Source organism: Microbacterium sp. JB110, from assembly GCF_003335195.1.
Classification (GTDB): domain Bacteria; phylum Actinomycetota; class Actinomycetes; order Actinomycetales; family Microbacteriaceae; genus Microbacterium.
On sequence record NZ_QPGM01000003.1, the window covers coordinates 401719 to 458633 of the forward strand.

Genomic DNA, 56915 nt, shown 5'->3' on the forward strand with positions numbered 1-56915 from the left:
GATGTCGAAGACGAGGTCGCCCTCGCCGCGGCCCTCGACGAGCGGCGAGTTCTCGACGAGCGCGGCGGCCGCGTCCGAGGAGTACTCGACGTACTCGCCGTCGACGCCGACGTGCACCTGGCCGGATCCTTCGGGGATCTGCGACGCGTCGAGGTAGCCGATCGTGCCCACACCGCTGCCGAGCACCTGCGCGACGCCCGAGGTCTGCTGGGCGGCCTCGCCGCTGTCGAGCGGCCACTCACCGGAGATCTCGAAGTCCCAGACGTCGGGAGCGGTTGCCTGCAGGTAGGTCACGAACGTCTCGGTGGTGCCCGAGTCGTCGGCGCGGTGCACCGGGGTGATGTCCAGGTCGGGCAGCTCGGCGTCGGGGTTCGCCTCGGCGATCGCGTCGTCGGACCAGTTGCTGATCTCACCGGCGAAGATGCCGGCGATCGTCTCGGCGTCGAGGTTCAGGGTGTCGACGCCCTCGAGGTTGAATGCCACGGCGACGGGCGAGATGTACATCGGAACCTCGACGATGTCGTCGGTCGAGCAGGCGCCGAAGCCGCCTGCGGCGACCTCTTCGTCGTCGAACGCACGGTCGGAGCCGATGAAGTTGCTCGCGCCGGCGAGGAAGTTCTCGCGGCCCGTGCCGGAGCCGGTCGACTCGTAGTTGACGGTCACGCCGTCGTTTGCGGTCTGGAAGCCGGCGACCCAGGCCTCCTGAGCGGCCACCTGCGAGGAGGCGCCGCTGGCGTTGATCGTGCCCTCGAGTGCCGTGCCGTCCTCGCTGCCGTTCGCGGCGTCGCCGGATCCGCCTTCGTTAGCCGCGCAGGCGGTGAGTGCGAGAGCGGCAGCGGCACCGAGCACCGCGACGCTGGTGAAACGGGTGATCTTCACTGTGTTTCCGTTCAGTCATGTGGTCAGGGATGACCCCGCAGAACTCCGGGGCACGCACTGACGCTAGGCGGACGCGTTAACGAGAGTGCGCTCCCTGGGTGAACGGAAGGTGAACGGGGAGCGAAGGGCGCGCATATCCGCCTCGAATGGGGAATCCGGTGCCACGATGACTATGCTGCGGCACCGCAGCCGCGCAGATCCGGATGGGGCGTGCACGTCAGACGAGAGGCGAATGTGCCTCGACGGCGACGATGCTCCGTTCCGGTTCGTGCTTGCTGATGTGCGCCACGGTGAACGACCCGGTCGACATCGCCGAACGCGTGTCGACCCGCGACGCTCTGCGCGCACCCGTCTCGAGCCAGAGCTGCTCGAGGATCCCCGGCAGCACGGGCCCGTGGCTGCACAGCACCGCTCCCTTGCCTGCGGCGAGGCGCTCGGAAACGACGCTGCGCACGTCGTCGAGCCCGTCCTCCCAGGCGTCCTGACTGATGGCATCGGTCTCGGCGATGGGGCGTCCCAGCGCCTTCGACAGCGGACGCACGGTCTGCAGGCACCTCGTGGCGGTGCTCGAGACCACTTTGCGCACACCGAACGCGCGCAGCTCGCCGGCGAGCGCCTTGGCCTGGTCCCTGCCCTTGGGGAGAAGAGGGCGGAGGTGGTCTGCCCTCGGCCAGTCCTTGCGCGACATCGCCGCGCCGTGCCGCAGGGCGACGACGGGGAACGTCGCGCGAGCGCCGTTCTCGAACTGCGCGAGGAACTGCTCGAGGATGTCGACGTCGAACTCGTAGGTGAGCCGCTTCAGCGCCTTCTCTGCCGTCAACCACTCGACAGCCGAGACCTCGCGGTTGGGGGCGAACGTGCTCTCGCGGACGGCGCGATCCTTCGCGCGCATCGCCCAGTAGTGCACGATCTTGTCGCGCCCGTTCGGCAGTGCGTAGCGCGTGTCTCCGATCGGTGGGCCCAGCGGCGCGGCGATGCCCGTCTCCTCCCGCACCTCGCGCGCGGCGGTCTCGGCGAGGATCTCACCCGCCTTGACCTTGCCCTTCGGGAAGCTGATGTCGTCGTGGGTGGTGCGATGCACGACGAGGACGCGCAGTCTTCCGCCGGTGACGCGCCAGAGGACGCCGCCCGCGGCGTAGACCGTGCTCGTGCTCACCGTGTCATTATTCATCGCGGTGAGCGCGAGCGGCGGCGACCCGCGACGATCTCCATAGTCCGATCCTGCACATCGACGATCGGGCTGCCGTCTGCGTCGAGGTGATGGCGGGTCCACACGGCGTCCGCGCCGAGCTGCCATGTCGCCGACGAGTCGTCCATCGCCATCGCGAACAGGTCGAGCAGCTCCCTGATGTGGCGCTCTTCTTTCACACGTACGAGTGCTTCCACGCGGCGGTCGAGGTTGCGGTGCATCATGTCGGCGCTGCCGATGAACACCTCGGGGCTGCCGTCGTTCTCGAACGCGAAGATGCGCGAGTGCTCGAGGTAGCGTCCGAGCACGCTGCGCACCCGGATGTTGTCGCTGACGCCGGGAAGATCGACGCGCAGGCTGCAGATGCCGCGCACCCAGACATCGACCTGCACACCGGCCTGGCTGGCGCGGTAGAGCGCGTCGATGATCTGCTCGTCGACCATCGAATTGACCTTGATCCGCACCGCGGCCGGCTTGCCGTCGCGGGCATGCTTCGTCTCGCGTTCGATCAGCTTGACCAGACCCTTGCGCAGGTGCAGCGGCGCGACCAGCAGTCGCTTGAACTTCTTCTCGATCGCGTAGCCGCTCAGCTCGTTGAACAGACGGGTCAGGTCGAGTCCGATGGCCGGGTCGCAGGTGAACAGCCCGAAGTCCTCGTACATCCGGCTGGTCTTCGGGTTGTAGTTGCCCGTGCCGACGTGGCTGTAGTGGCGCAGCTGGCCGCGCTCTTCGCGGATGACGAGGGCGAGCTTGCAGTGCGTCTTGAGTCCGACGAGGCCGTACACGACGTGCACGCCGGCCTTCTCGAGCTGGCGCGCCCACTCGATGTTGTTGGCTTCGTCGAAGCGCGCCTTCACCTCGACGAGGGCGAGCACCTGCTTGCCGTTCTGGGCGGCCTCGATCAGCGCGGCGATGATCGGGCTGTCACCGCTGGTGCGGTACAGCGTCTGCTTGATCGCCAGCACGTGCGGGTCGCGGGCAGCCTGCTCCAGGAAGGCCTGCACGCTGGTCGCGAACGACTCGTACGGGTGGTGCACGAGCACGTCGCCGCCGCGGATGGCCTGGAAGATATCGGCCTTCGCGTGCTTCGAGTCCGCGTCCTTCGGGCGCAACTCGAGCGCCGTCACGGGAACGTGCTTGGGGTACCTCAGCTCCGGCCGGTCGAGGGAGGAGAAGCCGAACAGGGCGCGCAGATCGAGCGGTCCGCGCAGGCGGTAGACCTCCTGCTCGGAGATGTCGAGCTCGTCGAGCAGCAGGTCGAGCGTGACGTCGTCCATCTCCTCGGCGATCTCGAGCCGGATGGGCGGCCCGAAGCGCCGCCGACGCAGCTCCTGCTCGAGCGCCTGGATCAGGTTCTCGGTCTCGTCCTCCTCGACGACCATGTCCTCGTTGCGCGTGAGGCGGAAGGCGTGGTGCTCGAGTACGTCCATGCCGGGGAACAGGTCCGAGAGGTTCTCGGCGATGAGATCCTCCAGCGGAAGCATCCGACCGTGGTTCGTCTGCTCCGTGCCGGGCACGGGCACCATCCGGGGCAGCATCGGAGGCACCTTGAGGCGCGCGAAGTCCTGACGCCCGGTGCGGGCGTTCCTGATGCGCACAGCGAGGTTCAGCGACAACCCGGAGATGTAGGGGAACGGGTGTGCGGGGTCGACGGCGAGAGGCATCAGCACGGGGAAGACCTGCACCTGGAAGTACTCGTACAGCTCCGCCTGCTCCTCGCCGGTGAGATCGTGCCACGCCACGATCTCGACACCCTCGGCGGCCAGAGCGGGGCGCACCTGCTCGTGCCACACAGCGGCGTGACGCTCCTGCAGCGCGTGCGCCTCGGCGCCGATCGACTCGAGCACCTTCGCTGGTGCGGTGCCGATGTTGTTCGGTATCGCGAGCCCCGTCATGATGCGACGCTTCAGACCCGCCACGCGCACCATGAAGAACTCGTCGAGGTTGCTGGCGAAGATGCCGAGGAAGTTGGTGCGCTCCAGCAGCGGCACGTTCGGGTCCTCGGCGAGCTCGAGCACACGCTGGTTGAACGCCAGCCAGCTCAGCTCGCGGTCGACGTAGCGATTGTCAGGCAGATCGACGTCGGCCGTCGGTACGAGCTCGTCGAAGTCGTCGTCCTCCGAGTCTCCCAGCCCGGTGTCGACGATCGATGCGTCCGTCATGGCTGCTCCTGCCGATCGATTCAGTGGGCTCCCATCCTGGCACCCGCAGGTGGCCTCGTGGTTAACAACCCGCGTGGCGGGCGTCATCCGGGGGTGTCCGGCGCGTGTCGCGCCCGTCCTACGATGCCTGCTGCTCCGGGTGTTCGTCGACGACGTTGAACCGGTAGCCGACGTTGCGCACCGTGCCGATCAGCTGTTCGAGGTCACCGAGCTTCGCGCGCAGGCGCCGGACGTGCACGTCGACCGTGCGAGTGCCGCCGAAGTAGTCGTAGCCCCACACCTCGCTGAGCAGCTGCTCGCGCGTGAACACTCTGGAGGGATGCGTGGCGAGGAAGTGCAGCAGCTGGAACTCCTTGAACGTCAGATCGAGCGGCTTTCCGCGCACCTTCGCCGAGTAGGAGGCCTCGTCGATCGTGATCCCGGATGTCTGCACGCGGCCGCCGTTGTCGTCCGGCGCAGGGCGGCGGCCGACGACCAGGCGCAGGCGCGCATCGATCTCCGCAGGCCCCGCCGTGTCGAGCACGACGTCGTCGACGCCCCAGTCCGGTCCCACCACCGAGAGCCCGCCCTCTGTGGCGACGAGCAGGACGGGTGCCACGGGGCCCACGGTGCCCATCAGCTTGCACAGCGACTTCGCACCGGCGAGATCCGTACGGGCATCGACGATGATCACGTCGGTCTCCGGCGCATTCGCGAGGCTGCCCACCCCTGAGGGCAGCTGTCGTGTGTCGTGGGGAAGGAGTTCGAGTGCGGGGAGCACTGCTCCTTCTGAGGCGGAGCTCAGAACCAGAAGCCGGGTCACGTGTGTCCTTCCGGTGGCGGATGCCTGCCAGTTTAGAGTCAGGCGTGTTTCGGGAATGTGTCGTGGGGCAGAATGGGCGCCATGACGTCGCCTGAGCTCACCCCGCGCTCGCCGCTGGCCGGAATGATCGCGACATGGGCGTTCGGGGCGCTCGCAGCCGTCGCGGTCGGACTGCTGTCTCCGCTCGGCGAGCGCTTCCTCTGGCTGGCGGTGGGTGCCGGTGCCTGCGTGTTCGTCGCGTTCGCCGTGAACCTCGCCTACGGCCGCGCAGAGGGGTTCATCGTGCGCACCGCAGTCGCCGCCCTCGGCGCGCTGGTCGCGATGGGTGTGATCGCGTTCGTGTTCTTCCTCATCAGCATCACGGCGCTGGTCGCGTCGGTGTAGGGTTGAGGCATGGACCTTTTCGCGCTCGAGATGTTCTTCATCGGCCTGCTGGGGCTGGCGAGCTTGGCGATCGCGTTCGTATCGGGCGCCGTCATCGTGAACCTGTTCCGCGGTCAGAAGTAGTCACCGCTCCGCGCCGGATGCCTCGTCGCATCCGGCGCTTTCGTCTGCGCACGCGGACGACGAGGTCGCGCCGATAGGTCGCCTGACTCGCTTCAGCGCCGCCCCATCGGTGCAGCCTCTACGCTGGAGGGATCATGATTGAGATTCCGAGCGACCTCCCCGCCGAAATCGTTCCCCTCTCCTGGCTCATCGGAGTGTGGGAGGGAACCGGCGTGATCGACTACACCGCGGGCGACGCCCACTACGAGGGCGAGTTCGCCCAGCGGGTGAGCTTCAGCCACGACGGCGGCCCCTACCTGAACTACGCGGCGACCGCGACGACCACGACCGCTCTCGGGGTGACGAAGTCGCTCGCGGCCGAGACGGGATTCTGGCGCCTCTCGATCGTTCAGGAGCAGGCGGACCCCGGGCCCGCGCTGCTGCCGGCGGCGGCGACGCGCGCTCCTCGCACAGCGGAGGACATCGAGAAGCTGCGCAACACGGACGACGCCTTCGACATCGAGGCGTCGATCGTGCGCTCCGACGGCGTCAGCGAGCTGTACATCGGCCAGGTCGCCGGCCCCCGCGTCGACCTGGCCACCGACGCCGTGGTGCGCACGCAGGGTGCGAAGGACTACGCGGCGGCGACCCGGATGTACGGCCTCGTCGACCAGCACCTGCTGTGGGCGTGGGACATCGCCGCCCTGGGGCGCAGCCTCGCATCGCACGCTTCGGCGCGCCTGGCGAAGGTGCAGTGATGACCGAGCATCTCGGGGGAGCGAACGGCGGCGCCGGAGGAGATCGGCATCACACGGCCGGGCCCGGAACCGTGCCGTCGTTCGGCGCGGAGATCTCCGGAGCCGTCGTCGAAGGCGGCGTCGTGGTGCACTTCGGCGACCCGGTGCGCGAACAGCGCGCGCTGGCGGCCGGTCGCGCCGCCGCGCCCCTCGCCGACCGCACCGTGATCGCGGTGCGGGGCGAGGACCGATTGACCTGGCTCGACTCGATCACGTCGCAGAGCGTGAGCACGTTGGCGGCGGGGGAGAGCACCGAGCTGCTCGTGCTCACGCCGCAGGGGCACATCGAGCACGCGGCAGCCGTGCTCGAAGACGGTGAGACGACGTGGCTGATCACCGACGCCGCCGATGCGCCTGGACTGGCCAAGTGGCTGACGATGATGCGCTTCCGCTCGCGCGTCGAAGTCGCGGAGCGCGACGACCTCGTCGTGGTCGGATTCGCGCCGGAGGGGAAGGCCGCCGAGGCGATCGTTCCTCTTGCACAGGGGCGGGTGTGGCGCGACCCGTGGTCCGTCGTGTCGGCGGGCGGCTGGCAGTACGCGCAGACGGATGAGCACCCTGGCGCCGAACGCGCGTGGTGCGAGGCGATCGTCGATCGGAATGAGGCGTCGGAAGGCGACGTGTTCGCCGGAGCCGAGCCGGCGGGCACCGCGGCGAGCGAGGCGCTGCGCATCGCCGCATGGCGCCCTCGGTGGGCAGGCGAGGTCGACGAGAAGGCCATCCCGCACGAGTCCGACTGGCTGCGCAGTGCGGTGCACTTGAACAAGGGGTGCTACCGCGGGCAGGAGACGGTCGCGAAGGTGCACAACCTGGGCCACCCGCCGCGCCGCATGGTGATGCTGCACCTCGACGGTTCGGAGAGCACGCTTCCGGCCCCGGGAGCGCCCGTGTTCGACGGCGATCGCGAGGTCGGGCGCGTCACCTCCGTCGCCCGCCACCACGAACTCGGGCCGATCGCGCTGGCGATCGTGTCGCGCCGCACCGCAGCCGACGCGGCCCTCGTCGTCGACGCCGACGGCACCCGCGTCGCGGCGTCGCAGGAGGTCATCGTTCCGGCAGACGCCGGCGCCACCGCTGAGATCCCGCGCATCACCCGGCTCTCCCGCCGCCCCCTCGCGGAGTAGCGGGCTGCCGAGATGCGCACTTCTCGCCGAGATGCGCACGTTTGAACGTGGTTTCGTCGTAAAAGTGCGCATCTCGCGAGCCGGGTCGGAGGCGGAACGGTTCCGGATGCCGATGGCCGTCGGCGTGCAAGGGGGGCTTGCAGGCTCGGTAGGCTGGACGCATGACGCACACGCTGATCCTGCTCCGTCACGGGCAGAGCGAATGGAACGAGAAGAACCTGTTCACCGGATGGGTCGACGTCCGCCTGACCGAGAAGGGGCAGGGCGAAGCTCGCCGCGGCGGTGAGCTGATGCGCGAGCTGGGCGTGCTGCCCGACGTGCTGCACACCTCTGTGCTCTCTCGGGCGATCCAGACGGCCGACATCGCGCTCGACGCGGCTGATCGTCTGTGGATCCCCGTGAAGCGCTCCTGGCGCCTGAACGAGCGCCACTACGGCGCACTGCAGGGCAAGGACAAGGCCCAGACGCTCGCCGAGTTCGGCGAGGAGCAGTTCATGACGTGGCGTCGTTCGTTCGATGTGCCGCCGCCGGAGATCGCCGCGGACGACGAGTTCGCGCAGACCGACGATCCGCGTTACGTCGGGATCGACGGTGAGCTGCCGGCAACGGAGTCGCTGAAGCTCGTCATCGACCGGATGCTGCCGTACTGGCGCGACGAGATCGTCCCGGATCTGGAGGCGGGCAGGACCGTGCTCGTCACCGCTCACGGCAACTCGCTGCGCGCGCTCGTGAAGCACCTCGACGGCATCAGCGACGAGGAGATCGCCGGCCTGAACATCCCGACCGGCATCCCGCTGAAGTACGAGCTCGGCGACGACTTCATGCCCGTCGCACCAGGCGAGTACCTCGACCCCGAGGCCGCAGCGGCCGGAGCCGCCGCCGTCGCCAACCAGGGCAAGTGATCAGGTCGCGAGCGCCCCTCTCGCTGCGTTGTCGTCGGTCGCCGGGCTGTCGGCCCGGCTCCTTCCTCCGCCTTGCGATAGGCACGCTCGCGACCTGATCCGCGCACCGCGAGCGCCCCTCTCGCTGCGTTGTCGTCGGTCGCCGGGCTGTCGGCCCGACTCCTTCCTCCGCCTTGCGATAGCCACGCTCGCGACCTGATCCGCGCACTGGTCTGATCATGACAAGAGGCCGCCCGCTCCATCCGGAGCGGGCGGCCTCTTCTTCGTCTGCGCGATTCGGGGGACGAGCGGGCTCAGCCTTCGGGGTCCTCGTCGCCCTGGGAGGCCCAGTCGCCCGTGGCGAGGTAGATCATCTTCTTGGCGACGCCGACGGCGTGGTCGGCGAAGCGCTCGTGGTAGCGGCTGGCGAGCGTCGCGTCGACGACAGCTGTGACGTCCTCGGAGGTCCGTGCGCTGAGCACCTTGTCGAATACGCTGGCGTGCAGCTCATCGACCTCGTCGTCGGCATTGCGGATGCTCTCGGCGATCGCGAGGTCCTCGGTGCGCAGCAGCTCGGTGAGCTGGCGCGAGACGTCGACGTCGAGTTCGCCCATGCGGGCGAACGTCTGCCGCAGGCCGGCCGGGATGACCCGCTCGGGGTAGCGCAGGCGGGTGAGCTGAGCGATGTGGTCGGCGAGGTCGCCCATGCGCTCGAGCGAGGCGCTCGCGCGCAGCGCCGTGACGACGATGCGCAGGTCGCGGGCCACAGGCTGCTGCATTGCGAGGATCTCGATGGCGAGCTCGTCGAGCGAGACGGAGCGCTCATCGATCAGATCGTCGCCGACGATGACCTCTTCGGCGAGGGCCACGTCGCTCGTGCTGAACGCCTTCGTGGCCTTCTCGATGGCGACTGTGACCATCTCCGCAATCTCGACGAGGCGGGACTGCACTTCCTCGAGAGACTGGTGGAAAACTTCGCGCATCGTTGTGGGACCTTTCGTCGGCGGGAACCTGCACCTGGAGCGACAGTACCGAGTACGCGCGGAAGACCCCGCACTACCGGCCGTTCCCGATTGTCGTCGTCGAAGGTTAACGAACGGTGACCTGGGTGAGAAATCTGGTGCCCGCCACGCCCGAAAGGTGCACATTCGGTGAACCGAATGGCTCCGCCCCGCTTACTCTGGTGGCATGCCCCACTCGCAGCTCCTGCTGCTCGCACTGCTCGTCGGCGTCATCATCGGTGCCGGCATCTGCACGATCCTCTTCGCGGCGCGGCGTGCCCGCGAGCGTGCAGAGGAGCGCAGCAGCAGTGTTCTGCCCGATGGTGTCACGTCGGTGCTCACCTCCATGGATGACGCGGCTGCCGCCATCGACGCGTCGGGTCTGGTGGTCGCGACGTCGCCGTCGGCGCACACACTGGGCGTCGAGGACCAGACGACGCTCTCCAACGGCGGGCTCCGTGATCTGCTCAAGATCGCGCGCACGGCCGGCACGGCGACCGAGACCATCCGGCTGCGCTTGGGGCCGCTGCAGGGCCAGGAACGGCTCGTCGCCGCCCGCGTGACGAGGCTGACCGAGCGGTTCTTCCTGCTGATCCTGCGCGACATCTCCGAACAGGAGCGACTGGAGGCGATGCGTCAGGACTTCATCGCCAACACCAGTCACGAGCTGAAGACTCCCGTCGGCGCGATCATGCTGCTCAGCGAGGCCATCGACTTCGCCGCGGATGATCCGGATGAGGTGCGCCGGTTCGCGTCCCGGCTCACGGCGGAAGCCGAACGGCTGGGGCAGCTCACCGGCCGCATCATGCACCTGTCCCGCCTGCAGGCGTCCGACGCCGTCACCGATCTGGGCGACGTCGCGATCGACGAGGTGGTCACCGCAGCGGTCGAGGCGAACACCGTGCCCGCATCCGGTGCCGGTGTCGAGCTGGTGCGCGGAGGGGAGCGGGGGCTGTATGTGCGCGGTGACGTGCACGTGCTCATCGAGGCAGTGGCCAATCTGATCTCGAACGCGATCTCGTACTCGCCGACCGGCTCACGTGTCGGGATCGGGGTCAAGGACGACGGCGTGAGCGTCGACATCGCGGTGAGCGACCAGGGCATCGGAATCGCCGAGTCGGATCAGCAGCGAGTGTTCGAGCGCTTCTACCGGGCCGACCAGGCCCGCTCGAGGCGCACAGGAGGCACTGGCCTGGGGCTTTCGATCGTGAAGCACGCCGTGTATCGGCACGGCGGCGAGGTGAAGCTCTGGTCCCAGCCCGAAAAGGGATCGACGTTCACCATCCGGCTGCCGCTGACCGAGCCGCCGGAGCGCGAGCAGCCATCGCACAAGGAAACGAAGAAGGCGAACCGCCGGACGAAGGAGAAGGCATGACGACACGAGTGCTCCTCGTGGAGGACGAACCCGACCTCGCGGACCCCCTGGCGTATCTGCTGCGCCGGGAGGGCTTCGACGTGGAGATCGCCGACGACGGCGACGTGGCGCTCGAGGCCTACAGGGAGCGTGGAGCCGACGTGATCCTGCTCGACCTGATGCTGCCAGGCATGCCGGGCACGGAGGTGTGTCGGCAGGTGCGGACGACCTCGGGAGTGCCGATCATCATGCTCACGGCGAAGGACAGTGAGATCGACATCGTCGTTGGGCTGGAGCTGGGCGCGGACGATTACGTCACCAAGCCCTATTCGGCGCGCGAGCTGCTCGCCCGTATGCGCGCCGTGCTGCGCCGTTCTCAGCAGGAGGAGGATGACATCGACGAGCGGGTGCTCAAAGGCGGCCGCGTCACCCTCGATGTCGACCGCCACACGGTGCAGGTCGACAGTGAAGGGATCAACATGCCGCTGAAGGAGTTCGAGCTGCTCGAGCTGCTGATGCGCAACGCCGGCAGGGTGCTCACTCGCGGCCAGCTCATCGACAGGGTGTGGGGCAGCGACTACTTCGGCGACACCAAGACGCTCGACGTGCACATCAAGCGGATCCGTTCGCGCATCGAGAAGACGCCGGGATCCCCGGAGATGCTGGTCACCGTGCGCGGACTCGGCTACCGCTTCGAGGCCTGAGCTCTGCCACACGGATGCAGAAGGGGTTCCCGCCGATGGCGGGAACCCCTTCTTGCTGTTCGTTCGAGGCGCACGTCGGTCAGTGCTCGGCCTCGTCTGCCGCGGCCTCGTCGTCGGCCGTCTGTTCCTCGTCCGCGGCATCGTCGTCAGCTGACTCGTCGGCGTCCGTGGTGGGCGCCGGCTCCGGCGCGAGCGTAGACAGGTGCGCGAGCTCGGTGTCGAACACCTGAATGCCCTGCGCGACGCCTTCCGTTGCACCAGCCTGGAACACGATCTCCTCGGTGGCGCCCGGAGCGGCCGAGATGTTCGTCAGCAGCAGCGCTGAGTCGTCGGCGCCGTAGCTGGCGACGGAGTCCGCTGGCACGTCGATCGCGGCCGACCCGCCGTCCCAGCTGAGGGTCACCGTCTGATCGCTGTCGCTGTCGTTGACGAGAGCGGCGACGAAGTTCGCGTCGGCCTCGCCATCGTTCTTCACGAGCAGGGCGTTCAGGATCTGGACGGGAGCGTCATCCGGAACGGCGACGTTCACGCCGTCGCTCGGCGAGAAGTCGATGGTGGTGGCCTGCGGGGTGATGGCTCCGCAGCCGGCCGTGCCGAGAATGACGGCTGCGCCGAGTGCCACGGACGCGAGAGAGCGCGTTTTCACGTATCCTCCAGGTGCTGCGGGTCGGCCGCCGGCCGGCGGACCCTGCCCACCAGTCTAGATGCTCCGGATGGCGTCTCCGAACGCCGCAGGGATCAGCTCACCCGGCGCCTGCGCAGCAGCAGGAATGCGATGCCCGCGAGCGTATAGGAGTGTGCCTGCCCGACGGGGCCTGCGGGGGGCGTCTCCACCCGTTGCGGCAAGCTGGTCGTGCTCCGGAGCGTCAGTCGAAGCGCGGCGCAGGAGCGCGCCGGGAGGGTGTCATCCGGCTGTTATCTTCGTGCGCGTGAATGGAAGTGGCAGAGCCTAGTACACATTCGGCTGTGATACCCTGGAGAACGCCGAAAGGATGAAAATCTATGCTTTTTGAGGTTGGCGAGACCGTTGTCTACCCGCACCATGGTGCAGCAACTATCACCGAGGTGAAGACCCGCAAGATCAAGGGCGAGGAGAAGACCTACCTCAAGCTGAACGTCACACAGGGCGACCTGGTGATCGAGGTTCCAGCCGATAATGTCGACCTTGTCGGCGTGCGCGATGTGATCGGCAAGGAAGGCCTCGACAAGGTCTTCGACGTGCTGCGCGCTCCGTTCACCGAGGAGCCGACCAACTGGTCGCGTCGCTACAAGGCCAACCTCGAGAAGCTCGCCTCTGGCGACGTGATCAAGGTCAGCGAGGTCGTGCGCGACCTCTGGCGCCGCGATCAGGACCGCGGCCTCTCGGCCGGCGAGAAGCGCATGCTCGCCAAGGCCCGTCAGATCCTCACGAGCGAGCTCGCTCTCGCCGAGAAGGTCGATGAGGAGAAGGCCGGCGAGATCCTCGACAAGGTCCTCGCCTCCGAGTAACTCACGCTGCAGTCGAAGCCGCCGGTCCGCCACGGGCCGGCGGTTTCGTGTGTGCGGCGCGGTAAGTTGAGGGCGTGACTGAGCTCTCCTCTCCGCGCGTGGCCGTGATCGTCGTCGCCGCAGGTTCCGGAACCCGGCTGGGGGCGGACGCTCCCAAGGCGTTCGTCGGTCTCGACGAGCACACCATGCTGCGCCACGCGCTCGACGGCGTCTTCGCGCTTCCCGAGCCGTGCCAGGTGATCGTGGTCGCTCCGGCTGAGCGCACGGGCGAGGCGCTCACGGAGGCAGAACAGGCTGCGGGCGGCGCCGTCGAACTCGTCTCGGTCGTCGCCGGCGGGGCGACACGGCACGCCTCCGTGCAGTCCGGTCTGAAGCGCGTGCTCCCCGCAGTCGAGATCGTGCTCGTGCACGACGCGGCGCGCGCGCTCACGCCTGCGGATGTCTTCACCCGCGTGATCGAGAAGATCCGCGAGACCGGCTGGGGCGCGATGCCCGTGCTTCCCGTCATCGACACGATCAAGCGCGTCGACGGCGAGCGGGTCTCCGGCGCAGTCGATCGTTCGCAGCTCGGCGCCGCACAGACGCCGCAGGGCTTCCGGCGCGACATCCTCGAATCCTCGTACGCCGTCGTGAGTCAGGAGCACACCGACGACGCCGCCGTCGTGATGGAGGCAGGGCATCCGGTCGCCGCAGTCGAAGGGCACGCGCACTCCTTCAAGATCACGACCCCGGCCGACCTGGAACGGGCCCGCACCCTCGTCGTCTCCGGTGACGCCGACGGCGTCGCTGGCGCCCCCGTGACCGACCGCACCGCGACATCCGGAACCGTCCTCGCACCGCGCGTCGGAATCGGCACCGATGTGCACGCGTACGGGGGAGACGGCGACTTGTGGCTGGCCGGGCTGGAGTGGCCGGGGGAGCGCGCGCTGTCCGGTCACTCCGACGGCGACGTCGTCGCCCACGCGATCGTCGACGCGCTGCTGTCGGCGGCGGGCCTGGGCGACATCGGTGCGCACTTCGGCGTCGATCGACCCGAGTTCGCCGGAGCGCACGGCGAAGCGTTCCTTGCAGAGACGCTGCGGATCATCCGGGCCGAGGGCTTCGAGATCGGGAACGTGGCGGTGCAGCTCCAGGCGTCCAAGCCGAAGTTCGCCCCGCGCCGCGCGGAGGCCGAGCGCGCACTGTCCGCCGCGCTCGACGGCGCCGCGGTCTCGGTGAGCGCCACCACCACAGACGGGCTCGGCTTCACCGCCGCTGACGGCGTGCAGGCGTTCGCCACCGCCCTCCTCATCCGCAGCTGAGGGCGCGAACGCGATTCGATTGCGCCGATCGCGGTGTTTGCCGGCGCAATCATCGACGAAGCCACAAATGAACGGAGAAGCTGCGCCGTCGGGGTGAGGCATCGCCGCGTCGCGACACGAAACACAGCGGGGTCACGCCGTAGGCTGGGAGGGTGACTCTCCGGCTCTACGACACCCGCGCGCAGGCGCTGCGCGACTTCGCGCCCCTCGACCCGGAGAACGTCACGATCTACGTCTGCGGGCCGACCGTGCAGTCTGGCCCCCACATCGGGCACGTGCGCGCCGCACTGTCGTTCGATCTGCTGCGCCGCTGGCTCGCGCACCGCTATCCGCGGGTGACGTTCGTGCGCAACGTGACCGACATCGACGACAAGGTGCTCGCCAACGCGACGGCGGACGAGCCGTGGTGGGCGCTGGCGTACCGGATGGAGCGTGAGTTCACCGCCGCCTACGAGGCGATCGGCATCCTGCCGCCGACCTACGAGCCGCGCGCCACGGCATCCGTCGCCCAGATGCAGGAGCTGATCGCCGAGCTGATCGAACGGGGCCACGCCTATGCCGCGGCCGGAGACGTGTATTTCGATGTGCGCTCGTGGCCGGAATACGGTGCGCTGACTCGTCAGTCGCTCGACGCGATGGAGGACGCCGCCGACGCCGACCCGCGCGGCAAGCGCGACCCGCACGACTTCGCGCTCTGGAAGGGCGCGAAACCGGATGAGCCGTCCAGCGCGACATGGCAGTCGCCGTGGGGCGAGGGCCGGCCCGGCTGGCACATCGAGTGCTCCGCCATGTCGCGCCGCTACCTCGGCGAGGAGTTCGACATCCACGGCGGCGGGCTCGACCTGCGCTTCCCGCACCACGAGAACGAGCTCGCGCAGTCGGCGGCAGCAGGGCACGGCTTCGCCGAGTACTGGGTGCACAACGGTCTCGTCACGGTTGAAGGCCAGAAGATGGCGAAATCGCTCGGCAACTTCACGCTCGCATCCGACCTGCTCGACGAGCGGCCGGCCGACGTCGTGCGATACGCGCTCGCCGCGGCGCACTACCGTTCGAACCTCGACATCTCCGATCAGGCGCTCGACGAGGCGGCGGCAGCGCTCGATCGCATCCGGGGCTTCCAGGACCGCGCGCTCCGTGCGCTCGGCCCCGCGACATCCGGGCCGCTGCCTGCCGAATTCGAGGCGGCTCTCGACGACGATCTCGGCATCCCGCAGGGCCTCGCCTCGCTGCACGAGCAGGTGAGGGCAGGGAACACGGCCCTCGACGCCGGCGACGATCGTGCCGCGCGAGGCGCTCTCTCAGCTGTCACCGGGATGATGGACGTTCTGGGATTTCCCGGCCCGGATGCCGTGGTCGCGACATCCGGAGCCGCAGATCAGGCGCTCGGCACACTTGTCGAGCACCTTCTCGCGCAGCGCGCGCAGGCGCGCGCCGACAAGGACTGGGGCACCGCCGACCGCATCCGCGACACGTTCGCGGCAGCGGGGATCGCCCTCGAAGACACCGCAGACGGAACACATTGGAGTATCGATGGCTAAGCCAGGGCGCCCCGGCGCGAGCAGTGGCAAGAAGGGGCCGACGAAGGGCTCGGGCGGCAAGCACCGCCGTTCCCTCGAGGGTCGCGGGCCGACGCCGAAGGCCGAGGACCGGCCGTACCACGTCGCGCACAAGCGCAAGCAGACCGCGGAGCGCGGGGCGAGCAAGCCGGGCGCTGGCAAGCCGGGCGCCGGCAAGCCGAATGGCGGCAAGCCGGCATCCGCGCGCGGACGCTCGCGCGACGGCTCGGACATCGAGCACGTCACCGGTCGCAACTCGGTGCTCGAGGCGCTGCGGGCGAAGATCCCCGCGACGGCGATGTACATCGCCCAGCGCATCGAGATGGACGACCGCGTCAAGGAGATGCTGGCGATCGCGCACAAGCGCGAGCTGTCGGTGCTCGAGGTGACGCGTCCGGAGCTCGATCGGATGGCCGGATACGACGGCGTGCACCAGGGTGTGGCGCTGAAGGTCCCGCCGTACGAGTACGCCCACCCGCAGGAGCTGCTCGAGGAGACGTTCGACCAGGGCGAGACACCGCTGCTGCTCGCCCTCGACGGAGTGACCGACCCGCGCAACCTGGGTGCGATCATCCGGTCGACTGCGGCATTCGGCGGGCACGGAGTGATCGTGCCGCAGCGGCGCTCCGCCGGTGTGAACTCGGCGGCGTGGAAGACGAGCGCCGGCGCACTGGCCCGCGTACCCGTGGCGCTGGCCGGCAACCTCACCTCGATGCTGAAGGACTTCAAGAAGCAGGGCGTGTTCGTGCTCGGCCTCGATGGCGACGGCGACGTGTCGCTGCCGTCGCTCGAGCTCGCCGACCGGCCGATCGTGATCGTCATCGGCAGCGAGGGCAAGGGACTGAGCCGGCTGGTCGCCGAGAACTGCGACCAGATCGTGTCGATCCCGATCTCGGCGGCAACCGAGTCCCTCAACGCCGGCATCGCGGCATCCGTGGCCCTCTACCAGGTGGCAACGCTGCGCGCCGCTGCCGAAGCGGAGTAACTCCGCGGGGCTATACGAGATCGCGCCAGTTGCGGGGCGGGGCGATGTCGATCCCTGATGTCAGGGTCTCGGTGGGCGGGCCCATGATCGTGGCCTCGTCGCGGCGATGGCGCAGCACCGTGTCGATGTAGCTCGACAGCGTCTCGGCCAGTGACACCGACGCATCGTGCATCTGCGACAGATGCCAGCGGTGCTCCAGCACCTCGTGGAACACCTCGGCGGGCTCGAGCTTTGCGCGCAGCTCGAACGGAATGGCGCGCACAACGGGCTCGAACACCGTCGTCAGCCACTCGTGCGCGACGACGCTGTCGTCCTCCTCGCCGGTGTGACCCGTTTTCGCTCGGTACTCGTCGAGGTCGTTCAGCAGTCGCCGCGCCTGGTTCTCCTCGACGTCGAGCCCCGTCAGCCGCAGCAGGCGCCGCTGGTGGTGCCCCGCATCGACGACCTTCGGCCTGATCGACACGCGGGTGCCGTCTGGGGTCGTCTTCATCGACATCTCGCCGATGTCGAAGCCGAGGCCGTTGAGTCGGCGCACGCGCTCGGTGATGCGCCACGACTCGCTCAGTTCGAACTCCTCCTGCTTCGTCAGCTCCGACCACAGCGAGTGGTACGCGTTGACCAGGCCGTTTGCGATGCCGACGGCGTCGACATCCGGATCGATGCGTCCGCTGGCCGCGAGGTCGAAGATCTCGCCCGCGATATTCGTATGCGCCAGATCGACGTCGTACTCTCGCTGCCCGTCGGTGAGGCCGCCGTCGCCGTCGACGTTCACCTCGTGCAGTCCGCCCGTCTCGGCGTCGACGAGGTAGGCGGCGAATGCACCCGCATCGCGCCGGAACAGCGTGTTCGACAGCGACACGTCACCCCACGAGAAGCCGACGTTGTGCAGTCGCACGAGCAGCAGCGCGAGCGCGTCGAGTGCGCGGTTCAGGGTGTCGGGGCGCAGCGTCTGGGTGAACAGTGCGCGGTACGGCATCGAGTACGGCAGGTGAGCGGTGACGAGGGCGGAGGGGAGCGGGGTGCCGCTCGCGCTCTCCCGTCCGGCGACCACGGCGACGCGATCAACCGAGGGCATGTCGAGCCGGCGGAGTGAGCCGAGCAGCTCGTACTCGCGCGTGGCCATCTCCTCGTTGGTCTCCTTGACGGCGACGACCCGCCCCGACAGCTCGCTGAACCGCACGACGTGCCGCGAGATGCCCTTCGGCAGCTTGACGATGTGCTTGCTCGGCCACTGCTCGAGCGGCAGCTGCCACGGCAGGCTGAGCAGCTGGGGGTCCGGCCCGCTGGCCGTGATGCGAAGGGGCATGAGGGGCTCCCGGATGAGGTTGTGGCGGTGCGAGGGGCGATGCCGGATGTTGTCGGTGCCCGGGCGTTCACGGTCGCCGGACGGGCTGCTCCGGACGGGCCGGAGACGACAGCGGCGCGAGTCGACCAAGAGGTCGACTCGCGCCGCTGTGCGCATGTGCGAAGCGTCACACGGTGGTGACGATGGCCTCCTGCGTGAGGCGCTCGCCGGTCTCGCCGTCGAACACGTGCACGTGGTCGGACACCGGGGCCAGTGTGACGGTCTCGCCGGCCCTCGGGTGCGAGCGACCGTCGACGCGCGTCACGATCTCCTGATCGGTTCCCACGATCGTGCCGTAGAGGAACCCATCGGCGCCGAGCTCTTCGACGAGGTTGACCTCGACCTGGAGGCCCGGCGTGCCGTCTGCGGCGACAGCGAGGTCCTCGGGGCGGATGCCGGCGGTCACGGACGAACTGGTCGCCGCGTCGAGCGTCATGCGCGAGAGCGGGACGTTCGCGGTGCCGAACTTCACGCCGCCGTCGGCGATCTCGGTGGTGAACAGGTTCATGGCGGGGGAGCCGATGAAGCCGGCGACGAACACGTTCGAGGGGCGCTCGTACAGCTCACGCGGCGAGCCGACCTGCTGCAGCAGGCCGTCCTTCAGCACGGCGATCCGGTCGCCCATCGTGAGGGCCTCGGTCTGGTCGTGCGTGACGTAGACAGTCGTGACGCCGAGACGGCGCTGCAGCGACGCGATCTGGGTGCGCGTCTGCACGCGCAGCTTCGCGTCGAGGTTCGACAGCGGCTCGTCCATCAGGAACACCTGCGGCTCGCGGACGATCGCGCGACCCATCGCGACGCGCTGACGCTGACCACCGGAGAGGGCCTTCGGCTTGCGGTCGAGGTAGTCCTCGAGATCGAGCAGCTTCGCGGCGTCCTGCACGCGCTTTGCGCGGTCCTCTTTGTTGACTCCGGCGATCTTCAGGGCGAAGCCCATGTTCTCGGCCACCGTCATGTGCGGGTACAGCGCGTAGTTCTGGAACACCATCGCGATGTCGCGATCCTTCGGCGGCACGTCAGTGACGTCGCGGTCGCCGATCAGGATGCGCCCGTCGTTGACCTCTTCGAGGCCGGCGAGCATACGGAGCGATGTCGACTTGCCGCAACCGGACGGGCCGACGAGTACGAGGAACTCGCCGTCGGCGACCTCGAGGTTGAGCTTGTCGACAGCCGGACGGGTGCCGCCGGGATAGAGGCGCGTTGCGCTGTCGAAAGTGACCGATGCCATGATCTTCTCCTTCACCGGCAGGTACGTGCCGGACGATCCGTTGTGAATGGAACGGCGGGTACGACCCACCGCGACCCACCATTGGGCCACGACAAGTATGTCATGCCGCAGGTATCCGTGCGCGCCGCACCACGTGCTCAGTGAAGCTGACGTGCGACGCCCCTGCGCGTTCACAGCGCGGTATGGGTATTCTCGGTGGGTTGAGTAGGGCCGCACGGGCGGCGAGGGAGGACAATGTCGAGCCACAACGGCGAGCCCCGCGACGAGCAGTCGGGTGCGAACGAGTTCGAGACGGCGGACGAGCAGGCCGCGGCCGCTGGTGCGTCGGTCGAACCCGCTGACGAGCAGATCACGGATGAGGTGGCCGAGTTCGACGAGGGCGACGCAGCCGGCGATCTGGCCGAGCCGGGCGCCGCAGCAGGGCGTCGCCACCTCGTGCGGCAGAAGGCGAAGAAGGTCACCACGAAGCAGCGCATGCGCCGAGTGCTGGTGCGCTCCGGGATCGCTGTCGTGATCATCGCCGCGCTCGTGGCGGCAGGGTTCTGGATCAAGCAGAACGTCGTGCCAGAGGTCACCGAGCCGGTTCCCGAGCCGGGGAACATCGCGGACGGCGCCTTCCTGTTCGACGGGCAGGACCTCTCGAGCATGCTCGAGGACTCGTCGGACGAGGAGGACACCGAAGAGGAGGGGTCCGACACGCAGGATCCGGACGACGGCGGCTCCGCCGAGACGGAAGATGAAGAACCGGAGCGGGTCACGGTCGACGTGTACGTCGACTACCTCTCACCGGAATCCGCTCTGTTCCACCAGGCGAACGCGGCTCAGCTGGCGAGCTGGGTCTCCGAAGATGCGATCTCGCTGACCTATCACCCCGTCGCCCTGCTGACGGCGAAGTCGAACGGCACCCGCTACTCCCAGCGCGCGATGGGGGCTGCCGCCTGTGTCGCCAGCGGCGATCCGGAACGCTTCGTGCCGTTCAACGACGCGCTCCTCACCGATCAGCCGGCTGTGGACACTCCGGGTCACACGAGCGAGGAGCTCGTCGACATCGCCGAATCGGTCGGGGTGGAGAACTCCGACGTGTTCTCGTGCATCGAGTCCGACAAGTACGCGACGTGGGCGCGCGACATGACGACCGAACTCAGCGACGGCGGCCTGCCTGGGCAGGGCGGCCAGCAGCTCACGGGCGCGCCGATGGTGCTCGTCAGCGGCATGCCGTACACGGGGGCGCTCGATGATCCGGGTGAGCTGTCGCAGTTCGTGCTCACCGTCGAGAGCGACGAGTACTTCCAGAGCCCGACTCCGGAGCCATCGGAGTAGGGAGTGTCATTTCGCGGTCCGTCCTCGTCATAGGATGGAAGCGCGCCGGCTTAGCTCAGTTGGTAGAGCACCGCTCTTGTAAAGCGGGGGTCGTGGGTTCGAGCCCCTCAGCCGGCACAGACGATTGAGCTGAGAGCCGTGAGCGCTCGCGCTCACGGCCGAAGCGATTGAGTCTGTTGAGCGTCTCGCCGCAGGCGAGGTGAGAGCACTGGATCTCCTCGGCTGAAGGCCGAGGAGATCCAGTCGTTTTCTCTGGAGTCCTCGGGCTCGGCATGCGATCTTGCGCACTTCGTGCGCAAGATCGTGCCGTGCCCTGCGGGCGGCGGGGCACGTGGCGCCCCTGCGGGCGGGCCGAGTCAGGGTAGCGCCCTGTGGGTGGCCCCGGTCGAGGCTTGTGGTGCGAGGCGATGGGTGAGTGATCGGGGACCGCCTTGCCTCGCCGGCGTCGCTGCGCTGTCTGCGCCGACGCTCAGTCCTCCGGCGTGAAGCTCAGCGAGAGCGAGTTCATGCAGTAGCGGTCGCCGGTCGGCGTGCCGAACCCGTCGGGGAACACGTGGCCGAGGTGGCCGCCGCAGCGGGCGCAGCGCACCTCGGTGCGCACCATGCCGTGCGCGCGGTCTTCGAGCAGTTCGACGGCGTCGGGGCGCACCGACTCGTAGAAACTCGGCCATCCGCAGTGCGCGTCGAACTTGGTGCCGCTGAGGAACAGCTCGTTGCCGCATCCGGCGCAGGTGTACAGCCCGGTCCGCTCCTCGTCCAGCAGTTCGCCGGTGAACGGCCGCTCCGTCGCCGCCTCGCGCAGCACCGCGTACTGCTCGTCGTCGAGCTCGGCGCGCCATTCGTCGTCGGTCTTCGCCACCTCGTAATCCATGCATCCACTTTACGTCCGTCCGGGTGTGGCGGCGCCGTTCTCGTGGCCCGCGCGCGTACCGTGGAACTCATGGCGTTGCACGATCAGGACCGCGCGATCCTCGCGTTCGAGGCGCAGTGGTATCGGCACGCCGGCGCGAAGGAAGAAGCCGTCCGCGCGGAGCTCGGTCTGACACCGGCGCGGTACTACCAGTTGCTGGGTCGGCTGATCGATACGGCCGATGCGCTCGAGCATGATCCGCTGCTCGTGAAGCGGCTGCGCAGGGTGCGGGACGAGCGCGTGGCGAGACGGGCGGCTCCGCTCGCGAGGCAGACGTCCTGATCGAGTCTCTGGGGGCACCTGATCACTTCGCGCCGCAGTGCTCATCCGTTCGGCAGTGCGTCCTAGTACCATTCATGGGGTGCCGACCCAGACTTCTTCACGAGACCGCTTCGACGACGTGCCCCGAAATCGAGGGCGAGTCGGCGCGCACCGGGCGGAGAAGCCTGGTGGGCGCGGCATCGTCGTCGTGATGTGGGTTCTGATCGCAATCGTCGTGTTCCTCGCGGCGGGCATCGTCGGCTTCCTCGCCCTGTTCCAGAACAGCTCGCTGCTCGGCGCCGCGGACACGACCGCGGCGATCGCCGCGGTCGGTGGCGTGCTGCCGCCGGGCGTCGTTCTCTGACGCACGCAGGCGGGGTATCGGATGGCGACATCCGGTGCCCTTCTCGTCTGTTGCGTCGAACCTGTCGCTACGGCTTGCACTCGATGGTGCCGAGTGCCAGAATGCGTATTAGCACTCCTCGGTTCGGAGTGCTAATCCCATACGCCTACGTCCGGGAGGGACGACACACTCATGGCAAAGATGATCGCTTTCGACGAGGAGGCCCGGCGCGGCCTCGAGCGCGGCCTCAACACGCTGGCCGACGCCGTCAAGGTGACGCTCGGCCCCCGCGGCCGCAACGTCGTGCTCGAAAAGAAGTGGGGCGCTCCCACAATCACGAACGACGGCGTTTCGATCGCCAAGGAGATCGAGCTCGATGAGGCATACGAGAAGATCGGTGCTGAGCTCGTCAAGGAGGTCGCGAAGAAGACCGACGACGTCGCGGGCGATGGCACGACGACGGCGACGGTGCTCGCTCAGGCGCTCGTTCACGAGGGTCTGCGCAACGTCGCAGCCGGCGCCGACCCCATCGGCCTGAAGCGCGGCATCGAGAAGGCCGTCGCGGCCGTCTCCGAGGAGCTGCTGGCCGGCGCCAAGGAGGTCGAATCGAAGGAGCAGATCGCTGCCACCGCATCGATCTCGGCCGCCGACACGGAGATCGGCGAGCTCATCGCCGAGGCCATCGACAAGGTCGGCAAGGAGGGCGTCGTCACGGTCGAGGAGGCCCAGGCCTTCGGCACCGAGCTCGAGCTCACCGAGGGTATGCGCTTCGACAAGGGCTACCTGAACCCGTACTTCGTCACGGACCCCGACCGCCAGGAAGCGGTGTTCGAGGAGCCGTACATCCTCATCGCGAACCAGAAGATCTCGAACATCAAGGATCTTCTGCCTGTCGTCGACAAGGTGATCCAGTCGGGCAAGGAGCTCGTCATCATCGCTGAGGACGTCGAGGGTGAGGCTCTTGCGACGCTCGTGCTGAACAAGATCCGCGGCATCTTCAAGTCGGTCTCCGTCAAGGCGCCCGGCTTCGGCGACCGTCGCAAGGCACAGCTGCAGGACATCGCGATCCTCACCGGCGGCCAGGTCATCACCGAAGAGGTCGGCCTCAAGCTCGAGAACACCGAGCTCGAGCTGCTCGGCCGTGCGCGCAAGGTCATCGTCACCAAGGACGAGACGACGATCGTCGAGGGTGCAGGCGAGGCCGACCAGATCGACGGCCGCGTGACCCAGATCCGCCGTGAGATCGAGTCGACGGACAGCGACTACGACCGCGAGAAGCTGCAGGAGCGTCTGGCGAAGCTCGCCGGCGGTGTTGCGGTCATCAAGGCCGGCGCTGCGACCGAGGTCGAGCTCAAGGAGCGCAAGCACCGCATCGAGGACGCCGTTCGCAACGCGAAGGCGGCCGTCGAGGAGGGCATCGTCCCCGGTGGTGGCGTCGCGTTGCTCCAGGCCGCTGCTGTTGCGTTCGACAAGCTCGCGCTCAAGGGCGACGAGGCGACCGGCGCGAACATCGTCCGCGTCGGCATCGGCGCACCGCTCAAGCAGATCGCGCTGAACGCCGGTCTCGAGCCGGGCGTCGTCGCTCACAAGGTTGCGGAGCTCGAGGCCGGCTACGGTCTCAACGCCGCGACCGGTGAGTACGTCGACATGTTCGCCGCGGGCATCATCGACCCGGCCAAGGTCACGCGTTCGGCGCTGCAGAACGCCGCATCGATCGCTGGTCTGTTCCTGACGACCGAGGCCGTCGTCGCGGACAAGCCGGAGAAGGCTTCGGCCGCTCCGGCAGGCGACCCGACGGGTGGCATGGACTTCTGATCCAGAAGCCTCAGGCTCAAGGGGCGGTTCCTTCCTTCGGGAAGGGACCGCCCCTTCGCGTTGTCAGCGGAACATGGCGACGGCGCTCTGCTCGGCGTCGGCGTAGCTGGTGCCGGCGGCGGCGAGGGCGGCGCCCAGTGCGGTGAGCGCTTCGTCGAGGCGCACCTGCACGGAGCGCCATTCCTCGGCGCTGGCCTGGAACGCGGCGGCGGCCTGACCGGTCCACGATCGCTGCAGGTCGGCGAGCTGTCCGTGCAGCAGCCCTGATTCTGACTGCATGCGGCCGACGGTGGCCTGGATGGACGAGGCCTTGGTCTGCACCTCTTCGCTGTCGACGGTGTACATGGGCATGGCGTTCTCCTTCTCGTATCGGGCGGAATCTGTGCAGCAACGCTACGAACCCGCCCCGCTGCGGCGGCAGGGCAACCGGTGCCTGTGGACGCGAAAGTCGGGAAAACCAGCCCTGTGAGGGAAGCGGCGTCCGGATGAGCGGATCCCGCCTCTCGCATTCAGTAGGCTGGAGGGGTGGCGAAGCTGTACTTCCGATACGGGGCGATGAACTCGGGGAAGTCCACCGCACTGCTGCAGGCGGCCTTCAACTATGCCGAGCGCGGCCAGGCGGTGCTGCTGGCGAAACCGGCGATCGACACCAAAGCAGTGGACGAGGTGTCCTCGCGCCTCGGCGTCTCGCAGGCCGTCGACTTCCTGATCGGCCCCGATGACGATGCGCGCGAGCGATTCCTCGCAGAGCGAGACGCCTACCGCCGGCGGGCCGCCGACGCACTGATCGAATCGGAGGCTCCGCGCGATATCGCCTGCCTGCTCGTAGACGAGGCGCAGTTCCTCACACCGGCACAGGTCGACGGTCTCTTCCGCGTCGCCGTCGAGGACGACGTTCCTGTGATGGCCTACGGCATCCGGACCGACTTCCGCACGGCGGCCTTCCCCGGGTCGGCCCGTCTGCTCGAGATCGCGCACTCGCTCGAGGAGCTCAAGACGATGTGCCGGTGCGGGCGCAAGGCGCTGTTCAACGGTCGCCTCATCGGTGGGAGGTTCGTGTTCGACGGCGACCAGGTGGCGATCGACGCCGAGGGTGCGGCCGCGCTCGATGAGCACCTCGTCACCTACGAGTCCCTCTGCGGCGCCTGCTACCTGCGCGAGTCCGGCGGCGTGCTCGCGCCGTAGCGTCCGCGCCCGGCGCCCACCGTTGGCGCGTGGTCAGACGCGCAGGTCGTCGAGCAGCGAGCTGATGTGCGCGGCCATGTCGATGCCCGGGTCGAGCAGGAACTGGGTCTGCAGGCCGTCGGTTGCCGCGATGACCAGCGCCGCGGCGGCATCCGGCTCGAAGGTCGTCCGAAGCGTGCCGTCGATCTGCCCCTGGCGCAGCGCCTCGGCGAAGCGCTGCCGCAGCATCACGTAGCGTTCGGCGAAGTAGCCGTGTGCCGGATGGGCGGGGTCGGCGGCCTCGACTGACAGCTGGGCGAAGAGCTGCACGAGCCCTGGCACCTCCGCGTTGTGCGCAACGATGCGGACCAGATCGTGGAGGGCGTCGGTCGCGGGGGAGGCGCTGTCGACCTCGTCGCGCTTCATCAGGACGGCCGTGAACAACTCGTCCTTGCTGTCGAAGTAGTGCAGCAGCCCCGCCTGGCTGAGGCCGACCGCCTCGGCGATCTCGCGGACCGACGCACCGCGGTACCCGTGCCGTGCGATCACGTCGAGCGCGACGGTGAGGATCTCCTCGCGCTTGGCGATGCCCTTTGCGTACGCGCCCCGTTGTGTCATATCTCCATTAAAGCCGAATCGCACTTGTCATTCAAAAGCGAACGGCATATGGTTTTTAGAGTTCATCCCTCGACCCAATGGAGAGTCATGACCGACGCGTCATTCCCCGACATCTCGGACCTCACGCTGGAAGAGAAGGCCGCGCTCACGAGCGGGCTCGACTTCTGGCGTCTCAAGAGCATCGAGCGCCTCGGCGTGCCGAGCATCATGGTCACCGACGGCCCGCACGGGCTGCGCAAACAGGCGGGGGCGAGCGATCACCTCGGCCTGAACGCCTCCGTGCCCGCCACCTGCTTCCCGCCGGCGGTCGGTCTCGGTGCGTCGTGGGATCCGGATCTGGCGCGCCGGGTCGGCGAAGCGATCGGCCGGGAAGCGGCCATCGAGGACATCGCGGTCGTCCTCGGCCCCGGTGTGAACATCAAGCGCTCTGTGCTGTGCGGTCGCAACTTCGAGTACTTCTCGGAGGATCCGATCCTCGCCTCCGACATGGGGTCGGGCATCGTGCGGGGCATCCAGTCGCACGGTGTGGGCACGTCGCTGAAGCATTTCGCGGCGAACAACCAGGAGACCGACCGGATGCGCACGTCGAGCGACATCGAGCCTCGGCCGCTGCGCGAGATCTACCTGCGCGCGTTCCAGGGCGTCGTCGAAGACACCCAGCCGTGGACGGTGATGTGCGCCTACAACCGCGTCAACGGCGTGTACGCATCGGAGGATCCGTTCCTGCTCACCGAGGTGCTGCGCGACGAATGGGGCTTCGACGGTCTCGTCATCAGCGACTGGGGCGCATCGAACGTGCGCACTGAGGGCATCCGTGCCGGCATGGACCTGGAGATGCCCGCTTCCGGCGGCCTCACCGACCGCCAGCTCGTCGACGCGGTCAGGGCAGGCACACTCGACGAGTCCGACCTCGATCGCTCGGCCGGTCGCGTGCTGAATCTCATCCGCCGCGCGAACGAGCGCGCCGCCGCAGAGGGAGCGCTCGACATCGAGGCTCACCACGCGCTGGCCCGCGAGGCCGCGGGGCGTTCCATCGTGCTGCTCAAGAACGACGATGGTGCTCTGCCGCTGAAGCCCGAGCAGAGCATCGCCGTGATCGGCGAGTTCGCCGAGAAGCCGCGCTACCAGGGCGGCGGATCGAGCCACATCAACCCGACCCGCGTCGATGTCGCGCTCGAGGCCATTCGCGAGGTCGCAGGCGATGTCGTCTACGCGCCGGGCTACGTGCTGCCGGAGGCCCCCGAGGGCATCGGCATGTCGGGGGCGAAGGCACCGAAGCCGGCCGCGGAGGTCGTCGAGCGACTGCGCGCCGAGGCTGTCGAGGCGGCGAAGGGTGCGGATGCCGTGCTCGTCTTCGTCGGGCTCCCCGACGAAGACGAGTCGGAGGGCTTCGATCGCGAGCACATCGACCTGCCCGAGGCGCAGCTCGCACTGCTCGACGCGGTCGCCGAGGTCAACGACAACGTGGTGGTCGTGCTCTCCAACGGCGGCGTCGTGGCACTTCCGTTCGCCGACCGCGTGCCGGCGATCGTCGAGACCTGGCTGCTGGGCCAGGCGGGCGGGTCGGGTGTCGCCGACGTGCTCTTCGGCGCGGTGAACCCTTCCGGTCGCCTCGCCGAGACCTTCCCGTACCGCCTCGAGGACACCCCGTCCTACACATCCTTCCCCGGCGCGGGGCAGCACGTGAGCTACGGCGAGGGGCTGTACGTCGGCTACCGCTGGTACGACGCGCGCACGATGGATGTCGCCTTCCCGTTCGGGCACGGCCTGAGCTACACCAGCTTCTCCTACGGTGCACCGACGGCGGCTGTGAACGCCGAGGGCGGCATCGACGTGACGGTCGAGGTGACCAACACGGGCTCCGTCGCCGGCCGCGAGGTCGTGCAGACCTACGTGGCAGTACCGGGCTCGGCCGTGGAGCGGGCGCCGCGCGAGCTGAAGGCGTTCCGCAGCGTCGAGGTGCAGCCGGGGGAGACTGTGGCGGTGAGCCTCACGGTGCGCCGTCGCGACCTGGCGTACTGGGAGACGCGCGTGGGCCGCTGGATCGTCGAGAACGGCGAGTACGTCGTCTCCGTCGGCGCGTCGAGCCGCGACCTGCGAGGTGAGGCGAGCGTGGAGCTCTCCGGAGACGAGTTCGTCATCGCCCTCAACCGTGACGCGTCGCTCGGCGAGGCGTTCGCCCATCCGGTCGCCGGCCCGATCGCCCGTGAGGAGCTTGCAAAGGGCTGGCTGCGCGAGAGCATGATGATCGACGGGGAGCTGACCCCGATGGGCCGAGACCTGCCGCTCAGCCGTCTGGTGAGCTTCGGCACCGATCCGGATGTCGTGGCACGGATCCTCGAAGCCGGCAAGTAGGAACACCCGCGAAGAAGCGGCCTCCCTTCCGAGTCAGTTCGGCGGGGAGGCCGCTTCTTCTGTTCCGAGCGGTGAGGCTCAGTCGCGCAGCGACGCGTCGAACGCGGCGAGTTGTGGATCCGCGGTCTCGACCATCCACGCACGGAGCGCCTCGCGCATCCCGGCGAGCGCCAGTCGGACGCTCGGATCGCCGCTGAGGTCGTGCAGCGCATCCGGGTCGGCCGCGAGGTCGTACAGCTCTTCGGCTTGCCGCGACTGGTAGAACGACACGCGTTCGGCCAATGCGGAGTCCTGCTGTGCCGCTTCGACCATGGCGTTCCACGTCAGCCCGATCATGTTCTCTGCGCGGTACTCCGTCTCGCCGTCGGCCCAGCCGTTCCAGATGTATCCGTGCGTTCCGTCCTGCACGCACCGCATCTCGTAGCGCTTCTTCGCGGCAGTCTCGTGGAACACCGTGACGACATGGTCGCGATGCTGCTCGGTCGTGCCGGTGAGCAGAGGCACCAGCGACGAGCCGTCGTTCGGCGTCGCCGTTGCTCCGGTGATGTCGCAGAACGTGGCGAACAGGTCGAGCATGCTCACGAACGCGGACTCCACGCGCGTGCCGGGGGCGACGCTGCCCGGCCAGCGCACGATCAGCGGCGTGCGGGTGGACTGCAGGTAGCAGTTCGCCTTCGAGAACGGGAAGGCCATGCCGTTGTCTGAGAGGAACACGACGACCGTGTCCTCCGAGGTGCCGGTGTCTTCGAGCACCCGTAGGGCGGCGGCGACGACGTCGTCGCAGCGCCTGGCCGAGCTGAGGTACTGGGCGTACTCGCGCCGCACCTCGGGAAGGTCGGGGAGATAACCGGGAACGGATTCCGCCTCACCGGGGGAGAAGATGCGGCTGGGGGAAGGAATGCCCTCCTGCTGCTGATCCGAGAAAAAGCGCCCGACATCCTCCGCGCCGTGGAACGGCCGGTGCGGGTCGTGCGCGTTCAGCATCAGGAACCACGGCTCGTCGTCCGCGCCCTCGAGGAACGCTCGCATCTCCTCCGCATAGCGATCGGGGTCGCGGCCCATGCCGAGCTCCGCCATGTCGACCGCATGATCCCACTCGAAGCGCTCGACGGGCTGCAGGTGGGTCACCTTGCCGAGGATGCCTGCCCGGTAGCCGACATCGGCGAGCAGCCGGGTGAGAACGGGCACATCGTCGTCGATCGGCTCGAAGCCCTCTGCGCCGTTGCGGTGCGGCCATCTGCCGGTCATCATGGCGGACCGGCTGGGTTGGCATACCGCGATCGGCACGTGGGCGCGCTCGAAGACGGCTCCGGATGCGGCGAGCGCGTCGAGCGCGGGCGTGACATCGTTCTGGCCGCCGAACGCGCCGGGCGTCGTGCCCTCCATGTCGTCTGCGGTGATGAAGAGAATGTTCGGTCTGCCGGTCATCGCCTGCTCCTCGTCGAGTCGGACGGATCTATTATCGATCCAGGCATCGTCACATGTTGGCGACGAAGCAACTATGTCACTAGTGACAGAGTACGGAGACATTGTGGCAAAACTCAACCTGCTGGAGTCGGTGCTCCTGGGCATCATCATGCGCAAGCCGAGCGCCGGATACGACATCCGGCGATACCTCGAGCAGTCCGGTCGCATCTACGGCTATGTGCCGCAGTCATCGCAGATCTATCGGCAGCTGGCGAAACTCGTCGAGCGAGGGCTGATCTCCTTCGAGGTGGACGATTCGCGCAGTGGGCCCGACGCGAAGGTCTACTCGTTCACGCCTGACGGATGGGGGGTGTACCTCGACTGGATCGAGGCGCCCTTCGTGCCGTCCGAACGCCCGCTGGATGCGCATTTCCAGCTCCACTTCAGCCTGGCAGGCGTGGTGTCGCCCGTCATCGCGCTTCGCCTGGTCGAAACGGAGCTGGCTTTCCGCGAGGAGCAGGAATCGATCTGGGAGCCGGATGTGCAGTTCATCCGGAGCACGAACTCGCTCATGGACGGCGAGTGGATGGACGAGGTCCACCACCTGGGCGATGCGCGCGGCAACATGCTCGCCACCGCACATATTTCGTGGTTGCGCACGACAGCGCGGCGACTGCGCCGCTACATCGAGCGCACGGGCGCCGTGTGGCCGGATCCGGCGTGGGAGGCGCGGCGCCCGCAGTGACCTCGACTGTGTGAGATTTCACGCACCACTCTCTTGTCGATGTATGTGCAAAGTGCTAATGTCTCGTGGGTCGGCACAGATGCCGACGGATTCACACAGACGAAGGGGTGCTTGTGAAGAGAGTGACCCGCATCGGCGGCGCGATGCTGTTGGCCGGCGCAACTGCGATCGGACTCGCCTCGTGCGCATCGACGGGAGGAGCGGCGCCGAAGGATGACTGGTCGACGCTCGCTGTCGCGGCCGTCACCGAGCCGACGAGCTTCGATCCCAGCCAGGCCGCGGAGGCGAACTTCGCCCAGTACTTCCAGCCTGTGTTCGACACGCTGATCCGGCGGATGCCGGACGGCGAGCTCGCGCCGATGTTGGCGACCGACTGGAGCCTGTCGGACGACGGATTGACCGCGACGCTCGACCTGCGTGACGATGTCACATTCTCCGACGGCGAGGAGTTCACAGCAGAGGTCGCCGAGGTGAACCTGGAGCGGTTCCGCGATTCCGGCGGCCCGTTCTCGGCGAACCTTGCCAACATGACCGATGTGGTCGTCGTCGACGACGACACGATCGAGCTGCAGTTCTCCCAGCCCGACCCCGACATCTTCCAGTACCTCGGCAACAGCGCCGGCTACATGGCCAGCCCTGCGCAGTTCGACAGCGACACCGTCGACACGGTGCCGATCGGATCCGGGCCGTACGAACTGATCCGCAGCGAGACGGTCGCGGGTGATCGATACACCTACGTCAAGCGCGACGACTACTGGGATGACGACGCAGAGTGGGACTGGTTCGAGAACCTCGTGATCCGGCCGATGAGCGATTCGTCTGCACGCATGAACGCGATGAAGTCGGGTGAGGTCGACACCGGAATCATCGAGCCGAAGCAGATTCCCGAGGCGGAGAAATCCGGCCTGAACGTGACCGAGTTCCAGGTGAACTGGTACGGGCTGTCGATCTTCGACCGCGGCGGTGAGATCGTTCCGGCGCTCGCTGATGTGCGGGTGCGCCAGGCAATGAACTATGCGGTCAACGGCGATGCCATCCTCAAGGCCGTCGACCTCGGGTACGGCGAGCCGACTGACCAGACCTTCAACGTCGATTCCGAGGCGTACGCCCCCGAGTACGACGACTACTACTCCTACGACCCTGACAAGGCGCGCGAGCTTCTCGCCGAGGCCGGCTACGAGGACGGCTTCTCGATCACCATGCCGAGCAGCTCCACTATGGACCCGGCGATGCTCGCGGCCGTCGGGCAGAACCTCGAAGCCGTGGGAATCAGCGTGAAGTGGCAGGAAGTCGCACCGGCGGACTTCATCCCGTCACTGCGCCAGGGCAAGTTCGCGGTGAGCTGGATGTCGTTCGCTCAGCCGCCGACCGCGTGGGGCACCATCAGCCGGTTCCTGCTGCCGAGTTCGGCGTGGAACGTCTACAAGTCCCAGGACGATCGAATCGATGACGCCGCCAGCCGCGCGCTGTCGAACCTCACCGATCCGGATGTCTACGACGCGGCAGCCCAGGAGATCAACTCCGTGGCCGTCGAAGACGCATGGAACGTCGTGTTCTACCGCGTGCAGCAGGGCGTCGTCTCGCGCAACGGCCTCACCGTCGCCGGCCAGGCGGGCCAGGCCGCGCCTTCCATCTACAACTACACGCTCGACGAGTGACGACAGGAGACAACCATGTTGAGTTTCATCGCTCGCCGCCTCGTCGGGGGCATCGTGCTGCTCGTCGTCGCATCATCGCTGACCTACCTGCTGATGAACGCGAACAGCAGCGGCATCGCGATCCGCATCCTGGGAGACCAGGCCACCGCAGAGCAGATAGCGGCCAAGACCACTGAGCTCGGGCTCGACCGGCCGCTGGCCGTGCGGTTCGGTGAGTGGCTGTTCTCCGCCGTGCGCGGCGACTTCGGCGCCTCCTGGTTCACCAGCGAAGGAGTCTGGCACACCGTCACCTCGCGCCTGCCCGTGACGATGTCGCTCGTGGTCGGCACCGTCATCGTCACCGCCATCGTGTCGACCCTGCTCGGCGTGCTCGCAGCGACGCGGCGCGGCGTGGTCGACCGCGTCGTGCAGGTGATCTCGGTGTTCGGCGCCGCCGCACCGAACTTCTGGGTCGGCCTCATGCTCGTGATCGTGTTCGCACTGTCGCTGCACTGGTTCCCTGCCACGGGCTTCGTCTCTCCATCGGACTCATTCACCGGATGGACGGCATCGATCACGCTGCCGATCATCGCGCTGGCACTGGGCGCCATCGCGGCCGTGACGCAGCAGGTGCGCAGCGCGTTCATCGAGGTCGAGGGGCGCGACTACGTGCGCACCCTGCGCAGTCGCGGGCTGGGCGAGCGGACCGTGCTGTTCGTGCACGTTCTGCGCGGGGCGGCGACGCCGGCGCTGACGGTGCTCGCACTGCAGTTCGTGGCCCTGCTCGGCGGGGCGGTGGTGGTCGAGCGCGTGTTCGCCCTGCCGGGCCTCGGCGAGACCATCGCCTCCGCCACCACGAACGGCGACATCCCGCTCGTGATGGGCGTGGTGGTCGTCAGCGTCGCCATGGTCGTCGTCGTCAACCTGCTGATCGACATCGTCACCGGATGGATCAACCCGAAAGCGCGTCTGTCATGAGTACTGGAACCTTGGAATCCGTCGCCCTCAAGGCCAACAAGGGCGGCAAGAACCTCTCGCTCACCGGGCGGCTCCTGCGGAATCCGCTGGGCCTGACCGCTGTCATCATCCTGGGCACCGTCATCGTGCTCAGCGCGCTCGCCGCGGTGATCGCTCCGCACGATCCGAATCTGGTGAACCTGGAGGACGCCTTTGCGGCGCCTGGCGCCGCACACTGGCTCGGCGCGGACTCTGCGGGGCGCGACGTGGTGTCACGCCTCCTCGCGGGAGGCCATCTCACCTTGCTGGGCGCCGCCGTCTCCCTGATCGTCGCGGTCGTCGTCGGCCTCGTCGCCGGCCTCATCGCCGGCTTCTACGGCGGCTGGTTCGACACTCTCAGCGACCTCACCACGAGCCTGGTGATGGCGATGCCGAGCATGATGATCCTGCTGGCGGTCAGGGTCGTCGTCGGGCCGTCGCTGTGGATCACGATGGCGATCTTCGGCGTGCTGATCTCGCCGAGCATCTTCCGCCTGGTGCGCAGCGGCGTCCGCGAAGTGCGCGCGGAGCTCTACGTCGACGCGGCCCGCGTGAGCGGTCTGTCCGACGCCCGCATCATCGCGCGCCACATCCTGTTCGTCGTGCGCGCCCCGATCATCATCCAGGCGGCGACGATCGGCGGGATCGCCATCGCGATCCAGTCCGGCCTGGAGTTCCTCGGCCTCGGTGACCAGACCGTGCCGACCTGGGGCGTCATGCTGAGCGAGGCGTTCCGCAACCTGTACATCGCACCGCTGCTGATCCTGTGGCCCGGTCTCGCGATCGCGTTGACGATCGGCGCGCTGATCCTACTCGCGAACGCCCTGCGCGACGCGCTCGAGGACAAGCCGATCGCCCCGAAATGGCGCGGCGGCACGGAGCGCGTCAAGACACAGCCGTCCGATGCGGACGCAGATTCGGTGCTCAGCGTGCGCGGCCTCACGGTCGGATATCCCGACGGCGACCGGCTGAAGACCGTCATCGAGGATGTCGCATTCGACGTCGGCCGCGGCGAGATCGTGGGCCTGGTGGGAGAATCCGGATCGGGCAAGACCCAGACCGCATGGTCGGTGCTCGGCCTGCTGCCGCGCGGTGCCGTGATCGAGAACGGGGTGATCCTGCACGAGGGAACCGATCTGCTCGCCGACGACGGGTCGGCGCAGCGCGCACTGCTCGGCAGTCGCATCGCGTACGTTCCGCAGGAGCCGATGTCCAACCTCGATCCGCTGTTCACGATCGGTCATCAGCTCATCGCTCCGATGCGCAAGCACCTCGGCGTGTCCAAGGACGACGCTCGCCGCAGGGCTCTGGAGCTGCTCGCCCGTGTCGGGATCACCGATCCGGAGCGCACGATGGGCGCCTACCCCCATCAGGTCTCGGGAGGCATGGCGCAGCGCGTGCTGATCGCCGGTGCCGTCTCCTGCGACCCCGACCTGATCGTCGCGGACGAGCCGACCACGGCGCTCGACGTCACGGTGCAGGCTGACATCCTCGAGCTGCTGCGCAGCCTGCGCGACGAGCGCGGCCTTTCGATGGTGTTCGTGACGCACAACTTCGGCGTCGTCGCCGACCTGTGCGACTCCGTCGTCGTGATGAAGCAGGGCGCCGTCGTCGAGCAGGGTCCGGTGCACGCGGTGCTCCGCGATCCGCAGCACGCCTATACGCAGTCCCTCCTGGCCTCGACGCTCGACGGCACAGCACCGCGCCGCACGAACGACCGGGAGTTCGCCCAGCAGCAGGAGGCAGCACGATGACTGAGAAGATCCTCGAGGTCGACGGCCTCGTCGTGGAGTTCCCCGGGCGCAGGCGGAGCGAGAGGTTCCGAGCGCTGAAGGGAGTGTCGATCGACATCGCACCGGGCGAGACCGTCGGGCTCGTCGGGGAATCGGGCTCAGGCAAGACCACGCTCGGGCGAGCGATCCTGGGCCTCGCACCCGTGGCGGAGGGTTCCATCGAGTTCGAGGGGCGCTCGCTCGTCGGGCTCACCCGCAAGCAGCGTCGCGACATCGATGTGCAGGCGGTGTTCCAGGACCCGTACACCTCGCTCAACCCCGCGATGACGATCGGCGACATCCTCGCCGAGCCGCTCACCGTGCGGGGCACCTCCGATCGTGAGGCGCGTGTGCAGGTGCACGAGCTGCTCGACGCCGTCGGCCTCCCCGTCGACGCGGCAGGTCGTCGCCCGAACGAGTTCTCCGGCGGCCAGCGGCAGCGCATCGCGATCGCCCGTTCGCTCGCGCTCGACCCGAAGCTCATCGTGTGCGATGAGCCCGTGTCCGCGCTCGACCTGTCGACGCAGGCGAAGGTGCTCGACCTGTTCATCGATATCCAGCGCCGCACGGGGGTGGCGTACCTGTTCATCTCACACGACCTGATGGTGGTCCGCCACATCAGCCATCGGATCGCGGTGATGTACCACGGTGACATCGTCGAGTTCGGCGACGGCGAGCAGGTGACCGACCATCCGGAGCATCCGTACACGCAGAGGCTGCTGGCGGCCTCGCCCGTCTCCGACCCCGAGGAGCAGCGCACCCGCCGCGAGCAGCGCAAAGCACTGATGGCGACCGACGCATGACCGTGCAGGCGAAGCGACCGAACATCCTGTGGATCTCGACCCACGACATCAACCCGGAACTCGGCTGCTATCGCGACGTATGGCCGGGGGCGGAAGCCGCTGTGACGCCGAATCTCGACGCATTCGCCACAGAGGGCACGCGCTTCGACAACGCGTTCGCGGTGGCCCCTGTGTGCGCTCCGTCGCGCTCGTCGATCATGACGGGGTGCTTCCCGACCTCGATCGGCACGCACAACATGCGTTCCAAGGCGGTGCCGCCGCCCGAGGTGCGGCTGCTGAGCGAGTATTTCCGACAGGCCGGCTACTACGCCACGAACAACGTGTTCACCGACTTCCAGCTCCCCGTGCCCGGCACGGCGTTCGACGACTGCTCGCCGACGGCGCACTGGCGGAACAGGCCGGATCCGGATCAGCCGTTCTTCGCCTCCTTCCACGGCATGGTGACGCACGAGTCGCAGATCTACCTCGACGATGACGACTTCGTGCGCGTGACATCTGAGCTTCCGAATGGCGCCAGGCATGATCCGGAGACCGTTCCCGTGCCGCCGTATCATCCGGACGACGAGGTGTTCCGCACCGCGTGGGCGCGGTACCACGACCTCATCTCCACGATGGACGCATGGGTCGGACGCATCCTCTCCGAGCTGGCGGAGGACGGTCTGGAGCGCGACACGATCGTGGTGTTCTGGAGCGACCACGGAGCCGGATTCCCGCGGGCGAAGCGCTGGGCGACCGAGGCCGGCCTGCGCATTCCGCTCATCGTGCGCTGGCCGGGCAGGGTCGCGGCAGACGCCGCCCGCGACGACGTGGTCCACCTGGCCGACATCGCCCCGAGCATGCTGCGGATGGCGGGGCTCGACGTGCCGGAGCACATGCAGACGTCGCCGCTGTTCGACGCGGCAGGATTCGCGCACGAGCAGGGGGAGTACGCCTTCGGCGGCAGGGACCGGATGGATGAGCAGCGCGACAGCTCACGCACCGTGCGCAATCGACGCTTCCGCTATGTGCGCCACGCGCATCCGGATCGTTCCCCCTTCCAGCACCAGCAGTTCGCCGAGAAGTTCTCGACGTGGCGCGACCTGCGCGGCCGCGTCAACGACGAGGCCCGTCAGCGTGCCGCCGGTGATCCGGAGGACAGGCTCACCCCGCTGCAGCGCCGCGTGACCGCCGAGAACAAGCCTGTGGAGGAGCTGTACGACATCGCGGCCGACCCGCACGAGACCGTCGACCTCGCGACGGACCCGCAGTTCCGCGAGGTGCGCGACGAGCTCGCCGCGGCGCTGGACGGGTGGATCGAGAGAGTCGGCGACCTGGGTGTCGTCGACGAGGAGGAGCTGATCCGCTCGTGGCGACCGGAGGGCACCATTCCCACGACGCCGGCGCCCCGAGTGCTGGCGCGAGGGGACGGCTCGGTGGAGCTGAACTGCGACACAGACGGCGCGCTCGTGGCATGGACGTCCGAGCCGCCCGTCGCACTGCCTGAGCGAGGGCTCCAGGAGCGCATCGGAGGCAATCCGGAGCAGGACGGACGCGTCTGGCGCATCGCCGTCGGCGCGCTTCCGCCGTCGGACGAAGAGCGCTGGGCGCGTGCCTGGCGGCTCGGTCACCTGGGCAGCGACGACGTGCGCATCCCCGCAGCAAACTGATCGAATCGAACGCGAGAGCAGGAACCGTGGCTCAGCCCAACATCATCTTCATCATGTCCGACGACCACGCCGCCCACGCCATCTCGGCGTACGGCAGCCGTGTGAACAGCACGCCCCACCTCGACCGGATCGCCGAGGAGGGAGTGCGGATGGACGCCGTGTTCTGCACGAACTCCATCTGCAGCCCGTCGCGGGCGTCCATCCTCACCGGCACCTACAGCCACGTCAACGGCGTCTCCTCCATCTGGACCGAGATGGACTACCGGGTGCCGACCTTCATCGACGCGCTGCACGAGCGCGGCTACGCCACCGGCATGTTCGGCAAGTGGCATCTGGGCGAGCACGGCGTATCGCTGCCTCGCGGCTTCGACGCGTGGAAGATCTTCCCCGGTCAGGGCGACTACATCGACCCGGAGATGATCGACGAGAACGGCAGTCAGACCGTTTCCGGCTATGCCACCGACATCGTCACCGACCTCGCGCTGGACTGGATCGATTCGGTCGGCGACGAGCCCTTCGTCGCGATGGTGCACCACAAGGCCCCGCACCGTCCGTGGATTCCGGATGAGAAGCACAAGCACCTCTATGCCGACGGCGACATCCCAGAGCCGGAGACCTTCTTCGACGACTACGCCACGCGCAGCAAGGCGGTGCGCAACGTGCACATGACGCTCGCCGACGACATGGGCGCAGACGACCTCAAGCAGGAGGTTCCGGAGCACCTGCAGGGCGAAGAGAATCGCGAGGCGCGGATGCGCTGGAAGTACCAGATCTACATGCGCGACTACCTGCAGACGGTGCAGTCGATCGACGACAACGTCGGCCGCCTGCTCGACCACCTCGAGGAGAAGGGGCTCGCAGAGAACACGCTCGTGGTCTACACCTCAGACCAGGGCTTCTTCCTCGGCGACCACGGCTGGTTCGACAAGCGGCTCATGTTCGACCAGTCGCTGCAGATGCCGATGCTGATCCGCTGGCCCGCCGAGGTGCCTGCGGCATCGCGATGCGAGGCGATCATCACGAACGTCGACTTCGCGGCGACCTTCCTCGACATCGCGGGCCTCGACCCGCAGGAGGCGCTTCCCACGTCGCAGGGGCGCAGCTTCCGACCGCTGCTGCGCGGCGAAGACGTCGAGGACTGGCCCGATGCGGCGTACTACCGCTACTGGGAACACGACGACCCGATCCACGGCGCCCCGGCCCACTACGGCATCCGGACGGCCGACTACAAGCTGATCCACTACTACGGGGCCGGTCTCGGCGTGCCAGGCGCATCCGAGACGATCTACGAGTCGGAGTGGGAGCTGTACGACCTGCACGCCGACCCGACCGAGGTGCGCAACGTCGCCGATGACCCCGGCTACGCCGGCATCCGCGTCGACCTGGAGCGCAAGCTCGCCGAATACCAGGAGCGCTACGCCGACGAACCCTACCGCGGTGAAGCGACGCCGCATCCGGAGTGGGGGCCGTACGACGAAGAGGTGTTCGCGCGGGTGCAGGAGTACGTGAGCGCCATCCGCGAGTCGAGCTGACCTGATCCGAGGCGCCGTCGGCGGTGCGCATTCATGGTTCCCGAATGATTGCCGCATAACCTGGAGCCATGCGCGTACTTCTTGCCGGCGGTGCCGGATATGTCGGAACCCACACTGCGATCGCTCTGCTCGAGGCGGGTCACGAGGCGGTGCTGCTCGATGACATGAGCAACACCAGCGCCGTCGTCGCCGAGCGCATCGAGCAGATCACCGGGAAGCGGGCGCCGCTGGCTTCCGGGAGCGCCGCGAGCGTCGACGACGTGCGGCGCGCGTTCGACGAGTTCGGGCCGTTCGACTCGATCATGCACTTCGCGGCGAAGAAGGCCGTGGGGGAGTCGGTCGAGAAGCCGCTGGAGTACTACCGCAACAACCTCGATACGACGTTCGCACTGCTCGAGGTCGGCATCGAGCACGGCATCGCCTCGTTCATCTTCTCGTCGACGGGCACCGTGTACTCCGACCCGGCCGACCTGCCGTTCGCCGAGACGGCGACGCGCAACCTGGTCGAGATCTCGAACCCGTACTCGAAGTCGAAGCTGATGAACGAGGTCGTGCTCACCGATGTGCAGCGCGTGAACCCCGAACTGAACATCACGATGCTGCGCTACTTCAATCCGGTCGGCGCCCACGAGTCCGGTCTTGTCGGAGAGGACCCGAAGGGCATCCCGAACAACCTGATGCCTTTCGTCGCCCGCGTCGCCGTCGGCGCACTGCCCGAGGTGAACGTGTTCGGCACCGACTACGACACCCCAGACGGCACCGGTCAACGCGATTACATCCACGTCGTCGACCTGGCCGAGGGCCACGTCGCCGCGCTCGAAAAGGCACAGCCGGGTCTGAAGGCCTACAATCTCGGCACCGGCAACCCGGTCAGCGTGCTCGAGCTGATCTCATCGTTCGAGAAGGCCGTCGGCCGCGAGCTGCCCAAGACGATGGCCGACCGCCGCGCCGGCGACCTCGCCGCCACCTACTGCGCCCCGGCCGTCGCCGAGCAGGAGCTGGGCTGGAAGGCCACCCGCACCATCGACGACATGACCCGCGACGTTTGGAACTGGCAGCAGCGCAACCCCGCCGGCTACGAGGGCTGAGCGCCCGCGCCCTGCCGCTCAGGTGCGGCGAACTGCCCTCATTCCGCGGCTTCAGCGACCGTTCGTCGCACCTGAGCGGATGTCCGGCGCGGGCCGGTGATGCGTGGTGAATGCTGTGCTCGGAGAGTTGCGGCAAGCAGAATTCCTTGAGCCCACCGAGTGCTGAATCGTGCCACAACTGCGAAGCGCGATGGTACTGATGCAGTGGAGATGCGGCGGTGCTGGGCACGTGATCCGACGCATGCTTCTCTTGGTGCCCTTTCGGTATGGCTCCTCCAGCCCCTTGTGGCGGAACTCGACGATCGCCACCGACGTCGCTCTGCGCAGGATGTCCATCACCTCGACACTTCGCTCCGGTGCGCCGGGTGCTATTGTGGTCGGACCATAGTGGTCTGACCACACCGGATGTCCGGAGCAGGCGAGACGGAACGAGAGGGCGCGGATGGCTGAGACGCCGAAGGCTTGGCGGAGCGTGCTCGACCGTGTCGAAGCCGACCTGTTCAGCGGTCGACTCGGCCCCGGCGACCGGCTGCCCGGCGAGCGGGAGCTGGCCAGCACCATGGGCGTCGGCCGGTCCAGCGTGCGCGAGGCGCTGCGCGTGCTCGAGGTGATGGGCGTCGTGCGCACCGCGGTCGGCTCGGGTCCCTCATCCGGGGCCATGATCGTCTCGACGCCCGCGGGCGGCCTCGGCGCGCTGCTGCGGCTGCAGACCGCGGCACAGGCGTTCGCCTTCCCCGACATCGTCACCACACGCCTCGTGCTCGAGGGCGCCGTCGTGCGCGAGCTGGCCGGCCGCGACGAGCCCGACCTGTCGGTCGCCGACGCTCTGCTCGACGCCATGGCCACGCAGGATCTGACACGAGAAGAGTTCCTCGTGCTCGACCAGAATTTCCACCACGCGCTCGCCGAAGCATCCGGAAACGCCGTCATCTCCACAGTGATGGCCGGCCTGCGCAGTGCGATCGAGGCCTACGTCACCGCGGGCGCGGCGACGATCGCCGACTGGGAGGCGACCGCGGCGCGTCTGCGCGACGAGCATGCCGGCCTTCTCGACGCCATCCGGAACAGCACTCCAGACGAGGCCGCGCGCCTCGTGAACGACCACATCACCGGCTACTACGCGCAGATGCGCGAGAACGTCTGACGAGAGAGGACCCCATGGTTCAGCGACAGTTCCCCAATCCCCGAGAGGTGATGGAGTTCCTGAAGATCAAGCTGCCGGAGTTCGGCAGGGACGCCAGGCTCAAGAAGGCGTTCTCGATCTACGACCTGCGCGACATCGCCCAGCGTCGCACCCCGGCAGCAGCCTTCGACTACACCGACGGCGCCGCCGACCAGGAGCTGTCGATCCAGCGCGCGAGGCAGGCGTTCGAGGACATCGAGTTCCATCCGGACATCCTCACCCCTGCGCCGAACGTCGACACCTCCACCGAGATCCTCGGCGGCACGTCGGCGCTGCCGTTCGGCATCGCGCCGACCGGATTCACCCGGCTGATGCAGACCGAGGGCGAGACGGCGGGCGCAGGTGCGGCGGGGGCAGCGGGCATCCCGTTCACGCTGTCGACGCTCGGCACCACCTCGATCGAGAGCGTCAAGCAGGCGAACCCGAACGGGCGCAACTGGTTCCAGCTGTATGTCATGCGCGAGCGCGAGATCTCGTACGGACTCGTCGAGCGCGCGGCGAAAGCCGGCTTCGATACGCTGCAGTTCACCGTCGACACCCCGGTCGCCGGCAACCGGATGCGCGACGGGCGCAACGGCTTCTCCATCCCGCCGCAGCTCTCACTGGGCACGATCGCGAACGCGATTCCGCGGCCGTGGTGGTGGATCGACTTCCTCACCACGCCGAAGCTCGAGTTCGCGTCGCTGTCGTCGACGGGCGGCACGGTCGGCGACTTGCTCAACGCCGCGATGGACCCGACCATCAGCTACGACGACCTCGACGTGATCCGGAAGATGTGGCCGGGGAAGATCGTGGTCAAGGGCGTGCAGAACGTGCCGGATGCGGTGAAGCTGATCGACAGGGGAGTCGACGGCATCATCCTGTCGAACCACGGCGGGCGCCAGCTCGACCGCGCGCCGATCCCGTTCCGGCTGCTGCCGGAGGTGGTGCGCGAGGTCGGCAAGGACGCCACGGTGATGGTCGACACCGGCATCATGAACGGCCAGGACATCGTCGCCGCGATGGCGCTCGGCGCGAAGTTCACGCTGATCGGCCGCGCCTACCTGTACGGCCTGATGGCCGGCGGCCGCGAGGGCGTCGACCGCACGATCGAGATCCTGAGCACCGAGATCCGCCGCACCATGGCGCTGCTGGGCGTGTCGTCCCTCGAGGAGCTGGAGCCTCGCCACGTCACCCAGCTCACGCGCCTGACGCCTGTGGGGTGAGCCGCCGGCGGCGGGGCGCAGCGCCCCGCGCGCGAGCGTACCGTTTGTGACCGAGCGGACCACTTGCATCCGGATCTAAGTGGGCCACTCGATCACAAGGGGTACTTTCGCGGGGTGACCGGCGGGATCAGCCGCGCGCCGGCAGCTCCTCGAGCAGCGCGTCGAGGTGGTCGGCGGTGTCCTCCCAGCCGGTGACGGCGACGCAGGCGACCTCGCCCATGTCGAGCACGGGGCGGTCGTTGCCGTCGGGGTCGAGGCGGTCGCCGTAGAAGAGCATGTCGCCCAGGGCGATGCCGGTCTGCTCCGACAGGCGGCGCATGCCGTACGCCTTGTCGATGCCCTTGCGCGTGATGTCCACGGAGGTCGATCCTCCCGAGCGCACCTCGAGCTCGGGCACCCTGGCCGCGACGGCCTGCCGCAGGGCGTTCTTCTTCGCGCCGTCCGGATCCCACTCGCGCTTGGCGTCGACCGGTGCGCTCTGGCCCAGGGCCGAGAAGGTGATCTGCGAACCGCGGTCCTCGATCTTCTCGCCCCAGCTGAGCTCCTCCCACAGCCCGAGCGCGCGGGCTTCCTGCTCGAGGGCGTCGATCGCCGCAGCCTTCTCCTCGGCCTCGAGACCGTGCGCGTAGACCGGCATGAACGTCGTGCCGTCGAAACGGTCGTACCGCGTGCCGCAGGTCGGCAGCAGGTGCACGTGCGACAGCGCATCCGGTGCGTCCGGCAGCAGGTCGACGACCTGCGCGCGGAACTGCTCGATCTGCCCGCCCGAGATGATCGCCACCTCGACGCGCTCAGCGAGCCGGATGAGCAGGTCGCCGATGCGCGGATCGATCGGGCTCTTCGACGGTGCGAGCGTGTCATCGAGGTCGAAGGCGACGACGAGCGGGGAATTCTGCGGCATCCGTCGATCCTATTCGAGCGCGGATGAGCGATCCGGGATGAGCGATCCCGGATGAGCGGGAACAAGGCGTGCACGCCGACGACGGGGCGAGTGCCGAGGGCACAACGCCACCTCGGCACATCCGGACCGGCCGTGCCGGGCCGCCGCTGCGGCATCCGGCCCTTCCGATCAGCGGGAGCGGAACCGGCCGCGCTGCGGTGTGCGCGAGAATGTGAGGATGACCCGATCGCCCGAGCCGCCTCGTGTGCTGCTCGTCGACCACTACGACTCGTACACGGGCAACATCGCGCAGATCCTCTGGGTGCTCACCGGAACCGAGCCGCGCCTGGTGCAGAGCGACCTGGTCGATGCCGCGGAGATCGCTGCGGCCACGCACATCGTGCTCGGGCCGGGGCCGGGCTCGCCCCATCGTGCAGCCGACGTCGGGCACACCCTCGACGTGCTCGACGCCGCGCGCGTGCCCGTGTTCGGCGTGTGCTTCGGCTTCCAGGCGATGACCGTGGCGCTCGGCGGGCGAGTCGAGAAGGCACCGCGGCCCGCGCACGGGCTCGTCGAAGCCGTGACACACGACGGGTCGGCGATGTTCGCCGGCGTCCCCGAGACGTTCGACGCGGTGCGCTACCACTCGCTCGTCGTCGCTGAGCCTGCGCCGCTTCGCATCACGGCGCGCTCGCGCGACGGCCTGCCGATGGCGGGCGAGACCGAAGACCGGCGCTGGACGGGCGTGCAGTTCCATCCGGAGTCGATCGGCACCAGGCACGGCGCCCGCATGATCGAGACCTTCCTCGATGAGAGGACGCCGGATGCCTGAGCAGGTCTGGCGCGCGCTGACGCGTCGCACCCGCGCGCACATCAGCGAGCCCGCCGCGCTGTTCGCGGCACTGTACGGCGACTGCTCGACCGCGGTATGGCTCGACAGCGCCCGCCGCGCATACGGCATGGGCCGCTGGTCGATCATGGGGGCGCCGGAGACGACGCACGACCACGCGCTCGAGGCGACGCCCCGCGGCATCCGGATCGACGGGCGCGAGACGGGCGATGCCGACGTGTGGGGCGCGCTCGCCGCGAGGATCGAAGAGCACCCGGTCGACACGATCGACGACCTGCCGTTCGCGGGTGGCTACATCGGTTACGTCGGGTACGACGCGAAGACGCTCGGCGCGCGGCCGGCACCTGACGAGCCGGCCGCGCAGCTCGTGCATCTCAGCCGATTCGTCGTGCTCGACCATGACACCGACGAGCTGATCGTGGTGGCAGTCGGGCCGGATGAGGACGCTCCGGATGCCGAGACATGGCTCGATGAGACGCTGGCCGTCGCCTGCGGTGCACGGGGGAGCGGGTGCCGTGCAGGTGTCGTGGTCGACGGGGCGTTGAGCGCTTCCCGTGATGGTGCGCCGGACGCAGGTGGTGTCGTCGGCGCAGCCGGGAGCGGTACTGGTGCTGCGCGCGCGTCGGTGACCCGGGAGCAGTACCTGTCCGATCTCGGCGAGGTGAGCACCTGGCTGTATGCGGGCGACTCGTACGAGGCGTGCTACACCTACAACCTGCGGTTCGGGTTCTCCGGCGATGCGTTCGCGGTGTACCGGAAGCTGCGCGAGGCGAATCCTGCGCCGAATGCCGCGTACCTGCGACTGCCGGGGCGCGAGGTGCTGTCGTGCTCGCCCGAGCGGTATCTGCGCGTCGATCCGCAGGGGGCGGCCGAGACCAAACCGATCAAGGGCACGGTGCGGCGCGAAACCGATCCGGATGCCGATGCGCGTGCGGCGAGCGAGTTGGCCGCCGACCCGAAGACGCGCGCCGAGAACCTGATGATCGTCGATCTGCTGCGCAACGATCTCGGCCGCATCGCACAGCCGGGCACGGTGGACGTGCCGACCTTCATGATGGTCGAGTCATATGAGACCGTGCACCAGTTGGTGACGACCGTGCGCGCTCAGCTGCGGCCGCGCAACGCGGCAGGGGTGCGCGCGGCCGAAGCGCTGTTCCCGCCGGGGTCGATGACCGGGGCACCGAAGCGGCGGTCCGTGGAGCTGCTCGACGAGCTCGAGGCCGAGCCTCGCGGTGTGTACTCCGGGGTGCTCGGTGCGTTCTCGCGATGCGGCGCGGTCGACCTGTCGGTGGTGATCCGCACGGCGGTGGTGGCCGACGGCGAGGTCACGATCGGCACGGGCGGCGCGATCACGATCGACAGTCACCCCGAGGCCGAGGCAGAGGAGACGGTCGCCAAAGCCGACGCGCTGCTTCGCGCCTTCGGCGTGGAGCACCCCTTCGTGAGGTGACCCACCGGTCGCCCCGCCTGGGTTCCTACCGGCGGTGCCGGTCTCGGGTCGGGTGGCGGGGCGCCGGTTCCCATGTGCGAGGTTGCGCTACCGCGGCGCGCGAGGCACAGTTCGGCACACGGGAGTGCCTGTGGGCACGGCGGAACGGCAGCAAGCCACACCGGAAGGCCAGCGGCGGTGCGCCTAGCGATCCTCCATCGAGCGCCGGATGTCGTCGAGGTTGCGGTCGGCCTGCTCGAGCAGAGCGGCGGTGAGTGCGAAGCGCCGGTTGATCTCCGGATCCGGTGAGGCGGATTGCGGCTTGTATCGGAAGTCGTGCTCGACCTCGGCCCAGACATGCTCGAGCATGGTGCGGATCTGGATCTCGACCGGGAGCCCGGCCGCGAACGCGTCGAACGGCTCTGCACCGCGCGTGTGGCCCACGAACTGCACACTGCGGTAGCCGAAGCTCTCGTCGCCGAGCAGGTTTCCCTTGTCGATGTACGACTCTTCGACGACCTCGAACACGCGTCTGGTCATCCGCTCCACCCGGGTCAGGTCGCTGCGGAAGAACGCCATGATGCGCAGACCCACCATGTCGTGCACGGGTTTGGCCGGGTCGCGGCGCACCTTCGCTTCGAAGGAACCGCGCTTCTTCACGCGGGCTTCGACGCGGAAGTCGAACACGCCCCACTGCTTCAGCTGCTGGGGAATCTCCAGCTCCATGGCGTCGCGCAGCGCACGATACTCCAGCAGGGAGCGGTCGAAGCCTCGCAGGGCGTCCTTCACCAGCTCCTCTTCATCCATGTGATCCAGCGTATGCGCAGCCACAGACATCCGGTTCGCGAAGCGCCTGCGCGCCATGGTTCCGGTGCGGGAAGTCGCCTGCCGGAACGGCCTCCCGCCCCAGAGGGCTCAGGAGAACAGCTTCAGCGCATTGACGAACGTCAGCAGGATGCCGATGGTGAGCGGGACTCCCACGATCAGCCACGCGAGCCACGAGGGGAAGTGCACGTCGCCGGCGACCTTGACGTGGTGCCCGCTGCCGTCCTTGCTCTCGGTCGAAGCGGCCGACGGCACCCTCGACGGATCGACGTGGTGCCTGCTGTTCACGCTGCGGATCAGCACGTTGCCGACGAGGCCGACCACGAGGATGCCGACCATCGTCAGCAGCGCGGGCTGGTACGCGGCGGCGTGCAGCGTCCCCGGCTCGCCCTGTGTGTCGAGAACGCCGTTGATGATCAGCGGCCCGGCGATTCCGGCGGCCGACCATGCCGTCAGCAGTCGGCCGTGGATCGCACCGACCTGATAGGTGCCGAACAGATCGCGCAGATAGGCGGGCGCCGTGGCGAACCCGCCGCCGTAGAACGAGATCAGGATGCCGGTGACGATGATGAACAGCCAGACCGCAGAACCACCGGTGAACGCCAGCAGCAGGAACAGCACGATGCCGACTGCGAGGAAGAGGTAGTAGACGTTCTTGCGGCCGATGTAGTCGGAGACCGACGACCAGCCGAAGCGTCCGGCCATGTTGCACAGGCTGAGCACGCCGACGAAGCCGGCTGCCGCGGTGGCGCCGACGGCCATCGGGCTGTCGCGGAAGAAGTCCTGGATCATCGGCGCGGCCTGTTCGAGGATTCCGATTCCCGCCGTCACGTTACAGAACAGCGCGATCCACAGCAGCCAGAACTGCGGCGTCCTGATCGCCTGGTTGGCGGAGACGTTCGCGTCGGTCACGATCGCACTGGTCTTCACCGCGGCCGGATCGAAGCCCTTCGGCGTCCATCCGGGAGCAGGGACGCGCACGATCCAGGCGCCGAACAGCATCACCACGAGGTAGACCACGCCGAGCGTGAGGAACAGCTTCATCACGGCGTCGCCGGTGGCGACACCGCTGTTGGTGGCGAAGCCGGAGTCGTACACACCGAGCAGCCACGACGACAACGGGCTGGCGATCATCGCACCGCCGCCGAACCCCATGATGGCCATGCCCGTGGCGAGCCCCGGACGGTCGGGGAACCACTTGATCAGCGTCGACACCGGCGAGATGTACCCGATTCCCAGACCTATGCCGCCGATGACGCCGTATCCGAGATAGACGAGCCAGAGCTGGCCTGTGCCGATGCCCAGCGCGCCGACGAAGAACCCGACGGCCCAGCACAGCGCGGCGGCGATCATGGCGCGGCGGGGGCCGTACTTGTCCACCGAGGTGCCGAAGATGGCCGCGGACAGCCCGAGCATGACGATCGCGATCGAGAAGATGATGCCGACGGCGGTGAGACTGGCGTCGAAGTGCTCCACGAGCGACGCCTTGTACACGCTCGTCGCATACGCCTGGCCGATGCAGAGATGCACGGCGAGCGCCGCGGGGGGTATCAGCCAGCGATTGAACCCCGGCTTGGCGGTGATGGCCTGCAGAGCGGCCGAGCGCCCCGCGATAGTCGTCGTCGACATGCGACTCCTTTGACGCTGATTCATGAACGAACTCGCCGAGTCTAGAAGCAGAGCACCCGGATGAGAGCAGCCACGCGCGGTTCGTCTCATCGATACTGATGTGACAGGGTGCTACGACGGGTGGCGAGGGATCCTCGCCAGCCCGGATCGCGTCAGGCTCGAGCCTCGCCGCTCCGCAATGAGGAAGTACGAGGAGAAGACATGGCTTTGCGATTCGAAGAGATCGACTGGCAGCAGACGGATCAGGGTGAGATCAGCCTGCGCCGGCGCCACGACCTGGTGACTGACTCAGACGTCTACGAGGTGAAGCTGGGCGAAGAGTTCCTGATGTCCAGCCTCTTCACCGCGGCGGAGATCGAGCTGTCGCACCTCGCGCTCGCCGAGATCGATCGACCGCGACTTCGCGTCATGGTGGGCGGGCTGGGCCTCGGATACACGGCGCAGGCAGCGCTCGCAGACCCCAGGGTCGCCGAGGTCACCGTCGTCGAGCTCAACGAACCGGTTCTGGAATGGCACCGTCGGGGGCTCCTTCCGGACGTCGTCGAACTGGGCAGCGATCCGCGCTGCCAGCTGGTCCAGGACGACTTCTTCCGGCTGGCAGCGGCCGAGCCCGAGCGAACATACGATGCCATCCTGCTCGACATCGACCACTCGCCGCACCACGCCCTCAGTCCCACGCACCAGGCGTTCTACACCGCACCGAGCCTCGCCGCGCTGTCCCGTCATCTCACAGACGACGGCGTCTTCGCGCTGTGGTCGGACGACCGACCCGATCAGGTGTTCGAAGCCGTGCTGAGCGAGGTGTTCTCGACCGTTGCTGCCCACGTCGTCGAGTTCGCCAACCCGCTCACCGGTGGCGTCTCGAGCAACACCGTCTATGTTGCGCGGCAATAACGCTCGCCGGGCGCACGAACCTGGCCGAGTTCGAATCTCCCTCCGTCGGGTTCCCGGACGAGAGAAGGAGGCGTGGGAGCTGGGCTCCGTTTTGGCCAGTCGCCCCCGGTAGCTCGGCACCGTTGGCTCCCGGACAGACGAAAGAGCTCTCGGCACGATGTGCCGAGAGCTCTTTCAATAGTGTCGGGGTGACAGGATTTGAACCTGCGACCTCCTCGTCCCGAACGAGGCGCGCTACCAAGCTGCGCCACACCCCGTTGCTTCCGCGGCGAACGCGGCGCAACCCGACTAGTCTAACCGATCCGAAGCCGTGCTTCGAACCGACGCGGGGATCGTGTCCGGCGGCAGCGTTGGCCGGCGTCTCTGCTCCGCCGCTGCCGGCGAATGCTCGGGCGGCCTCGGTGGTGCGGGGCACACCGGCGGGTAAGGCCGATGGTGAGCACCGGGTCGCGGCTGAATCGAGCACCGGCGCGAGACCGGCCGGGGGAGCGTTCTATGCCGGACGCGGGGCCAGCGTGATCAGCGACGCCTCGGGCCGGCAGGCGAAGCGCACCGGCGCGTAGATCGAATGTCCGAGCCCCGCGCTGACGTTCAGCGGCACGGCGCGGCCGGCGTGCGCCCAGGTCGACAGACCCCGCGCCTGCTCGGCGGGCAAGTCGCAGTTGGCCACCAGCGCTCCGTAGAACGGCACGCGCACCTGACCGCCGTGGGTGTGTCCGGCGAACAGCGCGTCGACGCCGGCATCGACGAAGTCGTCGAGCACGCGCTGATACGGCGCGTGTGTCACACCGAGCGTGAGCGGTGCGGCCGGGAGCTCCGCCAGAGCGCCTCGGGCGGCAGCGGTGTCGTCGAGGTCGTGATGTGCGTCGTTCGTGCCGACGAACCGGATGGGGGAGCCCGCCGCCTCGATCGTCGTGGCGGTGTTGTCGAGCGCGGTCCAGCCGACCTCGTCGCTCAGGAACGCGTCGAGCGCTGCCGTGTCGAGCGGGTTCGCGTGCACACGGTGCTTCGACGGGCCCGCGAGGTACTTGAGCGGGTTGCGCGGCGTGGGCGCCCACAGATCGTTCGACCCGTGCACGAACACCCCCGGCGTGCCGGCGAAGGGCGCGAACGCTTCGCGCACGGCCTCGAGTCCATCCGGATGCCCCAGGTTGTCTCCGGTGTTGACCACCAGATCGGGGCGCAACCCGGCCAGGCGCGCGATCCACTCACGCCTGCGGCGCTGCCACGGCGCGAGGTGTGCGTCGGAGACGTGCAGCACCCGGATGGGGCGGCTCCCCGGCTCGAGCACTCGCACGACGTGCGACTTCAGAGTGTAGAGGTGCCGCTCGATTCCGATGCCCCACACTGCGGCCGCAGCCGCGGTCGTGGCAACGGCCGTGAACGCGGTGAGTGCGGTGCGGCCGGCCCCGCTCATCGACTAGTCGTCATCGTCGTTGTTGCCGTTTCCATTGCCGCCGTTGCCGTTGCCGTTGTTGCCATCGTCATCATCATCGTCATCGCCGCCACCGCAGCTCTTCGAGCTGTACTCGATCGTGACGGTGCTGCCGGATGAGACGACGGAGCCGCCGCTCGGGTCGGTGCCTCTGGCACGGTCCTCGTCCAGATCGCCGTTCTTCTTGCAGGAGCCGAGCGATGTGTTGAGACCGGCCGACTGTATCGCGCCTCTCGCATCCGACACGGACATGCCGGATACATCCGGCACCGAGACGCCGTTTCCGTTGCTGGGATGGATCGTCACGATGGAGCCGCTCGGCGCGCTGCCGCCGGGATCGGTGCTGTGCACTGTGCCCTCAGGTTCCGTTCCGGCCACCGAACTGCCGACCCTCGCGTTGAAACCGGCCTCCTCGAGCGCGGCGGTCGCGTCGCCGACGGACATACCCTTCACGTTCGGGATGTCGGCCAGAATGACGCGGGTCAACTCGCTGTCGGGCGACGGGAACGGGTCGCTGCCGAGCTGGGCGTTTGCGGCCCGCTGCGTCTCGCGCGCGATATGGTACCGGATGGACTGCAGGCCGTGCCCGAAGATCGTGTCGTCCCCGGAAGCGTTGCCCGCCCACCCAGCGGTCGCCGCGCGGGTCGACGACTCGACGAGCATGGTCTGCAGGTCCTGGTGGGTACCGGTCTTGCCGATCAGCGGAGTGCCGTCATAGGGGTTGCCGCCGGAGCCGGTTCCGCCGTTCATGACGCCGGCGAGGGCATACGACGCGGTCGCGGCGACCTCGGGTTCGAGCACCTTCTTGCAGTCGTGCTCGGGGAGGGTCATCTCTTTGCCGTCGGGATCGAGCGCCTTCTTGATGGCACGCTGGTCGCAGAGCACGCCGCCGTTGGCGACCGTTCCGTAGGCGGAGGCGAGGTCGATCGGAGCGATCGCTTTGTCGCCGATGACGTTGTTGGGGACGTTCTCCTCGGTGACCTTCTTGCCGTTGCCGAGTGTGACCCCGAGCCGGTCGGCGACCTTGTTGATTCCGCAGATGTCGAGCTGCTCGGCCATCGCCATGAACCCCGTGTTGAGCGAGGCGGATGTGAAGTCCATCGGCGTGCTCACGCGCCCTTGTATTCCGCCGAAGTTGCGCATCTCGGTCTGCTGGATCGCTCCGCAGACGTTCATGTTGAAGGGCCGGCTGGTGCCGTCGATGGACTCTCTCACGGAGCGCCCGCTCTCGAGCCAGTCGAGCAGTGTGAACATCTTGTAGGTCGAACCGGCCGAGAAGCCGTTCGCATGGCCACGGTCGGCGCCCGCTGCGTACACGAGGCTCGTGTAGCCGTCGCCGGATGAGTGGTTCGGGCTGAGGCTGTAGTCGGTGTTCTGCGCCATCGCCAGGATGTCGCCCGTGCGCGGATCGACCGTGACGACCGTCGACCCGAAGTTCATGCCGTCGACGGTCTGCGGTGCGTAGTTGTTGATCGCATCTTCCGCCGCCTGCTGGATGAACGGGTTCAGCGTCGTGTAGATCTTCAGACCGCCTCGGCTGAGCACCTGGCGACGCTCGTCCGCCGACTCGCCGAACGCCTCGTCGTTCAGCACGGTCTGGCGCACGTACTCGCAGAAATACGCCGCGTCGCCCGCCTGCTGACAGCCCTGAGTTCTCGATGTGATGTTGGGCTTGATCTCGGCGTCGTGGTACTTGTCGTGCTGGTCGTCCGTGATCTTTCCGTCTTCGAGCATGCGGTTCAGCACGTAGTTCTGTCGCGACTTCGCGTACCTGTAGCCGTCCTCGGCGGAGTTGACCATCTCACCCTGGATCTCTCGGGTGCCTTCCTTCTTGTCGATGCGCAGCAGGTTCGGGTTCTGCACGACGCCAGCGAGGATCGCGGCCTCGCCGATGGTGATGTCCTTCACGCTCTTTCCGAAGTAGCGCTTCGCCGCGGCCTCGATGCCGTAGGTCTGGCCGCCGAAGTTCGCGAAGTTGAGGTAGCCGAGCAGGATCTGCTCTTTGGTGTACTTCTTCTCGATGGCGATCGCGAAGCGCATCTCCTGGAGCTTGCGCTGGTATCCCTCGGTGCCGCTGGAATCCGTCTGCTCGTTGTAGCAGTCGATGATCGCCGCCTGCTGATCCTCGGATGCCAGGCTGTCGAAGTCATCCGGGAGGTCTTCGCTCGTGCCAGCCTCGCAGCGCTGCACGAGCACGTTCTTGACGAACTGCTGGGTGATCGTCGACGCGCCCTGCGTGCTGCCGCCGCCGGCGTTCTGGAGGAGCGCGCGCGAGGTGCCGATCAGGTCGACGCCGCCGTGGTCGTAGAAGCGGGGGTCCTCACTCGAGAGCACAGCGTCGATGACGACCTGCGGCAGGTCTTCGTACTCGAGCGGGATGCGGTTCTGGTCGTAGAACGTGGCGAGCTCGACGTTCTTGCCCTTGTCGTTCTCGACGTAGATCGTGGTCGGCAGCATCGGCTGGTCGACCTCGAGGTCTGCGGGAATGTTCTCGAACATCGTCATGGCGCCGGATGCGGTGTAGCCGCTGAGCGCGATAGCGGGAGTGACCGTCGCGGTGACGAGCAGCCCGGCCACGGCGCTCAGGCCGACGAGACCGAGAATGCCGCCGACGACACCGCCGAGCGTTCTCTTCGAGTGAGGCATAGGCTGATGGTAATAGCGTTCCCTGTGGAGAATCTGCTTTGCCGGACAGATCCGCATGGAGCGCGCACCGACTTTCTGCACACGACACCGGGAGTGCCATGACCACGTGGGAGTACCTCACGACGCCGCTGCTGATCCACAACACGGCGCAGATTCTGAACAACTGGGGCAAACAGGGCTGGGAGCTCGTGCAGGTCGTGACGGGGCCGGAAGGCGGACTCGTCGCCTATCTGAAGCGGCCCGTCACCGATTCCGGGCCCGCCAACGCGGGGCTTGGCGCCGCTGCCGAGGCCGCCAAGCAGTTCGAGGGCGAGCAGTGAGCGTCTCGGCTCGCCTCGCCGAGCTCGGCATCGACCTGCCGACTGTCGCCGCGCCGGTTGCCGCGTACATTCCGGCCAAGATCCACGGCGACCTGGTCTGGACATCCGGACAGCTGCCGTTCGTCTCGGGCGACCTGCCGGCCACGGGCAAGGTCGGCGACGGGCACGGTCTCGTTCCCGCGCCCGACGCGAAGGACCTCGCCCGAACGTGCGCGCTGAACGCGCTCGCCGCAGCGGCCGCCGCTGTCGGCGACGTCGACCGGATCACCGGTGTGTTCAAAGCGACGGGTTTCGTCGCATCCGACCCCGCCTTCACCGGCCAGCCCGGCGTCATCAACGGAACGAGCGAAGTGCTCGGCGAGATCTTCGGCGACGCCGGCGCACACAGCCGCTCAGCCGTCGGAGTCGCCGCGCTCCCGCTCGATGCGCCGGTGGAGGTCGAGGTCGCCTTCACCTTCGCGTAGGGCGCGTCGCGCCAGGGCGCTGAGCCGCGGCACAATCGCCCGCTCGAGGCACTTTCGACCCGAATACGCCGCGGCTCGGGGATTCTGCCGCGGCTGGGGTGCGGTCGTCGTCGTGATCGCCCGCGGCGACACTAGAATCGTGCACGCGGTGTGAAGATGTGTGCGCCGAACCGTCTACGAAAGAAACCAGCAATGCGTCTGTTCGTTCAGGTCCCCTGTCTCAACGAGGAGCAGACCCTGCCACTCGTGCTCGAGAGCATCCCGAAAGAGATCCCAGGGATCGATGAGATTCACGTCCTGATCATCGACGACGGATCGAGCGACCGCACCGTCGAGGTGGCGCGGTCGTTCGGTGTCGAACACTTCGTGTTCCACACGCGCAACATGGGGCTGGCGCGCTCGTTCCGCGATGGCGTCGACTACGCGCTGCAGCACGGCGCCGACATCGTGGTGAACACGGACGGCGACAACCAGTACCCGCAGGAGCGCATCTCCGACCTGGTGCAGCCCATCGTGCACGGAACCGCCGACATCGTCATCGGCGACCGGCAGACGAAGACGATCTCGCACTTCTCGCCGTTCAAGAAGCTGATGCAGCGCATCGGCAGCCAGGTGGTCAACTTCGCCGGCGGCACGAAGCTGCCGGATGCGGCCAGCGGTTTCCGCGCCTACTCGCGCGAATCGCTGTACCGGCTGAACGTGGTCACCGAGTTCAGCTACTGCATGGAGACGATCATCCAGGCGGGACACAAGCGCATGCGGATCGACAGCGTGGCGGTGACGACGAACCCGAAGACTCGGGAGTCGCGGCTGTTCAAGAACATCTTCCAGCACATGGGGCGCTCCGGCCAGGCCATCATGCGCAGCTACATCATGTTCAAGCCGCACGCGGTGTTCCTGAGTCTCGGGCTGCTGTTCCTGATCCTGGCGCTGATCCCGTTCGTCCGGTACCTCGTGCTGATGTGGATCGGATCGGCCGGCGACCATGTGCAGTCGCTCATCCTCGGCGTCGCGCTGCTCGTCGGCAGTCTGCTGTGCTTCGCGCTGCTGGTGATCTCCGACATGCTGCGAACGAATCGCGCCCTGGTCGAGGAGAGTCTGGAGCGGCTCAGGGCCGTGCAGTACGCTCCGCAGAACCAGATCGACCCGACCGTGCCGTCCGCCGCCGACGCGGTGCGCCACCCGTCGATGAGGGTGACGCCTCCGCACGCAATGCGGGGGATGCACGACGATGGAACCGAAGCCGACCGCGCATAGCGCCGTCAGGATCGAGACGATACAACCGTGCTGAACAAGCTCAAGAAGATCGCGAAAGCACTGCTCGCCATCACCTGGATCCGTCGCGTCTACGAGACGGTGAACCGGATCTTCCTCGAGGTGTTCGGGGGAAGCCGCGTGCTCACGCACCTGGTCTACTTCGTCAGCTTCATCACCTTCAACCGCGAGCAGGCCGCAGTGCTTCGGGGGCGGCGGAACTACTACCGCAACAAGAACCGCGAACGCATCACCCATGTCGAGCTGCGTCGCAACATCCACAGGCTCGAGAAGGGCCTGATCATGCGTCCGCGGCGCGACGTCTTCGCCCGCGACTACATCACCGAGACCATCGAGTTCTACGAGCAGGCGGCGGAACAGTGCCGCACGGCTCCCGGCACGATGGACCAGAGCGAGATGGACTGGGCCCACGACGTGCTCACCGAGTACTTCCGAGTGTCGGCCTCTGGTGACGACGCGGTCGATGCCGCGCGTGCGCGCTTCGACAGCGCAGAGTACGACGCGGAGCCGACGGGGAAGATCCCGTACGTGAAGCAGCAGCTCTCCGATATCGACTACGACGCGTTCGAGGCGCTCGTCACACAGCGCCGCAGCGTGCGCTGGTACGAGGACCGTGAGATTCCGCGTGAGCTGATCGACAAGGCGCTGCTGCTGGCCAGGCAGGCGCCGAGCGCGTGCAACAGGCTTCCGTACGAGTTCCGGATCTTCGACTCTCCCGAGATGGTCCGCACCGTTTCCGACATCCCGTTCGGCACCGCCGGATACGGTCACAACATCCCGGCCGTCGCGGTCGTGGTGGGGAAGCTGGAGTCGTACTTCAGCCCGCGCGACCGCCACGCCGTGTACGTCGACGGTTCGCTCGCCGCCATGCAGTTCATGCTCGGTCTCGAGACCATGGGGCTGAGCTCCAGTGTGATCAACTGGCCGGACTTCGAACCGCTCGAGCGCAAGATGCAGAAGACGCTCGGCCTCGACTTGACCGATCGCGTCGTCATGCTGATCGCCTTCGGCTACGCCCATCCAGAGGGGATGGTGCCGCACTCGAAGAAGAAGGAGCTCGACACCTTCCGCCGCTACAACTGATGTCTGAGGAATCGACGGGCGCCGAACCACCGCGCAAGCGGCGCTCCGTGAAGAAGCAGGTGCTGCGCTGGGCGATCACGATCGTCGTCGTCGGCGTCGTCGGGTACTTCTTCTCCCGGTCGCTGATCGAGAACTGGCAGGAGCTGCAGGCGAACCCTGTCGACTTCGATTGGCGCTGGATCGTCGCAACTGTCGCGTTCGCACTCGCCGTTCCGCTGACCGGGCTGCTGTGGGCACGCATCATCCGCGTCTGCGACACCGATGCCAGGATCAGCGCGGTCGAAGCTGTGGCAGTGCAGTGCCTGTCATGGGTGCTGAAGTACATCCCCGGTCAGGTCGGTTCGGTCGCGAACAAGGTGCTGTGGGCGAAGAAGAAGGGCATCAGTCGCACGCTCGTCGTCATCAGCTTCATCTACGAGAACGTCTTCCTGCAGCTGGCCTCGATCGTACCCGCCGTCGTCATCCTGTTCCTCAGCCTCGGTCCGCAGATATTCGGCGCCAACGTCACCACTCTCGTGATGCCGCTGCTCGTGCTGATCCCCCTGGCACTGGTGATGTATCGGCCGTTGTTCCACGGCATCCTGAGCCGGGTGGCCAAGCGGGCGCTGAAACAGGATGTGCCCCGCGAGTACTTCCTCAGCAGCTGGCAGTCGCTGCGGTCGGCTGTGGAGTTCCTGGGGCCGCGCATCCTGAACGGCGTCGGCTTCGTGCTGATCGCCGTGACGGTGTCGGATGTCGGCCCCGAGATGTGGCTGCCGTTCGCCGCCGCCTATGTGCTGGCAGGGGCCATCGGCATCCTGGCGATCTTCGTGCCCAGTGGCATCGGCGTGCGCGAAGCCATCATCGTGCTGGTCCTCAGCCAGTACATCCCCGTTGCGCAGGCGATTGTGATCAGCCTGATCGCTCGTCTGCTGTCCACCGTCGGTGATCTCGGCGTCGCCGCCGTGTACCTGATCACCCGCCGGACCATTCCGAAGGAGATCCGTCCGTGACTGACCAGCCCTCCCCGCACATCACCATCATCGGATCGGCGCTCTCCGGCAACAAGGGCGCCTCTGCGATGCTGGAGAGCGCCATCCAGACCTTGAACGCACGGCTCGACA

52 protein-coding genes and 2 tRNA genes (2 of these 54 only partly in view) are annotated in these 56915 nt (G+C 67.8%); 36 read left to right on the forward strand and 18 right to left on the reverse strand.

Going from position 1 to position 56915, the window contains the following annotated elements:
* From CIK77_RS08040 to CIK77_RS08055, 4 genes are all read right to left on the reverse strand, one after another.
* Positions 1–879, reverse strand: partial view of a phosphate ABC transporter substrate-binding protein PstS gene (locus CIK77_RS08040; RefSeq protein WP_087056027.1) — the 5' portion only. It extends 231 nt beyond the left edge of the window; the window shows 879 of its 1110 coding nt (coding positions 1–879); its start codon is at positions 877–879; the stop codon falls past the left edge of the window.
* A gap of 217 nt (positions 880–1096) precedes the next feature.
* Complete coding sequence (locus CIK77_RS08045) at positions 1097–2035, reverse strand: NUDIX hydrolase (protein WP_087056028.1); 939 nt, start codon at positions 2033–2035, stop codon at positions 1097–1099.
* An 11-nt stretch (positions 2036–2046) separates the two neighbouring features.
* On the reverse strand, positions 2047–4230 hold the full coding sequence (locus CIK77_RS08050; RefSeq protein WP_087056029.1) for an RNA degradosome polyphosphate kinase: 2184 nt from the start codon (positions 4228–4230) through the stop codon (positions 2047–2049).
* A gap of 118 nt (positions 4231–4348) precedes the next feature.
* Positions 4349–5032, reverse strand: coding sequence for a winged helix-turn-helix transcriptional regulator (locus tag CIK77_RS08055; protein ID WP_087056030.1), 684 nt, complete (start codon positions 5030–5032; stop codon positions 4349–4351).
* Between the two features lie 81 nt (positions 5033–5113).
* On the opposite strand from CIK77_RS08055, the gene CIK77_RS08060 reads away from it, so the two are divergent.
* The 4 genes from CIK77_RS08060 (at position 5114) to CIK77_RS08075 (ending at position 8341) form a co-directional block, all read left to right on the forward strand.
* A complete protein-coding gene (locus tag CIK77_RS08060; RefSeq protein WP_087056324.1) occupies positions 5114–5416 on the forward strand; it encodes a hypothetical protein in 303 nt (100 codons plus the stop codon).
* Between the two features lie 257 nt (positions 5417–5673).
* Positions 5674–6276 (forward strand): FABP family protein, encoded by a 603-nt coding sequence (locus tag CIK77_RS08065; protein ID WP_087056031.1) that lies wholly within the window; start codon positions 5674–5676, stop codon positions 6274–6276.
* Positions 6276–7439 carry a CAF17-like 4Fe-4S cluster assembly/insertion protein YgfZ gene (ygfZ, locus tag CIK77_RS08070; protein ID WP_087056032.1) on the forward strand — a complete coding sequence of 388 codons (1164 nt, stop codon included), beginning with the start codon at positions 6276–6278 and terminating at the stop codon, positions 7437–7439. The genes CIK77_RS08065 and ygfZ overlap by 1 nt, the downstream gene beginning before the upstream one ends.
* Before the next feature lie 161 nt (positions 7440–7600).
* Positions 7601–8341 (forward strand): phosphoglyceromutase, encoded by a 741-nt coding sequence (locus CIK77_RS08075; RefSeq protein ID WP_087056033.1) that lies wholly within the window; start codon positions 7601–7603, stop codon positions 8339–8341.
* Positions 8342–8634: 293 nt separating this feature from the next.
* Here CIK77_RS08075 and phoU read toward each other — a convergent pair whose 3' ends face one another.
* Complete coding sequence (gene phoU / locus CIK77_RS08080) at positions 8635–9303, reverse strand: phosphate signaling complex protein PhoU (RefSeq protein ID WP_087056034.1); 669 nt, start codon at positions 9301–9303, stop codon at positions 8635–8637.
* 205 nt (positions 9304–9508) lie between these two features.
* Here phoU and CIK77_RS08085 point away from each other — a divergent pair, with 205 nt between their 5' ends.
* Positions 9509–10696: a sensor histidine kinase gene (locus tag CIK77_RS08085; RefSeq protein ID WP_087056035.1), complete on the forward strand. Its 1188-nt coding sequence runs from the start codon at positions 9509–9511 to the stop codon at positions 10694–10696.
* A complete protein-coding gene (locus CIK77_RS08090) occupies positions 10693–11379 on the forward strand; it encodes a response regulator transcription factor (RefSeq protein WP_087056036.1) in 687 nt (228 codons plus the stop codon). The genes CIK77_RS08085 and CIK77_RS08090 overlap by 4 nt, the downstream gene beginning before the upstream one ends.
* 79 nt (positions 11380–11458) lie before the next feature.
* Here CIK77_RS08090 and CIK77_RS08095 read toward each other — a convergent pair whose 3' ends face one another.
* The gene (locus CIK77_RS08095) at positions 11459–12025 is read right to left on the reverse strand and encodes a DNA modification methylase (protein ID WP_140403563.1); all 567 of its coding nucleotides are present in this window, start codon (positions 12023–12025) and stop codon (positions 11459–11461) included.
* A gap of 356 nt (positions 12026–12381) precedes the next feature.
* Here CIK77_RS08095 and CIK77_RS08100 point away from each other — a divergent pair, with 356 nt between their 5' ends.
* The 4 genes from CIK77_RS08100 to rlmB all read left to right on the forward strand — a co-directional run bounded on the left by CIK77_RS08100 (position 12382) and on the right by rlmB (position 16709).
* A complete protein-coding gene (locus tag CIK77_RS08100) occupies positions 12382–12867 on the forward strand; it encodes a CarD family transcriptional regulator (protein WP_087056038.1) in 486 nt (161 codons plus the stop codon).
* A 74-nt stretch (positions 12868–12941) separates the two neighbouring features.
* A complete protein-coding gene (gene ispD / locus CIK77_RS08105; protein WP_087056039.1) occupies positions 12942–14168 on the forward strand; it encodes a 2-C-methyl-D-erythritol 4-phosphate cytidylyltransferase in 1227 nt (408 codons plus the stop codon).
* Between the two features lie 152 nt (positions 14169–14320).
* Positions 14321–15706, forward strand: a complete 1386-nt coding sequence (gene cysS, locus CIK77_RS08110; RefSeq protein WP_087056040.1) for a cysteine--tRNA ligase — start codon at positions 14321–14323, stop codon at positions 15704–15706.
* Positions 15699–16709, forward strand: coding sequence for a 23S rRNA (guanosine(2251)-2'-O)-methyltransferase RlmB (gene rlmB / locus CIK77_RS08115; protein WP_087056041.1), 1011 nt, complete (start codon positions 15699–15701; stop codon positions 16707–16709). Before cysS ends, rlmB begins: the two co-directional genes overlap by 8 nt.
* A gap of 10 nt (positions 16710–16719) precedes the next feature.
* Here the strand turns inward: rlmB and CIK77_RS08120 are convergent, their stop codons facing one another.
* Positions 16720–18015 carry a DUF4032 domain-containing protein gene (locus CIK77_RS08120; protein ID WP_087056325.1) on the reverse strand — a complete coding sequence of 432 codons (1296 nt, stop codon included), beginning with the start codon at positions 18013–18015 and terminating at the stop codon, positions 16720–16722.
* A 166-nt stretch (positions 18016–18181) separates the two neighbouring features.
* Positions 18182–19282, reverse strand: coding sequence for an ABC transporter ATP-binding protein (locus CIK77_RS08125; RefSeq protein ID WP_087056326.1), 1101 nt, complete (start codon positions 19280–19282; stop codon positions 18182–18184).
* Positions 19283–19516: 234 nt separating this feature from the next.
* On the opposite strand from CIK77_RS08125, the gene CIK77_RS08130 reads away from it, so the two are divergent.
* Both CIK77_RS08130 and CIK77_RS08135 read left to right on the forward strand, forming a co-directional pair.
* Positions 19517–20602, forward strand: a complete 1086-nt coding sequence (locus CIK77_RS08130; RefSeq protein ID WP_087056042.1) for a DsbA family protein — start codon at positions 19517–19519, stop codon at positions 20600–20602.
* 44 nt (positions 20603–20646) lie between these two features.
* Positions 20647–20719: transfer RNA gene (locus tag CIK77_RS08135), tRNA-Thr, on the forward strand.
* Between the two features lie 352 nt (positions 20720–21071).
* On the opposite strand, the gene msrB is transcribed toward CIK77_RS08135, so the two are convergent.
* Positions 21072–21473: a peptide-methionine (R)-S-oxide reductase MsrB gene (gene msrB / locus CIK77_RS08140; protein ID WP_087056043.1), complete on the reverse strand. Its 402-nt coding sequence runs from the start codon at positions 21471–21473 to the stop codon at positions 21072–21074.
* Positions 21474–21542: 69 nt separating this feature from the next.
* Here msrB and CIK77_RS08145 point away from each other — a divergent pair, with 69 nt between their 5' ends.
* The 3 genes from CIK77_RS08145 to groL all read left to right on the forward strand — a co-directional run bounded on the left by CIK77_RS08145 (position 21543) and on the right by groL (position 23931).
* Positions 21543–21794: a DUF3263 domain-containing protein gene (locus tag CIK77_RS08145; protein WP_087056044.1), complete on the forward strand. Its 252-nt coding sequence runs from the start codon at positions 21543–21545 to the stop codon at positions 21792–21794.
* 79 nt (positions 21795–21873) lie between these two features.
* Complete coding sequence (locus CIK77_RS17515) at positions 21874–22137, forward strand: hypothetical protein (protein WP_140403564.1); 264 nt, start codon at positions 21874–21876, stop codon at positions 22135–22137.
* A gap of 171 nt (positions 22138–22308) precedes the next feature.
* On the forward strand, positions 22309–23931 hold the full coding sequence (groL, locus tag CIK77_RS08150; RefSeq protein WP_087056045.1) for a chaperonin GroEL: 1623 nt from the start codon (positions 22309–22311) through the stop codon (positions 23929–23931).
* A 63-nt stretch (positions 23932–23994) separates the two neighbouring features.
* Here the strand turns inward: groL and CIK77_RS08155 are convergent, their stop codons facing one another.
* The gene (locus CIK77_RS08155; protein WP_087056046.1) at positions 23995–24282 is read right to left on the reverse strand and encodes a WXG100 family type VII secretion target; all 288 of its coding nucleotides are present in this window, start codon (positions 24280–24282) and stop codon (positions 23995–23997) included.
* Between the two features lie 174 nt (positions 24283–24456).
* On the opposite strand from CIK77_RS08155, the gene CIK77_RS08160 reads away from it, so the two are divergent.
* The gene (locus CIK77_RS08160; RefSeq protein ID WP_087056047.1) at positions 24457–25116 is read left to right on the forward strand and encodes a thymidine kinase; all 660 of its coding nucleotides are present in this window, start codon (positions 24457–24459) and stop codon (positions 25114–25116) included.
* 33 nt (positions 25117–25149) lie between these two features.
* Here the strand turns inward: CIK77_RS08160 and CIK77_RS08165 are convergent, their stop codons facing one another.
* Positions 25150–25713: a TetR/AcrR family transcriptional regulator gene (locus CIK77_RS08165; protein WP_087056048.1), complete on the reverse strand. Its 564-nt coding sequence runs from the start codon at positions 25711–25713 to the stop codon at positions 25150–25152.
* Between the two features lie 87 nt (positions 25714–25800).
* Between CIK77_RS08165 and CIK77_RS08170 the strand changes: the two genes are divergently transcribed.
* Positions 25801–28068 (forward strand): glycoside hydrolase family 3 C-terminal domain-containing protein, encoded by a 2268-nt coding sequence (locus CIK77_RS08170; RefSeq protein ID WP_087056049.1) that lies wholly within the window; start codon positions 25801–25803, stop codon positions 28066–28068.
* 78 nt (positions 28069–28146) lie between these two features.
* Here CIK77_RS08170 and CIK77_RS08175 read toward each other — a convergent pair whose 3' ends face one another.
* The gene (locus CIK77_RS08175; RefSeq protein WP_087056050.1) at positions 28147–29496 is read right to left on the reverse strand and encodes a sulfatase family protein; all 1350 of its coding nucleotides are present in this window, start codon (positions 29494–29496) and stop codon (positions 28147–28149) included.
* A 103-nt stretch (positions 29497–29599) separates the two neighbouring features.
* On the opposite strand from CIK77_RS08175, the gene CIK77_RS08180 reads away from it, so the two are divergent.
* From CIK77_RS08180 to CIK77_RS08225, 10 genes are all read left to right on the forward strand, one after another.
* Complete coding sequence (locus tag CIK77_RS08180; protein ID WP_170934217.1) at positions 29600–30220, forward strand: PadR family transcriptional regulator; 621 nt, start codon at positions 29600–29602, stop codon at positions 30218–30220.
* Positions 30221–30333: 113 nt separating this feature from the next.
* Positions 30334–31878, forward strand: a complete 1545-nt coding sequence (locus tag CIK77_RS08185) for an ABC transporter substrate-binding protein (RefSeq protein ID WP_087056051.1) — start codon at positions 30334–30336, stop codon at positions 31876–31878.
* Between the two features lie 15 nt (positions 31879–31893).
* Positions 31894–32835, forward strand: a complete 942-nt coding sequence (locus tag CIK77_RS08190; RefSeq protein WP_087056052.1) for an ABC transporter permease — start codon at positions 31894–31896, stop codon at positions 32833–32835.
* The gene (locus CIK77_RS08195) at positions 32832–34607 is read left to right on the forward strand and encodes a dipeptide/oligopeptide/nickel ABC transporter permease/ATP-binding protein (RefSeq protein WP_170934218.1); all 1776 of its coding nucleotides are present in this window, start codon (positions 32832–32834) and stop codon (positions 34605–34607) included. Before CIK77_RS08190 ends, CIK77_RS08195 begins: the two co-directional genes overlap by 4 nt.
* Positions 34604–35428 (forward strand): ATP-binding cassette domain-containing protein, encoded by an 825-nt coding sequence (locus CIK77_RS08200; RefSeq protein ID WP_087056054.1) that lies wholly within the window; start codon positions 34604–34606, stop codon positions 35426–35428. Before CIK77_RS08195 ends, CIK77_RS08200 begins: the two co-directional genes overlap by 4 nt.
* Positions 35425–37074 carry a sulfatase family protein gene (locus tag CIK77_RS08205; protein ID WP_087056055.1) on the forward strand — a complete coding sequence of 550 codons (1650 nt, stop codon included), beginning with the start codon at positions 35425–35427 and terminating at the stop codon, positions 37072–37074. Before CIK77_RS08200 ends, CIK77_RS08205 begins: the two co-directional genes overlap by 4 nt.
* 26 nt (positions 37075–37100) lie before the next feature.
* The gene (locus tag CIK77_RS08210) at positions 37101–38606 is read left to right on the forward strand and encodes a sulfatase family protein (RefSeq protein ID WP_087056056.1); all 1506 of its coding nucleotides are present in this window, start codon (positions 37101–37103) and stop codon (positions 38604–38606) included.
* Between the two features lie 68 nt (positions 38607–38674).
* Positions 38675–39694, forward strand: a complete 1020-nt coding sequence (gene galE / locus CIK77_RS08215; RefSeq protein WP_087056057.1) for a UDP-glucose 4-epimerase GalE — start codon at positions 38675–38677, stop codon at positions 39692–39694.
* 442 nt (positions 39695–40136) lie between these two features.
* The gene (locus CIK77_RS08220) at positions 40137–40838 is read left to right on the forward strand and encodes a FadR/GntR family transcriptional regulator (protein ID WP_087056058.1); all 702 of its coding nucleotides are present in this window, start codon (positions 40137–40139) and stop codon (positions 40836–40838) included.
* Positions 40839–40852: 14 nt separating this feature from the next.
* On the forward strand, positions 40853–42082 hold the full coding sequence (locus CIK77_RS08225; protein WP_087056059.1) for an alpha-hydroxy acid oxidase: 1230 nt from the start codon (positions 40853–40855) through the stop codon (positions 42080–42082).
* 127 nt (positions 42083–42209) lie between these two features.
* On the opposite strand, the gene CIK77_RS08230 is transcribed toward CIK77_RS08225, so the two are convergent.
* A complete protein-coding gene (locus tag CIK77_RS08230; protein ID WP_087056060.1) occupies positions 42210–42983 on the reverse strand; it encodes an HAD-IIB family hydrolase in 774 nt (257 codons plus the stop codon).
* 217 nt (positions 42984–43200) lie between these two features.
* Here CIK77_RS08230 and CIK77_RS17905 point away from each other — a divergent pair, with 217 nt between their 5' ends.
* Entirely contained in the window at positions 43201–43794 is a 594-nt protein-coding gene (locus tag CIK77_RS17905; RefSeq protein WP_212647516.1) for an anthranilate synthase component II, read from the forward strand.
* Positions 43787–45262 carry an anthranilate synthase component I family protein gene (locus CIK77_RS08235; RefSeq protein ID WP_212647517.1) on the forward strand — a complete coding sequence of 492 codons (1476 nt, stop codon included), beginning with the start codon at positions 43787–43789 and terminating at the stop codon, positions 45260–45262. Before CIK77_RS17905 ends, CIK77_RS08235 begins: the two co-directional genes overlap by 8 nt.
* Positions 45263–45445: 183 nt before the next feature.
* Here the strand turns inward: CIK77_RS08235 and CIK77_RS08240 are convergent, their stop codons facing one another.
* Positions 45446–46048, reverse strand: coding sequence for a GTP pyrophosphokinase (locus CIK77_RS08240; RefSeq protein ID WP_170934219.1), 603 nt, complete (start codon positions 46046–46048; stop codon positions 45446–45448).
* 108 nt (positions 46049–46156) lie between these two features.
* Entirely contained in the window at positions 46157–47695 is a 1539-nt protein-coding gene (locus tag CIK77_RS08245; RefSeq protein ID WP_087056062.1) for an L-lactate MFS transporter, read from the reverse strand.
* A gap of 201 nt (positions 47696–47896) precedes the next feature.
* Here CIK77_RS08245 and CIK77_RS08250 point away from each other — a divergent pair, with 201 nt between their 5' ends.
* Complete coding sequence (locus tag CIK77_RS08250; RefSeq protein ID WP_087056063.1) at positions 47897–48589, forward strand: spermidine synthase; 693 nt, start codon at positions 47897–47899, stop codon at positions 48587–48589.
* A 183-nt stretch (positions 48590–48772) separates the two neighbouring features.
* Here CIK77_RS08250 and CIK77_RS08255 read toward each other — a convergent pair.
* The 3 genes from CIK77_RS08255 to CIK77_RS08265 form a co-directional block, all read right to left on the reverse strand.
* Positions 48773–48846 (reverse strand) — tRNA-Pro (locus CIK77_RS08255).
* A 236-nt stretch (positions 48847–49082) separates the two neighbouring features.
* Complete coding sequence (locus CIK77_RS08260) at positions 49083–50006, reverse strand: metallophosphoesterase (RefSeq protein WP_087056064.1); 924 nt, start codon at positions 50004–50006, stop codon at positions 49083–49085.
* A 3-nt stretch (positions 50007–50009) separates the two neighbouring features.
* Positions 50010–52670, reverse strand: a complete 2661-nt coding sequence (locus CIK77_RS08265) for a transglycosylase domain-containing protein (protein WP_087056065.1) — start codon at positions 52668–52670, stop codon at positions 50010–50012.
* A gap of 98 nt (positions 52671–52768) precedes the next feature.
* Here CIK77_RS08265 and CIK77_RS08270 point away from each other — a divergent pair, with 98 nt between their 5' ends.
* From CIK77_RS08270 to CIK77_RS08295, 6 genes are all read left to right on the forward strand, one after another.
* Complete coding sequence (locus CIK77_RS08270; protein WP_087056066.1) at positions 52769–52990, forward strand: DUF4177 domain-containing protein; 222 nt, start codon at positions 52769–52771, stop codon at positions 52988–52990.
* Positions 52987–53454, forward strand: coding sequence for a RidA family protein (locus tag CIK77_RS08275; RefSeq protein WP_087056067.1), 468 nt, complete (start codon positions 52987–52989; stop codon positions 53452–53454). The genes CIK77_RS08270 and CIK77_RS08275 overlap by 4 nt, the downstream gene beginning before the upstream one ends.
* Before the next feature lie 192 nt (positions 53455–53646).
* Entirely contained in the window at positions 53647–54711 is a 1065-nt protein-coding gene (locus CIK77_RS08280) for a glycosyltransferase family 2 protein (protein WP_087056068.1), read from the forward strand.
* Between the two features lie 27 nt (positions 54712–54738).
* Complete coding sequence (locus CIK77_RS08285; RefSeq protein WP_087056069.1) at positions 54739–55812, forward strand: nitroreductase family protein; 1074 nt, start codon at positions 54739–54741, stop codon at positions 55810–55812.
* Complete coding sequence (locus CIK77_RS08290; RefSeq protein ID WP_087056070.1) at positions 55812–56804, forward strand: lysylphosphatidylglycerol synthase domain-containing protein; 993 nt, start codon at positions 55812–55814, stop codon at positions 56802–56804. The genes CIK77_RS08285 and CIK77_RS08290 overlap by 1 nt, the downstream gene beginning before the upstream one ends.
* Positions 56801–56915: the 5' end (the start) of a polysaccharide pyruvyl transferase family protein gene (locus CIK77_RS08295; RefSeq protein ID WP_249268692.1), read on the forward strand. 1130 nt of this gene lie beyond the right edge of the window; the window shows 115 of its 1245 coding nt (coding positions 1–115); the start codon lies at positions 56801–56803; its stop codon lies off the right edge, out of view. The genes CIK77_RS08290 and CIK77_RS08295 overlap by 4 nt, the downstream gene beginning before the upstream one ends.

What these genes read in the sequence shown, in the direction of transcription:
- CIK77_RS08155 (WP_087056046.1), bottom strand. Translation starts at nt 24,282, where the DNA reads ATGCCCATGTACACCGTCGACAGCGAAGAGGTGCAGACCAAGGCCTCG.
- CIK77_RS08250 (WP_087056063.1), top strand. Translation starts at nt 47,897, where the DNA reads ATGGCTTTGCGATTCGAAGAGATCGACTGGCAGCAGACGGATCAGGGT.
- CIK77_RS08240 (WP_170934219.1), bottom strand. Translation starts at nt 46,048, where the DNA reads ATGGATGAAGAGGAGCTGGTGAAGGACGCCCTGCGAGGCTTCGACCGC.
- CIK77_RS08230 (WP_087056060.1), bottom strand. Translation starts at nt 42,983, where the DNA reads ATGCCGCAGAATTCCCCGCTCGTCGTCGCCTTCGACCTCGATGACACG.
- CIK77_RS17905 (WP_212647516.1), top strand. Translation starts at nt 43,201, where the DNA reads ATGACCCGATCGCCCGAGCCGCCTCGTGTGCTGCTCGTCGACCACTAC.
- CIK77_RS08130 (WP_087056042.1), top strand. Translation starts at nt 19,517, where the DNA reads ATGTCGAGCCACAACGGCGAGCCCCGCGACGAGCAGTCGGGTGCGAAC.
- CIK77_RS08225 (WP_087056059.1), top strand. Translation starts at nt 40,853, where the DNA reads ATGGTTCAGCGACAGTTCCCCAATCCCCGAGAGGTGATGGAGTTCCTG.
- CIK77_RS08290 (WP_087056070.1), top strand. Translation starts at nt 55,812, where the DNA reads ATGTCTGAGGAATCGACGGGCGCCGAACCACCGCGCAAGCGGCGCTCC.
- CIK77_RS08235 (WP_212647517.1), top strand. Translation starts at nt 43,787, where the DNA reads ATGCCTGAGCAGGTCTGGCGCGCGCTGACGCGTCGCACCCGCGCGCAC.
- CIK77_RS08170 (WP_087056049.1), top strand. Translation starts at nt 25,801, where the DNA reads ATGACCGACGCGTCATTCCCCGACATCTCGGACCTCACGCTGGAAGAG.
- CIK77_RS08195 (WP_170934218.1), top strand. Translation starts at nt 32,832, where the DNA reads ATGAGTACTGGAACCTTGGAATCCGTCGCCCTCAAGGCCAACAAGGGC.
- rlmB (WP_087056041.1), top strand. Translation starts at nt 15,699, where the DNA reads ATGGCTAAGCCAGGGCGCCCCGGCGCGAGCAGTGGCAAGAAGGGGCCG.
- CIK77_RS08260 (WP_087056064.1), bottom strand. Translation starts at nt 50,006, where the DNA reads ATGAGCGGGGCCGGCCGCACCGCACTCACCGCGTTCACGGCCGTTGCC.
- CIK77_RS08175 (WP_087056050.1), bottom strand. Translation starts at nt 29,496, where the DNA reads ATGACCGGCAGACCGAACATTCTCTTCATCACCGCAGACGACATGGAG.
- msrB (WP_087056043.1), bottom strand. Translation starts at nt 21,473, where the DNA reads ATGGATTACGAGGTGGCGAAGACCGACGACGAATGGCGCGCCGAGCTC.
- CIK77_RS08270 (WP_087056066.1), top strand. Translation starts at nt 52,769, where the DNA reads ATGACCACGTGGGAGTACCTCACGACGCCGCTGCTGATCCACAACACG.
- CIK77_RS08165 (WP_087056048.1), bottom strand. Translation starts at nt 25,713, where the DNA reads ATGACACAACGGGGCGCGTACGCAAAGGGCATCGCCAAGCGCGAGGAG.
- CIK77_RS08220 (WP_087056058.1), top strand. Translation starts at nt 40,137, where the DNA reads ATGGCTGAGACGCCGAAGGCTTGGCGGAGCGTGCTCGACCGTGTCGAA.
- CIK77_RS08200 (WP_087056054.1), top strand. Translation starts at nt 34,604, where the DNA reads ATGACTGAGAAGATCCTCGAGGTCGACGGCCTCGTCGTGGAGTTCCCC.
- phoU (WP_087056034.1), bottom strand. Translation starts at nt 9,303, where the DNA reads ATGCGCGAAGTTTTCCACCAGTCTCTCGAGGAAGTGCAGTCCCGCCTC.
- CIK77_RS08190 (WP_087056052.1), top strand. Translation starts at nt 31,894, where the DNA reads ATGTTGAGTTTCATCGCTCGCCGCCTCGTCGGGGGCATCGTGCTGCTC.
- CIK77_RS08100 (WP_087056038.1), top strand. Translation starts at nt 12,382, where the DNA reads ATGCTTTTTGAGGTTGGCGAGACCGTTGTCTACCCGCACCATGGTGCA.
- CIK77_RS08090 (WP_087056036.1), top strand. Translation starts at nt 10,693, where the DNA reads ATGACGACACGAGTGCTCCTCGTGGAGGACGAACCCGACCTCGCGGAC.
- groL (WP_087056045.1), top strand. Translation starts at nt 22,309, where the DNA reads ATGGCAAAGATGATCGCTTTCGACGAGGAGGCCCGGCGCGGCCTCGAG.
- CIK77_RS08060 (WP_087056324.1), top strand. Translation starts at nt 5,114, where the DNA reads ATGACGTCGCCTGAGCTCACCCCGCGCTCGCCGCTGGCCGGAATGATC.
- ygfZ (WP_087056032.1), top strand. Translation starts at nt 6,276, where the DNA reads ATGACCGAGCATCTCGGGGGAGCGAACGGCGGCGCCGGAGGAGATCGG.
- CIK77_RS08245 (WP_087056062.1), bottom strand. Translation starts at nt 47,695, where the DNA reads ATGTCGACGACGACTATCGCGGGGCGCTCGGCCGCTCTGCAGGCCATC.
- CIK77_RS08065 (WP_087056031.1), top strand. Translation starts at nt 5,674, where the DNA reads ATGATTGAGATTCCGAGCGACCTCCCCGCCGAAATCGTTCCCCTCTCC.
- galE (WP_087056057.1), top strand. Translation starts at nt 38,675, where the DNA reads ATGCGCGTACTTCTTGCCGGCGGTGCCGGATATGTCGGAACCCACACT.
- CIK77_RS08085 (WP_087056035.1), top strand. Translation starts at nt 9,509, where the DNA reads ATGCCCCACTCGCAGCTCCTGCTGCTCGCACTGCTCGTCGGCGTCATC.
- CIK77_RS08205 (WP_087056055.1), top strand. Translation starts at nt 35,425, where the DNA reads ATGACCGTGCAGGCGAAGCGACCGAACATCCTGTGGATCTCGACCCAC.
- CIK77_RS08050 (WP_087056029.1), bottom strand. Translation starts at nt 4,230, where the DNA reads ATGACGGACGCATCGATCGTCGACACCGGGCTGGGAGACTCGGAGGAC.
- CIK77_RS08075 (WP_087056033.1), top strand. Translation starts at nt 7,601, where the DNA reads ATGACGCACACGCTGATCCTGCTCCGTCACGGGCAGAGCGAATGGAAC.
- CIK77_RS08145 (WP_087056044.1), top strand. Translation starts at nt 21,543, where the DNA reads ATGGCGTTGCACGATCAGGACCGCGCGATCCTCGCGTTCGAGGCGCAG.
- CIK77_RS08120 (WP_087056325.1), bottom strand. Translation starts at nt 18,015, where the DNA reads ATGCCCCTTCGCATCACGGCCAGCGGGCCGGACCCCCAGCTGCTCAGC.
- CIK77_RS08125 (WP_087056326.1), bottom strand. Translation starts at nt 19,282, where the DNA reads ATGGCATCGGTCACTTTCGACAGCGCAACGCGCCTCTATCCCGGCGGC.
- CIK77_RS08280 (WP_087056068.1), top strand. Translation starts at nt 53,647, where the DNA reads ATGCGTCTGTTCGTTCAGGTCCCCTGTCTCAACGAGGAGCAGACCCTG.
- CIK77_RS08265 (WP_087056065.1), bottom strand. Translation starts at nt 52,670, where the DNA reads ATGCCTCACTCGAAGAGAACGCTCGGCGGTGTCGTCGGCGGCATTCTC.